This window comes from Sphingobacterium suaedae, assembly GCF_042684625.1.
GTDB lineage: Bacteria > Bacteroidota > Bacteroidia > Sphingobacteriales > Sphingobacteriaceae > Sphingobacterium > Sphingobacterium suaedae.
Genome location: NZ_JBHULR010000021.1, coordinates 415,729 through 461,226, shown reverse-complemented (window position 1 = coordinate 461,226; position 45,498 = coordinate 415,729). Strand labels below are relative to the sequence as shown.

General features: G+C 42.6%; 39 protein-coding genes, 1 rRNA gene and 1 pseudogene. 19 read left to right on the top strand and 22 right to left on the bottom strand.

Annotated features, from left to right (window positions below):
- Together rrf and ACFSR5_RS21260 are read left to right on the top strand one after the other, a co-directional pair.
- Positions 1-81: ribosomal RNA gene (gene rrf / locus ACFSR5_RS21280) — 5S ribosomal RNA — on the top strand; the annotation flags it as partial.
- A 102-nt stretch (positions 82-183) separates the two neighbouring features.
- A pseudogene (locus ACFSR5_RS21260) lies at positions 184-509 on the top strand (group II intron maturase-specific domain-containing protein).
- 192 nt (positions 510-701) lie between these two features.
- Here the strand turns inward: ACFSR5_RS21260 and ACFSR5_RS21255 are convergent.
- Complete coding sequence (locus ACFSR5_RS21255) at positions 702-1,085, bottom strand: SRPBCC domain-containing protein (protein WP_380906591.1); 384 nt, start codon at positions 1,083-1,085, stop codon at positions 702-704.
- Positions 1,086-1,143: 58 nt separating this feature from the next.
- On the opposite strand from ACFSR5_RS21255, the gene ACFSR5_RS21250 reads away from it, so the two are divergent.
- Entirely contained in the window at positions 1,144-2,511 is a 1,368-nt protein-coding gene (locus ACFSR5_RS21250; protein ID WP_380906590.1) for a methyltransferase RsmF C-terminal domain-like protein, read from the top strand.
- On the opposite strand, the gene coaBC is transcribed toward ACFSR5_RS21250, so the two are convergent.
- From coaBC to ACFSR5_RS21235, 3 genes are read right to left on the bottom strand one after another with little or no spacing between them, the layout of a single operon-like run.
- Positions 2,498-3,709 carry a bifunctional phosphopantothenoylcysteine decarboxylase/phosphopantothenate--cysteine ligase CoaBC gene (gene coaBC / locus ACFSR5_RS21245; protein WP_380906589.1) on the bottom strand — a complete coding sequence of 404 codons (1,212 nt, stop codon included), beginning with the start codon at positions 3,707-3,709 and terminating at the stop codon, positions 2,498-2,500. The two genes, ACFSR5_RS21250 and coaBC, sit on opposite strands and share 14 nt — an antisense overlap.
- 10 nt (positions 3,710-3,719) lie before the next feature.
- Positions 3,720-4,049, bottom strand: coding sequence for a DNA-directed RNA polymerase subunit omega (locus ACFSR5_RS21240; RefSeq protein WP_380906588.1), 330 nt, complete (start codon positions 4,047-4,049; stop codon positions 3,720-3,722).
- A 28-nt stretch (positions 4,050-4,077) separates the two neighbouring features.
- Complete coding sequence (locus ACFSR5_RS21235; protein ID WP_380906596.1) at positions 4,078-4,947, bottom strand: outer membrane protein assembly factor BamD; 870 nt, start codon at positions 4,945-4,947, stop codon at positions 4,078-4,080.
- A gap of 277 nt (positions 4,948-5,224) precedes the next feature.
- Between ACFSR5_RS21235 and ACFSR5_RS21230 the strand changes: the two genes are divergently transcribed.
- Positions 5,225-5,500 (top strand): NifU family protein, encoded by a 276-nt coding sequence (locus ACFSR5_RS21230; RefSeq protein ID WP_380906587.1) that lies wholly within the window; start codon positions 5,225-5,227, stop codon positions 5,498-5,500.
- A gap of 52 nt (positions 5,501-5,552) precedes the next feature.
- On the top strand, positions 5,553-6,200 hold the full coding sequence (locus ACFSR5_RS21225; RefSeq protein WP_380906586.1) for a hypothetical protein: 648 nt from the start codon (positions 5,553-5,555) through the stop codon (positions 6,198-6,200).
- Here ACFSR5_RS21225 and ACFSR5_RS21220 read toward each other — a convergent pair.
- The 11 genes from ACFSR5_RS21220 to polA all read right to left on the bottom strand — a co-directional run bounded on the left by ACFSR5_RS21220 (position 6,197) and on the right by polA (position 20,021).
- The gene (locus tag ACFSR5_RS21220) at positions 6,197-7,435 is read right to left on the bottom strand and encodes an FtsX-like permease family protein (protein WP_380906585.1); all 1,239 of its coding nucleotides are present in this window, start codon (positions 7,433-7,435) and stop codon (positions 6,197-6,199) included. The genes ACFSR5_RS21225 and ACFSR5_RS21220 overlap by 4 nt on opposite strands.
- Before the next feature lie 3 nt (positions 7,436-7,438).
- Complete coding sequence (locus tag ACFSR5_RS21215; protein ID WP_380906584.1) at positions 7,439-8,080, bottom strand: MBL fold metallo-hydrolase; 642 nt, start codon at positions 8,078-8,080, stop codon at positions 7,439-7,441.
- 386 nt (positions 8,081-8,466) lie between these two features.
- Positions 8,467-9,213: a shikimate dehydrogenase family protein gene (locus ACFSR5_RS21210; protein ID WP_380906583.1), complete on the bottom strand. Its 747-nt coding sequence runs from the start codon at positions 9,211-9,213 to the stop codon at positions 8,467-8,469.
- Positions 9,210-10,619, bottom strand: a complete 1,410-nt coding sequence (locus ACFSR5_RS21205; RefSeq protein WP_380906582.1) for a tetratricopeptide repeat protein — start codon at positions 10,617-10,619, stop codon at positions 9,210-9,212. Before ACFSR5_RS21205 ends, ACFSR5_RS21210 begins: the two co-directional genes overlap by 4 nt.
- 205 nt (positions 10,620-10,824) lie before the next feature.
- Entirely contained in the window at positions 10,825-12,207 is a 1,383-nt protein-coding gene (locus ACFSR5_RS21200) for an OmpA family protein (protein ID WP_380906581.1), read from the bottom strand.
- A gap of 242 nt (positions 12,208-12,449) precedes the next feature.
- Positions 12,450-13,460, bottom strand: coding sequence for an inorganic phosphate transporter (locus ACFSR5_RS21195; RefSeq protein WP_380906580.1), 1,011 nt, complete (start codon positions 13,458-13,460; stop codon positions 12,450-12,452).
- Between the two features lie 31 nt (positions 13,461-13,491).
- Complete coding sequence (locus ACFSR5_RS21190) at positions 13,492-14,139, bottom strand: DUF47 domain-containing protein (RefSeq protein WP_380906579.1); 648 nt, start codon at positions 14,137-14,139, stop codon at positions 13,492-13,494.
- A gap of 82 nt (positions 14,140-14,221) precedes the next feature.
- Positions 14,222-15,256, bottom strand: a complete 1,035-nt coding sequence (locus tag ACFSR5_RS21185) for a sensor histidine kinase (RefSeq protein ID WP_380906578.1) — start codon at positions 15,254-15,256, stop codon at positions 14,222-14,224.
- A 54-nt stretch (positions 15,257-15,310) separates the two neighbouring features.
- Positions 15,311-15,964 (bottom strand): phosphatidylserine decarboxylase family protein, encoded by a 654-nt coding sequence (locus tag ACFSR5_RS21180; protein ID WP_380906577.1) that lies wholly within the window; start codon positions 15,962-15,964, stop codon positions 15,311-15,313.
- A 135-nt stretch (positions 15,965-16,099) separates the two neighbouring features.
- Positions 16,100-17,221, bottom strand: a complete 1,122-nt coding sequence (locus ACFSR5_RS21175; RefSeq protein ID WP_380906576.1) for a toxin-antitoxin system YwqK family antitoxin — start codon at positions 17,219-17,221, stop codon at positions 16,100-16,102.
- 4 nt (positions 17,222-17,225) lie between these two features.
- Positions 17,226-20,021 carry a DNA polymerase I gene (gene polA, locus ACFSR5_RS21170; protein ID WP_380906575.1) on the bottom strand — a complete coding sequence of 932 codons (2,796 nt, stop codon included), beginning with the start codon at positions 20,019-20,021 and terminating at the stop codon, positions 17,226-17,228.
- 222 nt (positions 20,022-20,243) lie between these two features.
- Here polA and rsgA point away from each other — a divergent pair, with 222 nt between their 5' ends.
- The 5 genes from rsgA to ACFSR5_RS21145 all read left to right on the top strand — a co-directional run bounded on the left by rsgA (position 20,244) and on the right by ACFSR5_RS21145 (position 28,375).
- Positions 20,244-21,164 carry a ribosome small subunit-dependent GTPase A gene (gene rsgA, locus ACFSR5_RS21165; protein WP_380906574.1) on the top strand — a complete coding sequence of 307 codons (921 nt, stop codon included), beginning with the start codon at positions 20,244-20,246 and terminating at the stop codon, positions 21,162-21,164.
- A gap of 215 nt (positions 21,165-21,379) precedes the next feature.
- Entirely contained in the window at positions 21,380-23,176 is a 1,797-nt protein-coding gene (locus ACFSR5_RS21160) for a hypothetical protein (RefSeq protein ID WP_380906573.1), read from the top strand.
- Positions 23,177-23,228: 52 nt separating this feature from the next.
- Positions 23,229-25,007 carry a TrkH family potassium uptake protein gene (locus ACFSR5_RS21155; protein ID WP_380906572.1) on the top strand — a complete coding sequence of 593 codons (1,779 nt, stop codon included), beginning with the start codon at positions 23,229-23,231 and terminating at the stop codon, positions 25,005-25,007.
- Between the two features lie 2 nt (positions 25,008-25,009).
- Positions 25,010-25,696, top strand: coding sequence for a potassium channel family protein (locus ACFSR5_RS21150; RefSeq protein WP_380906571.1), 687 nt, complete (start codon positions 25,010-25,012; stop codon positions 25,694-25,696).
- A gap of 198 nt (positions 25,697-25,894) precedes the next feature.
- Positions 25,895-28,375, top strand: coding sequence for a YfhO family protein (locus ACFSR5_RS21145; RefSeq protein ID WP_380906570.1), 2,481 nt, complete (start codon positions 25,895-25,897; stop codon positions 28,373-28,375).
- Between the two features lie 78 nt (positions 28,376-28,453).
- On the opposite strand, the gene ACFSR5_RS21140 is transcribed toward ACFSR5_RS21145, so the two are convergent.
- Positions 28,454-29,050, bottom strand: coding sequence for a ribonuclease HII (locus ACFSR5_RS21140; protein WP_380906569.1), 597 nt, complete (start codon positions 29,048-29,050; stop codon positions 28,454-28,456).
- 191 nt (positions 29,051-29,241) lie between these two features.
- Here ACFSR5_RS21140 and ACFSR5_RS21135 point away from each other — a divergent pair, with 191 nt between their 5' ends.
- The 5 genes from ACFSR5_RS21135 to ACFSR5_RS21115 all read left to right on the top strand — a co-directional run bounded on the left by ACFSR5_RS21135 (position 29,242) and on the right by ACFSR5_RS21115 (position 36,682).
- On the top strand, positions 29,242-29,964 hold the full coding sequence (locus ACFSR5_RS21135) for a hypothetical protein (RefSeq protein WP_380906568.1): 723 nt from the start codon (positions 29,242-29,244) through the stop codon (positions 29,962-29,964).
- Between the two features lie 20 nt (positions 29,965-29,984).
- On the top strand, positions 29,985-32,825 hold the full coding sequence (locus ACFSR5_RS21130) for an outer membrane beta-barrel protein (protein WP_380906567.1): 2,841 nt from the start codon (positions 29,985-29,987) through the stop codon (positions 32,823-32,825).
- A gap of 205 nt (positions 32,826-33,030) precedes the next feature.
- Positions 33,031-34,260: a M16 family metallopeptidase gene (locus ACFSR5_RS21125; RefSeq protein WP_380906566.1), complete on the top strand. Its 1,230-nt coding sequence runs from the start codon at positions 33,031-33,033 to the stop codon at positions 34,258-34,260.
- A 52-nt stretch (positions 34,261-34,312) separates the two neighbouring features.
- Entirely contained in the window at positions 34,313-35,200 is an 888-nt protein-coding gene (fabD, locus tag ACFSR5_RS21120) for an ACP S-malonyltransferase (protein ID WP_380906565.1), read from the top strand.
- Positions 35,201-35,263: 63 nt separating this feature from the next.
- Positions 35,264-36,682, top strand: coding sequence for a M20/M25/M40 family metallo-hydrolase (locus ACFSR5_RS21115; protein ID WP_380906564.1), 1,419 nt, complete (start codon positions 35,264-35,266; stop codon positions 36,680-36,682).
- A gap of 62 nt (positions 36,683-36,744) precedes the next feature.
- On the opposite strand, the gene trhO is transcribed toward ACFSR5_RS21115, so the two are convergent.
- The 4 genes from trhO to ACFSR5_RS21095 all read right to left on the bottom strand — a co-directional run bounded on the left by trhO (position 36,745) and on the right by ACFSR5_RS21095 (position 39,695).
- A complete protein-coding gene (gene trhO / locus ACFSR5_RS21110) occupies positions 36,745-37,731 on the bottom strand; it encodes an oxygen-dependent tRNA uridine(34) hydroxylase TrhO (protein ID WP_380906563.1) in 987 nt (328 codons plus the stop codon).
- 90 nt (positions 37,732-37,821) lie between these two features.
- Entirely contained in the window at positions 37,822-38,058 is a 237-nt protein-coding gene (locus ACFSR5_RS21105; RefSeq protein WP_380906562.1) for a DUF3820 family protein, read from the bottom strand.
- On the bottom strand, positions 38,039-38,791 hold the full coding sequence (locus ACFSR5_RS21100) for a glycosyltransferase family 2 protein (RefSeq protein WP_380906561.1): 753 nt from the start codon (positions 38,789-38,791) through the stop codon (positions 38,039-38,041). Before ACFSR5_RS21100 ends, ACFSR5_RS21105 begins: the two co-directional genes overlap by 20 nt.
- Before the next feature lies 1 nt (position 38,792).
- A complete protein-coding gene (locus ACFSR5_RS21095) occupies positions 38,793-39,695 on the bottom strand; it encodes a glycosyltransferase (RefSeq protein ID WP_380906595.1) in 903 nt (300 codons plus the stop codon).
- 412 nt (positions 39,696-40,107) lie between these two features.
- On the opposite strand from ACFSR5_RS21095, the gene ACFSR5_RS21090 reads away from it, so the two are divergent.
- Genes ACFSR5_RS21090 through ACFSR5_RS21075 form a run of 4 tightly spaced genes read left to right on the top strand, consistent with a single transcriptional unit; the run spans position 40,108 to position 44,398 of the window.
- A complete protein-coding gene (locus tag ACFSR5_RS21090) occupies positions 40,108-41,547 on the top strand; it encodes a lipopolysaccharide biosynthesis protein (RefSeq protein WP_380906560.1) in 1,440 nt (479 codons plus the stop codon).
- Positions 41,544-42,626: a DegT/DnrJ/EryC1/StrS family aminotransferase gene (locus ACFSR5_RS21085; protein ID WP_380906559.1), complete on the top strand. Its 1,083-nt coding sequence runs from the start codon at positions 41,544-41,546 to the stop codon at positions 42,624-42,626. The genes ACFSR5_RS21090 and ACFSR5_RS21085 overlap by 4 nt, the downstream gene beginning before the upstream one ends.
- A gap of 1 nt (position 42,627) precedes the next feature.
- Positions 42,628-43,257 (top strand): NeuD/PglB/VioB family sugar acetyltransferase, encoded by a 630-nt coding sequence (locus ACFSR5_RS21080; RefSeq protein ID WP_380906558.1) that lies wholly within the window; start codon positions 42,628-42,630, stop codon positions 43,255-43,257.
- On the top strand, positions 43,250-44,398 hold the full coding sequence (locus ACFSR5_RS21075; protein WP_380906557.1) for a TDP-N-acetylfucosamine:lipid II N-acetylfucosaminyltransferase: 1,149 nt from the start codon (positions 43,250-43,252) through the stop codon (positions 44,396-44,398). Before ACFSR5_RS21080 ends, ACFSR5_RS21075 begins: the two co-directional genes overlap by 8 nt.
- A 26-nt stretch (positions 44,399-44,424) precedes the next feature.
- Here ACFSR5_RS21075 and ACFSR5_RS21070 read toward each other — a convergent pair whose 3' ends face one another.
- Both ACFSR5_RS21070 and ACFSR5_RS21065 read right to left on the bottom strand, forming a co-directional pair.
- On the bottom strand, positions 44,425-45,168 hold the full coding sequence (locus ACFSR5_RS21070; protein ID WP_380906556.1) for a DeoR/GlpR family DNA-binding transcription regulator: 744 nt from the start codon (positions 45,166-45,168) through the stop codon (positions 44,425-44,427).
- 32 nt (positions 45,169-45,200) lie between these two features.
- Positions 45,201-45,498: hypothetical protein (locus tag ACFSR5_RS21065; RefSeq protein ID WP_380906555.1), on the bottom strand; the 298-nt coding region annotated here is incomplete at its 5' end.

Sequence of the window (45,498 nt, the reverse complement as noted above, 5' to 3'; positions counted from 1 at the left end):
TCCCATTCCGAACAGAGAAGTCAAGCCCGCCAGAGCCGATGGTATTGCCGTAACAGGTGGGAGAGTAGGTCGGTGCCTAATTTTATAGCAAGAGCCCCTTCAGGAAACTGGAGGGGCTCTTTTCTTGTTCCGACCTGCATGGGGTTTTTTATATGAAGTCCGGAGAATGCCGTTTGAGTATCCATCCTTAAAAGTTACGACAAACTCAAACCTAAACTAAAAGAATTGACAGACCGTAGCAAGGGTATGGGCTATGAAAATCGGAAAGCTTCTCTAGATCTGTTCATTAGAGGTTGGCTCGATATTTCAACCTTGCGGACATGAAGAGCCGGTTACCGCGGATAGAGGAATGGTATAGGCGTAGGCTTCGAATATACATCTGGAAGATTTGGAAGAAGATAAAGACACGTTTTAATAATCTATGTAAATGTGGAATTGATAAGTGTAAAGCTTGGGAATGGGGGGGTATTGGCGTATCGCCGACATCTTTATACTCCATCGAACACTGAACAACGACAATCTAAAGCGTGCCAGCCATCCTTTCTTAATAGATTGTTATCGTAAAATAGTATCGTGGGTAGGGAACCACCGTATGCGGAGCCGCATGTACGGTGGTGAGATGTCGGAAAATGAAAGTAGGAAGAAAACTTTCATTTTCCTCCTACTCGATTTTTAATTTCTTTTAATTTTTACAGACCCTATTACTCTTCCTCATAAAACTCAATCAACGAGGCGATATACGTATCATTCCAACCTTCGACAATATCGTCGTAGGCTTCCTCTGGTATTTGTGTGTGGTGAAGTTCGAAGGACGTGCCCTTCTTATGTTCGTGAAGCTTAATAGTAACTATTGACAGTTCTTCTTGTTCGCCAAAATACCATTGTTGGACAATTTTGGAATAGGGCTCTAATTGAATGAATTTCCCCTGAATAGCACCATCCCACATGGAGAACTCTCCGCCCTCTATAGGGGCTATCTCTACGGAGTCTCCTGTCCATAGCCGAATGGTGATTTCTGTAGTTAATGCTTTATAGATATCTTCGGGAGGGGCCGGTATGATATAGTATTTCTTATAGTCTTTCATAACGTTTGTGATTCCTTGCTTATTGTGGTAAATTTACAGAGAAATAAGCGATAAAACGATGGGTAATTTTTTACCAAATGATTTAATACGCCGTCTGAACGAACGAGCGGACTTTGATTCTGAAGCATTTTTAGAGACGCATCAAACGGGAGATAAAATCACGTCTATTCGTCTAAATCCGCACAAACAACAGCAGTCTCCGTTCGTCCGGATAAAGCAGGTTCCGTGGTGTACGTTTGGATACTATCTAGAAGAGAGACCCAGTTTCACGTTGGATCCCTTGTATCATGCAGGCTGCTACTATGTTCAAGAGGCTTCGTCCATGTTTATTGCACACATTTTGGAGCAACTGGGACTAGCAAATAGTAAAATTAAGGCATTAGACCTTTGTGCGGCTCCAGGGGGTAAATCCACCTTACTTAACAGTTATTTAGGAGTGGAGAGCTTGTTGGTATCAAATGAGGTGATCAAGGCCAGAGCAAATATTCTAGTCGATAATATTAATCGATGGGGTACTGCGAACGTGGTTGTGACTAATAATGATCCATCAGCATTTAATCGATTGCCGGGATATTTTGACGTATTGCTTGTTGATGCTCCCTGTTCTGGATCCGGAATGTTCAGAAAGGACCAAAAGGCAATCGACGAATGGTCATCGGCAAACGTGAAATTGTGCAGTGACAGACAGAAACGGATTCTTGCTGAATCTTTGTCTACATTAAGTACCGACGGCTACTTACTGTATTCTACGTGTTCGTATTCCCAGGAGGAAAATGAAGACATTGTCGATTGGGTAATGGACGAATTTGGGTTTGAAAGCGTTTCTATTCCAGTAAAAGCAGATTGGGGGATCGAAGAAACACATTCTCCGAAGCATTATGCTTTTGGTTATCGCTTTTACCCGCATCGTGTAATGGGTGAGGGGTTCTTTATATCCGTATTGAAGAAAAGGACTAGTCAGAGCTCTTTTCCAAAAAATAAGATGAGACCGGAGAAAAGCGCTATTTCTTTATATGAGGCCGCGAAATGGGTACATCCTGCAGACATTTTTTTTCAATTTATGCACGGTGATGATCTAAGGATCTTTCCTAAAGCTTATATGGACGATTTGCGAGCGCTGCAGCAGGTACTTTACATCAAGCAAGCGGGAACAAGTTTGGGCAAATGGACAGGGCGAGAACTGTTACCTTCACACGATTTAGCGTGTAGCATTTACATTCGAACCGATCTGCCTTCGCAAGAGCTTGATCTACAAACAGCTTTGAAATACCTTAGAAAAGAAAATTTGGATAGAGATCATTTCACGCAGACCAATACCGGCTGGTGCTTGGTTCGCTATGAGGGTGTTAATCTTGGTTGGGTCAAAGTTCTTCCTAACCGAGTGAATAACTACTATCCTAAGGAAGTACGTATTATGAATTTATAGTGGATTGATGCGAAACGACCAGTTGACAGATATCCTGTGCTACTGCTTTCTTGTCTTTTAGTTCAAAATAAGTGATGCCTCCGTTGCGTTCTAATACGGTAACTTTGTTTGTGTCGACAGCAAAGCCCGCCCCTATATCGCGCATGGAATTTAGCACAATGTAATCCAAATTTTTTCGTATAAGCTTATCTTTTGCGTGTGCTAGCTCATCGTTTGTCTCCAACGCAAATCCTATAAGCGTTTGCTCGTTTGTTTTTCTCTTTCCGAGAGAAGCCAAGATGTCAGTGGTCTTCTTTAAAGGGATTTGGAACGTTTCATCTTTCTTTTTGATCTTTTGGTCGGAGACTTCTAAAGGGGTATAGTCAGCCACGGCTGCGCTCATCACAATGATGTCCGACTGATCGAAATGTTTCGAGCAGGCAGATAACATATCGGAAGCAGAAACAACGTCTGTACGGTAAACACCGGGGGGCGTTGGCAGGTGTGTAGGGCCGCTAATCAGTATTACTTCTGCGCCTAAATTCTGCAAGGTCTCAGCTATTGCAAATCCCATTTTACCGCTAGAGTGGTTGCCGATGAAGCGGACCGGATCGATGGCTTCATAAGTAGGACCTGCAGATACAAGAGCTTTTTTGCCGCGGAGCGGTAATGCTCCATTGAAAAAATCACGCAACGTGGCGACGATTTCTTCGGGTTCTGTAAGGCGTCCTTCGCCCACCAGTCCACTGGCTAATTCACCGTTTTTAGGAGCTATTAGGCGATCTCCAAACGCAACAAGACGATTAATGTTTTCCTGTGTGGCCGGGTGTAGCCACATGTCAAGATCCATCGCAGGAGCAAACATAACTGGACATTTAGCGGAAAGGTAAGTCGCCAATAATAGATTGTCTGCAATACCATGTGCCATTTTACTGATCGTGGTCGCGGTCGCGGGTGCTATCAGTAAAAGGTCAGCCTTCAGACCGAGTTCGACATGATTGTTCCATACACCACTTTCTTTGTCAAAGTAAGCAGACAAAACGGGGTTTTTAGATAACGTAGCTAAAGTTAAAGGTGTAATAAACTCGGTCGCATCTGGAGTCATAATCACCTGTACGTTAGCTCGCTCTTTAACCAATAAACGCGTGAGATGTGCAATTTTATATGCGGCTATACTGCCGCATATACCGATAATAATATTTTTATCCCGTAGAGACATGCTCTAGCAGTTAGTCTTGCTCTTTAGAAGGGTTCCTAAAATAAACTTTATCATTTAAGAATTCGTCAACTGCAACAAGGGATGCTTTAGGAAGGCGCTCATAGTGTTTAGAGATTTCGATCTGTTCACGATTTTCGAAAACTTCTTCTAAATTATCATTGTTACTTGCGAATTCTGCCAACTTACCATTTAGCTCTTCTTTAATATCCACAGCGATCTGATTGGCGCGCTTCGAGATAACCACGATAGACTCGTAAATGTTATCCGTTCCTTTATCCAATTGTCTCAAATCGCGGGTTACTGTTGAGCTAGGAATAGTGGTGTTTTTATTTTGACTCATCGTTTAAATGTATTATTAATTTCAATTATTAGTTGGTAGAAGCTGCTTCTTTTGCTTCCGCGTCTTCTTTGCTAATGCCCAATTCTTTTTGTTGTTCTTCTCGAAGTTTATTGATTTCGTTCATGCGCTTAACAACAAAGGCAATTTGTTTTTCTGCACTGGAACGAAGATCTTCCGCTTCCTTTTTATATTTACTCTCCGGATAGTGCTCTACAAATGCCTGATAATAATCGATGGCTTCGTTGTATCGAGCCTCCTGACGGTATGGCATACTATTTTGAGCAAATAAATACTGGGACTTTAAGATTAAAAATTCGATTTCTTCCGCATACTTCGTGTCAGGATATTCCCTTAGCATACTTTCAAATGCGATAACCGCTGCTCGATAGTCGTCCGGCTGACCCATATCGAAATACAATTTAGCATTCGCATACGCTTTTTGTTCTAGTTTATCCCGAAGTTTCTGAATGAGGTCTCCCGCTTCTTTCGCTTTTTCTCCTTCTGGATACAGATTGATAAATAGTTGTAGCTCGTCAATGGCTTTCCGCGTATTTTCCTGATCCAATGATGGTCGAGGAGAGTCGACATAAAAACAATAAGCAGACATGAAGCGACATTCCTCTGCGCGAGGACTATTCGGATAGGTCTGTGCAAATTCCTTGAAACGGAATCTTGCCGACGTGTAGTCCCGCAAACGGTAATTGGTATATGCCGTGTAATAATATAGGTCTTCCGCTTCTGCCTGACCACGATATTTGTTCATCAGATCGTCGAAAAGCACCAGTGCTTTCGTGTATTTCTTCTTTTCGTAGTATTTAACGGCCTCCTGATATTTCATGGCTATATTGTTGCTTGCCCGAAGTTTTTCGAATTTACTTTTGCAGCTACTTACAAGCATTAAAACTACCATGCCCGCCAACAACGAAACGATACGTCTATTTAAAAACATTTTACAAAGATACGTGAAAATCAAATATGATTCAATTAAATTTTAGTGTTGCAAGATACCCCATTTATCGGCTTCAACCTACTTGCACCGAGTCTTTTAACATTCTTTAACCGCGGATCTTATATAGATGTCAACGTAATGTTGAATTATAGCGTATTGTTTTTATCTATCGGAATATTTTTTATAAATTGACTATCTTTACGTCAACAAATATTTTAGAAGTAGCATGACATTACAAGAGCGAGTAGAACAAGCATTAGATACAATCCGACCTTATTTGGAAACGGATGGTGGGAACGTAAGCGTAGAAGAGATTACTCCGGATAATGTGGTTAAGTTGAAATTACTGGGTACGTGTGCGAGTTGTTCCATGAGCATCATGACGTTCAAGGCTGGATTGGAACAGGCCATTCGTAAAGCTGTACCGGAGATTACAGGTGTAGAAGCCATCAACTTAACGGATATGAATGACCCGAATGCGATAACCCCGGCACAGCTTTAGGGTTAACACTATTTAACAGCCTTCTTTACTGAGGATTGCATAAATTTGGGCCATGGCAGGTAGAATCTTGTATGTATTCATTTTGATCTTTTCTGTTTTACAAGGAAATGTTTTCGCGCAGGACAGAAAAATCATACAATTCAGCGGACTAATTAGCTCCGTTGGGGGAGAATTGCCTGTGCCTTTTGTAACGGTTACTAACAAAAGCCATAATCAAACAGCATATGCCGCCGATAACGAAGGTTTTTTTTCATTCGTAGCGCATGTTGGTGACACGATCCGGTTTACATCCGTGGGTTTTGATCCAGTTGAATACGTAATACCGTATACGCCGTCCGATAAATTTACAGCGCGGATCAACATGAAAAGTTTAGTCATTGAACTCCCAGCCGTTATGCCGTTTCCGTGGGCTAGTATCGAAGAGTTCAATATGGCGTTTATGGCGTTGGACGTAAGTAATGATGATGCCTCCCGAATAAAACGGAATTTGTCTCCTGAGGCCTTGGCCGCCTTATCGCAAGTTGTTCCGAGGAGCGCTGAAGAAATCCAGACCTATAATTCGATGCAGCGTCATATCAATATGACGAATAAAAACATAAATCAACGGTTTGCTAATCCATTATTTAGTCCTTTTGCTTGGGGCTCTTTTATTAATTCTATCGTAAAAGGAGATTATAGCAGAAAACGCCTACAATACTAGTCGGCTGAGCGCATCGTATCATTTTTGATCTCACGGACACTGAGAAGCGAGGCAACATACGAGACAATTATCGCAACGAGCATTACGGTTATAAACACTAAAACAAAATCTAAAAGCCGAATATCAACGGGATAGATATCCATAATGGCATTTGCACCTTCGCCTGTCCGGATAATTCCAAATCGTTCCTGCAACACACAAAAAAGAAAACCTAGGGCAATACCGATTATACCACCGATGCAGGCAATCATAACGCCTTCGTAAAAGAAGATACGTTGAATGAGCCATCCATTCGCTCCTAGGCTCTTTAAAACGGTCATATCTTGTTTCTTATCAATAACCAACATGGTGAGTGATCCAATAATGTTAAAGATAGCAATGATGCCGATGACCGTCAGAATAAAAAAAACAATCCACTTCTCAGAACGAATCGTTTTATAAAGCAAAGGGTTTTGTTGTTCGCGATTTTTGACAATAAAACGTTCGCCCAAAGCTCTTTGCGTTTCCTCCTGTAAAGTATATACCTGAGTAGAATCTTTTGTGTAGATTTCTACTGCGGAAACCCGGTCGTATTCGTTCAGTAGATCTTTCGCAAAACTCAGTGGGGTAATAATTAAATTGTCAAATCCTTGTTGATAGTGTAGTACCCCAGATGGAGACAGTCGGCGTATATTAACCTCATCTAAGGGGTTCACACTAGTTCCAGAAGTACCTTTACGTGGAGAAAATAATTGTAAAGTATTGTTGGCTCCCTCGATTGGTACCCGCAGGTTTGCCTGTACCTGTGCTCCAATCAGGGCATAATGTATGCTGTCCTTAAAGATGTCGAAACTACCCGCATACAACATGTTTTGATGATTGATTTTCAAGAGGCTGGCTGGCTCGACTCCTTTTATCTGGGCGATGAATTGCTGTTGATCATATTGAACAAGGACCTTGTCTTCTAGTACTTCAGAATAACTTCGAATCAATGGGCTGTTTCGTAAGTTTTGCAACACTTTTTCTTCGGGGTCGAACACTTTACCTGCAGTAGGTTCTATGCGCAGTTCTGGCGCAAATGTGCTATATAGAGATAGAATAAGGTTCTCCATCCCATTGTAAAAAGATAATACTATTACTAAAGCTGCACTGCTTACCAAAACACCAATCACGCTAATCGCCGAAATAATATTAATGGCATTTACCGATTTTTTTGAAAACAGGTATCTCTTGGCAAAATATATCGGTAGTCTCATTGGTTAACCTCTTATGAAAGGATTGGTATTTTTCTCAAATCCGATAGTTGTAGTAGGACCGTGCCCCGGATAGACAACCGTATCGTTAGGTAGGGTGTATATCTTGCGCTGGATATTGTCTACTAATTGCTGATGATTGCCTCCAGGGAGATCTGTCCGTCCGATACTGTTTCGAAAAAGGACGTCTCCGCCAATCAAAAAGTTATTTTGAGCTGAGTAAAAACAAAGGTGGGCTGGAGAATGGCCTGGAACAAACAAAACCTGCAAATTATCCTCCCCGATGCGCACAGTTTGGCCTTCTTGCAAAAACTCGTCCGGGATGGGGGAAACATCATAGCGCATTCCGAACATGGGGGCCCGACTCTCTACCGAGACTAATACGGGTACTTCCCCTTCGTGTAATTGTGGAAATAAGCCATACCGCTCATACACAAAGCGATTACCTAGAACGTGATCAATATGGCAGTGCGTGTTGTAGAGCGCAATCGGTGATAACTCATTTTCTTGAATAAATGCAATTAAACGGTCTTCTTCCTTTGGATTGGACATGCCAGGGTCGAATATGGCACAAAGACCATCTGGGTTGTAAACAACATAGGTGTTTTCCTGAAAAGGGTTACATGTGAACGTCTGTATACTTAGCATAGACCAAAAATAGAAATTATTTCCAAGTAAAGGTGCTGATCAAGTGATCAATATCCTTTTCTAGGAATTCAGGACTGGCTGAATAGAACCTAGGTGAGTTGTTAATGAGATATAGCACTGCGTGCAGTTAAATGTCTCATGTTATCTGATACGGAAAATAGTTTATATGCAGTCGAGGGTTGAACTGTGGAAAATCGAGATTTTTCCAACAAACGGAAGCGTAGCTGAGTATTTTCGAAAGCGAAAGGACACCCGGTTTTAACGACCTGATAGCTCTTTTCGGGAAATTTGATACGAAAAAAAACCACGGTTTGGGTGTATAATCCGACGATGAACAAGCTGACATTACTATGCTAATAATATAAAATAGATAGCGTATTAATCCCTTATTCTTCATTCCAAATATCCCAATTTTTTTCCGCTTGCAGTACGAGCATTTCGTATCCATTTTTGGTGACTGCACCGCGCTCTTTGCCTCTGCGAAGGAACGTTGTTTCATCGGGGTTGTAAATCAGGTCGTACAGAAGATGATCTTGTCCAATACCTTCGTATGGAATACGAGGAGCTTGATCTATATCGGGAAATGTTCCAACCGGCGAGCAGTTGATTAGGAGCGTGTGAGAGTGAATCGTCTCTCGCGTTAGGTCCGCATAGGTGAGGTCGCCGTTCTCTTTACTTCTACTGACAATTTGGAAGGATATTCCTAATTTATTTAACACGTAATACACCGCCTGGGCCGCCCCTCCATTCCCAAACACAAGGGCCTGGGTATGTTGCTGTTTTAGTAAAGGAAGCAAAGACTGTTCAAAGCCGTACGCATCGGTATTAAACCCCTTTAAGTATGCACGTCCGTCTTTTCTTCGGATCTGAATGCAATTGACTGCCTGTATTTCCGTCGCTTCTGGAGAAAGGGCATCCAAAAAGGGCATTATACTGCGCTTATGGGGTATGGTTACGTTAAAGCCATAAAATGCGTGATCGTCTTCATACAGCATCGGAAATTGCTGTATATCTTGTAACGCATAGAGATCATAATCAATATCCGTTATGTGCTCTGCATCGAATTTAGCGTGGTAATACTTTTTCGAAAAGGAATGCCCCAAAGGGTAGCCGATCAGCCCAAGTTTCTTCATGAATTATTGGTATATTTTCTTATAATATCGACAATAATTTTATTCCCTTGCAATTGAGGCAGATAGTCGAACAGGATATAGAACTTCTCCGGATTAGTAGCTAGCCCTAATTCCAGAAAATTTAGCGCTTCGTTATATTGTCCATTTGCAAAGAGATATGCCACAACACGATAGTAAAGTTCAGAAGCTTCTGGATTTTGCTTGATTGCGTCTGCCATAACATCAATTGCCTCGATGTATTTTCCTTGTTCGAAATAGATGGAGGAATAATCAAGCCAAGCTTCTACGTCTGTTGGATTGAGTTCGACGACTTTATTGTATGCAAATTCTGATTCTTCAAATTGATTGAGCTTGTAACGCGCGTCTGCGATAGCAAACCAATAGTCTGGGTTAGCATCATCTAAATCAAGCGCTTTCTTGTAAAAATGCAAGGATTCAAAATAGCGATCGTCAAAATCCAACGTAACACCAATGCCAAACCATGCGTCAGCAAGCTGGGGATCGAGCTTGACCGCTTTCTTGTAGTTTTCGCGTGCTTCTTCCATCAGTTCAAGTTTCTCGTAACATTCGCCGATAGCACAATATACATCGGCTGTAGGTGTTTCGTACTCGAAACTTTGCTTATAAACATCGATCGCTTCAGTATATTTTTGCAAGTTCACAAGCACGTTGCCTTTATTAAAATATGCCGGCACAAATGACTCATTAATGAGCATTGCGTAATCATAAGCGTCAATGGCTTCGTCGAATCTATTCAACTTTTCGTATACCATGCCGAGGTTAAACCAGGCTGCATAGGAATAGGGATCGTTATCAATATATTGTTTATAAAATTGAATACTTTCTTCAGGACGTTCCAGTACCTCATAGCAAAAGGCGAGGGCGTGTAGTGCGTCATCATTTTCCATATTGAGCTGCAGCGACTTCTTGAGATTTTTGATGGCGGCTTCGTAGTCCCCTTTTATCTGATAAAGTTCAGCAATCTGGAAATACGCTTCGGCCGTATCTTCGCCGAGATCTATTGCTTGTAAGAAAAACATTTCTGCTTGTTCTACTTCGCCTTGCAGGAGATAAATGTTGCCTTTGAGTAGATACATCTCTCCACTGTTAGGTTCCAAGACAGTGGCTTTATCGATTTCCTGAAGCGCCTTTTCCAGTTGGTGCATCCGCGCGAATAGTTGCGCTTTTTTTAGGAGAAAGAGGGTTTCATACGGATGTTGACTCGTGGCATATTCTGCAACCTGTAATGCCTTAACAGGGTCGTTTTTATCGGTATAATATTCTATGATACTTTCAAAAGCTTTGGCGTCAAAGAAGTATTGGTCTTGATTCCGAAGCATTTCTTCGTATCGATCTACTGACAGTTTTTGTTCTTCGGGCGAGCCAAATTCGAAATCTTCTTCCATATCACTCCTTTCGTTTTTTAATTAAAGAATCGCTTGCATCCTCACTACAGAAGAAATTTATAAAGAAAATGCGACTTCTAATGATTTTGTTTTCCACATTTTCACATACGGTTCTGCAAAGATAGCTTAAAATATTGATAATAAACAGAAAAGCCGATCCACATATGGATCGGCTTTCTTATCATTGATAATTCTTTTAAAGGAATTATTTTTTGATTTCTACACGACGGTTTTGAACACGACCTTCTTCAGTAGCATTAGATGCAACTGGATTAGCTTCGCCATAACCTGTAGCAGTAATGCTAGAAGCAGAAACACCAGCGTTAACTAAGTATTGTTTTACTGCATTAGCACGGTCATTAGATAAGTTCATGTTATAGTCTTCAGTACCTTCTGCAGAAGCATAACCATCTAATGTTACTGATCCGTTTGCATCACGTAATTCTTTCGCTAATTTGTCCAAAGTTGAGTACGATTCAGTTTTCAACACGGAGCTATCGAATTCGAATTGAATAGGAGCGTAATAAGCACCTGAAGTCGCGTTGTTTTGCGCAACTGGCTCAGGGAATTTGATAGGACATCCTGAACCATCTACCGCAGTACCTGCAGGTGTTCCTGGACATTTATCGAATTTATCTGATACACCGTCACCATCAGAGTCTTTGCTCAATTGATCAACTGTACCTTCTAAAGTAGATACGCGTTGTTTCAATGCTTCAACTTCGTTACGCAATGATGGATCTTTCAGTTCATCATACAATGTAGCAACTGGGTTTGTGAATGTTAAGTTTTCTTTGTCACGTGAACCTAGAGTGAACTCTAAACCTCCATAAACATTAGAGAACTTACCTTTGTAATCTGTTCTTGCTGGTCCGTATAACAAGTTATCATCCGTGAAGTTCATGGTGTAACCTAAGTTCAAGGCAACAACTTCAGATAATTTGAATTTAACACCAACACCAACTGGAACGAATGCAGTTAAGCGGTTGTCACGGTCACCTGTTGCTTCACGATCACCGAAGATTTCTTCACCCCATTTTCCTTCGTTGTTGTAAACTTCTGTTCCTGTGAAATCATTGTTCAAGTATTGTACTGGATTGTGCGCCATAACACCTAAACCTACTTTAGCGTAGAAGTTAACCGCATTTTCTCTTCTTAAGAAGTCAATAGTACCTAATTGGAATACACCATTCAAGCTACCAGCCCAGTTAACAGAGGTCTCAACAGATTTCGCTCCTAATGAATTTTCTGCAGCAGGACCAGATACATCGTGGTTGTACGTTTTGATGCGGCCACGGTTACCTTCTAATTCTAAACCGAATAAGTGAGAGAATTGCTTACGGATAGTTAAACCATAGTACTCACCTACTTTGTTTTGGAAGTAACCTACTTTTTGACCGAAAGCGTTCGATCCACCAACTAGTACGTTAGGTGTAGTGATACCACCTTGTACACCGATCGACCAAGTTCTGTATTGTGATCTTCCACCAAATACAGTTGGAGTTTGTGCTTGAGCGCTTTCAGCAAAACCTAAAGCGGCTACTAAAGACGCTGCAACAGCTGTTTTTTTAATTGTAGAATAGTTCATACTCTTGTTTTTAAGGTTATTAAAATTTTTAATTGTTTTCACTTTTCTATTTTAACATAACTTAACAATAACGATGCCAAAAATAACAGGTCGTTGAAAAAGTTGTATTAATGAACAAATTTGCTGAATCTCAGCAAAAATGTCCGCGTAAAAGTATATATATTATTTAGAACCGCCAAATTTTTCATTTTTTTTTGCTTGATAATCAATAAAAACAGCGCGCTTGTATATTAAATACTACGTTATAGAATAAAATGGATCACGGCAAGGGAAAGTCCGCCTAACACAGCGCTCACGGGGATAGTCAAGATCCATGCCCATAGTAGGCTGATTGTGACACCCCAACGTACAGCGGATACACGTTTCACAACCCCTACCCCAATAATAGAACCGGTGATTGTATGCGTGGTCGAGGCGGGGATACCAAAGTGCTCCGTGACTCCAAGAGTTACAGCTCCTGCGGTTTCTGCAGCGACACCTTCCAATGGAGTTACTTTGGTTATCTTAGTACCCATCGTCTTAACGATTTTCCAGCCACCGCTCATTGTACCGGCAGCGATCGCAATGTAACAGGATAGAGGAACCCAAGCAGGCATCGCTTCGAAGTTTGGAATCACTTGCTCAGCAATTAAGGCTGTTGCAATGATCCCCATCACTTTCTGAGCGTCGTTACCACCGTGCGCAAAGCTTAATGCTGCGGAAGAAATAAGCTGACATATTTTAAACCACTTTTCAGCAACAGCCGGACGTGCCCGTTTCGCTAGGTTCATAATAATCAGTGTAATGATGATGGAGATCAGCATACCGAGTACTGGCGCCAAGACGATAAAAGACACCGTTTTAAGGATCGCACTTTGATTAACAGCCAAAAACGGGTTAGCACCCGTAATCCAAGCGTAAGCCATTCCAGAACCCGCAAATCCTCCAATCAGTGTGTGCGAAGAACTGGATGGAATACCGTAGTACCAAGTAAAGAGGTTCCACGAAATAGCGGCGACCAGGCCCGCAAATATGACTTCTAAGGTAATATATTCTTCCAGTACAGTCTTCGCGATCGTATTGGCCACCTTGTGGTCTGTAAAATAAAAGTAAGCTGCAAAGTTAAATAGAGCGGCCCAAAGCACAGCCATAAAGGGCGTTAAAACTTTCGTTGAAACGATCGTGGCGATCGAGTTGGCTGCATCGTGGAATCCGTTGATGTAGTCAAAAGCAATCGCAAGGATGACAACGACAATCAATAAGGTGGAAATCATAGTTGTTGTTTTGTTTTCTTAATGCTCTGTTTTAAGCATTCTTAACTAAAATACTCTCTAATACATTGGCGACATCCTCACATTTATCGGTAGCATCTTCCATCGCAGAAAGTACTTCTTTGTTCTTGATCAATGTAATGGCATCCTTTTCATATTCAAAAAGCTCGCCAACGGCCTTATCAAAGATATAGTCCGCTTTGTTTTCCACACTGTTTATGCGAACACAAGAGTCCGTGATATTGCGGATGTTTTTTAGATCTTTCAGTTCATAGATAGCTTTGGCCACATGTTCGGTCGCTTCTACAATCAAGTCCGTAATTTCTTTCATCGGTTGGCTCGGGGTGTGAACCTTATACAACTCCATACGGTTGGATGCACCTTGAATGAAATCGGCGACATCATCCAATGAACTGGCCAATGCGTGGATATCCTCCCGATCAAAAGGTGTAATAAAGTTTTTACCTAATTCAAGGTGTATTTGGTGGGTAATATTATCTCCCTTGTGTTCAAGGTCTTCTAGTTTCTTGTTCAGCTCTGCGCGTTTGGCCAAATCGGTGGAGTAAACTGTTTCTTGTAGCAGCTTGGCCATCTCGATAAGGTTAGCGCCTGCCTGTTCAAACAAAGGAAAGAATTTTTTGTCCTTTGGAACGAAATACTGAAAAATGCTATTTAAAGACATAGTGATGAAATTTGTGCAAAATTATAAATGAAATGTTAAGTTAATGTTAAGTTTGCTAATCTTCATGTAACATGAATCTCATTTAACCCCCCTTCGCTTGATCTAAAGTGAAACCGAAGGTCGTTCCGATGCCCTCTGTACTCCGTACGTGGACGTTTTGTTCGTGCGCCTCAATGATGTGTTTCACAATAGCGAGTCCCAACCCAGAACCCCCAATATCCCTCGATCGACTTTTATCCGCGCGATAAAAGCGTTCAAATACGCGCGGGAGATTTTTTTCTTCAATGCCCAGCCCATCATCCGTGACTTCCACCAAAATCTGATCAAATAAGGGAAAAATAGAAATGGTGGTTAAGCCGCCTTTTTTTCCATATTTAACGGAGTTGTCGATTAAGTTAATCAATACCTGTTGAATGCGTTTCCGATCACCCTTCACCAATAAAGCGTGTTGCGATTTGCCTTTATATTTTAATCGTATATTGCTGGCCGCTGCTTTGGCTTCAAGGTCTTCCATGCATTCTTTAATCAAGGCGATAATGTCAAATTTTTCCATGGATAGGGATATAATGCCTGTCTCCAATTTTGAGATTTCATCCAGGTCTTGGATAAGATAGCTGAGCCGGTCTAAATTACGTGCCGCTTTTTCCAGGAAATTTTTGGCTGTTTCCGGATCATCGTCGATGAGTCCGTCTTGTAGAGTTTCAATATAACCTTGCGTTGCGAATAAAGGCGTTTTAAATTCATGTGAAATATTGGACAAAAACTCTTTCCGAAACTGGGCCTGCTCTTTCAATTTGTTGATTTCAGAAGCTTTCTGCTTTGCCCAATCGCGTACCTCCTGTTCTGCCTCCGCCACGGGGTCGTCTGCAATGTGCTCCCCTAACGCATCTTTGAGGTCCTTTCCGAGTTTTAGATTGTGAATAAGCTTATATACATTGCGAATACGTTTGTAGATATAACGTTCGAATAAATTCAGCAGTATCACAAAGCTCAAGATGCCCGTGGATAGTAAAATGAGTAAAGCAACGTAAAGAATCCCCCTATGTAGGTAATCTGTTGCAGCGATAGAAAGACCGATCGCCCCGGCTATAAGCAGGATAAAAACTCTGAAATTCATAAAAAAAGCCTCGTATAACGAAGCCTAAATTACAAATCCTGTATTAAAATAATGTTAAAATCGAGCAATTACCGTTTTGCCGCCTGTAACTTTATCACCAATATGTACATTCACGTCAGTGCCTATTGGTAAGAATAGGTCGACACGCGATCCAAATTTGATGAAACCAAATTCATCACCCTGTTTGACGTTATCGTTCTCTTTAACATACCAAACAATGCGACGGGCCATAGCTCCTGCGATCTGTCTAAACAGCACTTCAACCCCAGATTGGTTTTTTACGACCACTGTGGTGCGTTCGTTGTCCGTAGAGGATTTGGGATGCCAAGCTACCAAGAATTTACCGGGATGATATTTAAAATACGAGACAATTCCACTAATCGGGTTCCGGTTGACATGTACATTGATCGGCGACATGAAAATAGAAACCTGAATGCGTTTATCGTTGAAATATTCGGTCTCTTCGGTCTCTTCAATAACCACGACTTTCCCGTCTGCAGGACACAAGACTACGCGCTCATCGATCGATATATGCTTTGTTGGGCTCCGAAAAAACTGCAGGATAGTGATGACCAAGAAAGCAGATAGCGCATAGAAAACCCATTTGAGATAGGCGGGCGCGTCATAATAATCAGCAAGCGCGTTAATCACAAATGCAAACAGCACGACGAGCGCTAAGCTCGTATATCCTTCTTTATGGAATTTCATGTCGTAATTTTTTTGCAAACTTAACTAAGATTTCCTGTAAAAAGAAATATTAAACACCGCCAAGACCCGTACCAGATAAACAATCAGTCCTTCCACACGTAATCCCTCTGGAGCATTCGTTTTAAGTAAGTTGCGTTAATCCTCCTGTTTTTTTCCTCGCTCAATACGAATACTATGAAAGTTAAAAGCACCGACTTCATTCGTACTCAATTTTCCCGAGACGGCCAACGTGTCCGCAATAGGCTCTCCATTTTCATCTAAGGACGGAAAATAGAACGGGATTTCCTTCAATACAGCTTCAAAGTATCGGTTGATGTCATCGGATTTTAAGCGCTTGCGGAGGGTTATCATTTCCGGATTTCCATCTTTATCGAGCGACACACGATATGAAAAGTCATCTTCTAAGTTTTTGTGTGTCGGACTAGCACCAAAGGCCGAATTTAGTTTGTCCGAAAGATAGCTATTGAAGCCGCTATAATCATCGAACGTACAAGCTTTAAACAGCATGCGTTCGGCCGTCAAAAAAGACTGGGAAGGAATGATCGTTAACGGAACCTTATACTCTGAATCTAAGAATAAATTGTAGCCGTCCGTAAGTGCGCCATTTCTGTCATAGACTTCTTCAGTAAACAATATCTTTTTGTTCTTTTCATCCACCATATGTGTCGTCCAATAACCCGTTGGAATTCCGTTACGGATTTTTCCTTTGCGCTCAAAGAACGGATATCCATACTCGTTATAAAATTCGAAAGGCATCTTAAATTCATAGTTTCCTTCGCCCGCAGTCACCCGCTGTCGGCCGAAGCGATCCCAGAAAGATTTAATTCGTCCGCCTGTAGAATCAAATGTCACGGTGAGCATGGGTCGGCCGTCCGGATAATAATAGTTCCAATCTCCGACGGCGACATTATTCACAAAAGTAGATTCCCATTTGAGCGTACCATTGGGGTGATACGCCTTGAAAGGACCGGCCTTTACGCCTTGGTTATAGGTGCCCGTTAACACCACTCTTCCGTTTCTATCGAAGTCTTTAAATTCCCCATGGAATGCATTTTTGGACACCACAAAAGCAGATAGCCGTTCAATAGATTTGAATGCACAATCTTTGTCGACCAAAAAGTAATGGTCGTCGAAGTAAAAACGAACAAGCCCTTGTGGAGCTTTTTCAAACAAGGTGTCTCTTGCAACCGGAACCTGCTGAGCGAACGTCAGGATGCCTGTTAAAGATAAGAGGAGAAATAAGCCGATTTTCTTCATATCATTAATGCGCTTCTAACCAATTATTTCCTTTGCCCACTTCCACTTCAATCGGAACGTTCAACGTCATGGCGTTTTTCATTCGATCGATGATGATTGCAGAAAATTGTTCTACTTCCTCTTGCGGGACGTCGAAGACCAATTCGTCATGTACCTGCATGATCATTTTTCCACGCAACCCTAGGTTTTGAATATCCTGTTGAATATGAATCATCGCTATTTTAATCAGATCTGCAGCAGACCCTTGTATCGGTGCATTAATGGCATTTCGCTCCGCAAATCCACGAACGGTCATGTTGGCAGAATTAATGTCTCTTAAATAACGGCGACGCTTTAAAATGGTTTCTACATAACCATGTTCTTTCGCGAATTCAACCGCTTTTGTCATGTATTGGCGGATCCCGGCATATTGCGCAAAGTACTGTTCGATAATGGTCGCGGCTTCTTTACGTGGAATACCTAAGCTTTGTGACAATCCAAAGGCGGATTGCCCATAGATAATCCCAAAGTTAACCGCTTTCGCGTTTCGTCTTTGATCTGATGTTACCTCTTCCAACGAAAGCCCATAAACCCGGGCGGCGGTCGCACGGTGAATATCATGCCCAGCCGCGAACGCTTCCAGCATGTTTTCATCATGGCTCAACTCAGCGATTAGACGAAGCTCAATCTGCGAATAATCTGCCGACAAAAGCACATGTCCCGTTGTTCTCGGAATAAATGCTTTTCGTACCTCTCGCCCTTTCTCGGTGCGGATGGGGATATTTTGCAAGTTCGGATTTGTCGAGCTTAACCGGCCCGTTGCAGCAACCGCTTGATTGTACGATGTATGTATTAGTCCTGTCTCCTTACTGATTAGCCCGGGCAAGGCATCTACATAGGTAGATTTAAGCTTCTGAAGTTGTCTGAAATCTAGAATATCTTGGACGATATCGGATTTATGCGCAAGGGTGAGCAACACATCTTCACCGGTCTTGTATTGACCTGTTTTCGTTTTCTTCGCTTTCGGATCCAGTCCGAGCTTGTCAAAAAGCACTTCGCCCAACTGCTTCGGAGAAGCAATATTAAATTGCACACCCGCTTTTTCGTAAATGGTTGTTTCCAGCCTTCTTATGTCTTCATCTAACGACAAAGAAAAGGCCCGCAACGTTTCTATATCGATCATTACCCCATTCTTCTCGATTTCAGCCAAGACATAAATCAATGGAAATTCTACCTGTTGCGCAAGCGCCAATGTGTGTGTCTCGAGCAAAAGAGGTTTCAATATCTCATGCAACTGCCAGGTGATGTCCGCATCTTCTGCGGCATACTCTTTGACCAGTTCAATCGCCACGTCGCGCATGTTCAGCTGGTTTTTGCCTTTCGCTCCAATCAGTTCCGTAATTGATACCGGGCTGTACCCCAAATAATTTTCGGCAAGAATGTCCATGTTGTGGCGCGTATCGGGGTCGATAAGATAATGGGCGATCATCGTGTCGAACAATGGCCCTTGTACCTGTACACCATATCTCGAAAGCAACAGGATGTCATATTTGAGGTTTTGCCCAACCTTTTCAATCATGGCATTTTCGAAGACCGGTTTGAAAATATCGACGATCGATTGCGCGATCTCGCGGTCTGCAGGAGTGGGGATGTAGTAGGCTGTTCCTTTTTCAAAAGCGAATGACATGCCTACAATATCTGCTGATAATGCGTCCAACGAAGTGGTTTCGGTATCAAAACAGAACCTCGGAAGCTGTGCGAGCTGCCCCGCCAAGTGACGTTGTTGTTCCTCCGTGTCCAACAGGATATACTGATGGGGTGTGTTATGTATGTTTTGGCTCGGCACAATAGGTTCCGTTACGGCGACTGTCGTTACTTCCTCTAAAGACACCGCAAATAGATCCATTTGTCCGGCGCTGCGATGACCGCCGTTGGCCTCCACCACATTGAATTCTTCTCCAAAGACGCGCTTACCTAATGTTCGAAATTCCAGTTCAGCAAATAGTGGTTCCAATAGTGCTCGGTTAGGTTCTTCCAATTCTAATGCCTTCTCATCAAGATCTATAGGTACGTCCAATAGGATCGTCGCCAATTTTTTTGAAATCAAACCTTGGGTCGCATAATTTTCTACGTTCTCTTTTAGTTTACCTTTGAGTTGATGACTGTTTTCAATAATTCCTTCTACAGAACCAAAGTCCTGAACCAATTTTTTTGCTGTTTTTTCACCGATACCCGGAATGCCCGGGATATTATCGACCGCGTCGCCCCACAATCCTAAGATGTCAATAACTTGGCAAACATCGTTTACTTCCCATTTTTCGAGAATTTCGGGCACACCCAAGGTCTCCGCGCCATTTCCCATGCGCGCAGGTTTGTAGATAAAAATGTGGTCAGACACCAATTGACCAAAATCTTTATCGGGTGTCATACAATACACCGTAAATCCTTGCTTTTCTGCTTTTTTTGCTAACGTACCGATGATATCGTCAGCTTCAAAACCGTCCATCGTGATAATTGGAATATTAAAACCTTCTATTAATCGATGGATGAATGGAATGGACATCGCCAAATCTTCCGGCATTTTCTCACGATGTGCCTTATAGGCTTCATACTCGATGTGGCGGTTAGTCGGCGCATCAGTATCAAATACAACGGCTATGTGTGTTGGCTTTTGATTCTTTAATAGCTCAAGTAGCGTATTGGTAAATCCCATTATAGCACCGGTATTCAACCCATACGATGTTAAACGGGGAACCTTACTCAATGCGAAATATGCTCTGTAAATCAGAGCCATGCCATCTAAAAGAAATAGTTTTTTCACCAATGTATAGTTTAAATCGTTCCTCACAAAGGTAGGGAAAAATACAGGTAAATAACAGGTGTATTATGCCCCCATATGTCCGGTTTATGAGAAATTGACGTCAGTGGCACGTTGTAAAAGTTACTGTGACTTCATAAAAAGAGCGACTAAGAAGAGGGATATATGGTTTTATTTGCGACTTTTGTAGCATGAATTTTACCAACATAAACAAGAGCTGATTATATGCGGGGATTGGTGACGAAATCAACAGGAAGCTGGTACCTGGTTTTAGGCGAGGATGGTAAGCGTGTGGAGTGTCGTATAAAAGGTAAATTTCGCACCAAAGGGATTAAGACAACCAACCCGGTTGCTGTGGGGGATTGGGTGACATATGAGATGGAACCCGACCAACATAGTGCCGTCATCACGCATCTAGAACCGAGAAGAAATTATATTATCCGTCGTTCGGTGAACTTGTCCAAACAGACGCAAATTATCGGTGCGAATTTAGATCAGGCCATATTAGTCGTTACGTTAGCATCGCCACCTACTTCGCTCGGCTTTATCGATCGTTTTTTGGTGACCGCAGAAGCTTACGATATTCCTGCTATTTTGGTGTTCAATAAACTGGATCTCTTCTCAGACGAAGGTCTGCAAATATTACAAGAGTACAGCGGTATGTACGAACGCATTGGATATCCGTGCTATTCGGTGTCTGCACAAGACGGAACCCACCTAGAGCAGTTGCGCGCACTGTTGAAAGATAAAACCACGTTGGTATCCGGTCACTCCGGTGTGGGAAAGTCTACCCTCATAAACGCTTTGGAACCCTCCGCAGCGCTGAAAACCGGAGAAATTTCTGATTGGTCCGATAAAGGGAAGCATACAACTACGTTCGCAGAGATGATTGATCTCTCATTTGGGGGTAAGCTGATCGATACCCCCGGGATTCGTGAACTTGGCGTCGTAGATATCGAAAAAGGCGAATTATCGCATTTTTTTCCAGAAATGCGGGCCCGACTAAATCAATGTCGCTTTCACAACTGCCGGCACATGAATGAGCCTGGGTGTGTCATTGTGGAAGCGGTACAAAATGGAAGTATAGAACCCTCGCGCTACGAAAGCTACTTGAGCATATACAATAATCAAGATAACCGAAACTAAAATCCTTTTCCTTCATTTCGAATAAAAAACACGGTCGTTAGGGGGCGTATACCGGCTCCTCCCTTGGCGTTATGTGTCTTTTTTTGTAGTCATAGCAAAAAGTAAAAACAGAAATGTGTTAGCTTTGTTTTTAAGAATAAGGAAAGTCGTCGAATCGAGAGAAGCGGACGATTATCAAACTGTATTATAAACTTTAAACAAGCATTCGGAAGGGTATGAAGGCAATTTGGAAGTGGGTCATAAGCATTATCGTGTTGATAATAGTGGGCCTTGTCGGCGTCTTATGGTATTTATCACACAATTGGAGGCCCTTGGTGGAGGAAAAACTAAAGGAAGTGGTAAAGAGTTCTACCGACAGTCTATATCGATTGACGTATGATGATCTGGATCTCAGTGTCGCATTAGGAAACGTGACACTGGAAAACGTCGCTTTGATCCCAGATTCAACCGTCTATAAGCAAATGGAGCAAGCAAAGACGGCTCCGGATAACCTGTATCGGATTCAGCTAAAATCGTTAAAGATTAAAAGGTTTGGAATCATCGACATACTAACAAATCGGAAGCTGAATATTAAGTCGATCAATTTTGAAAGTCCTGATATACAGCTCACACACAAATACCATGCTTATAACGATACGCTGCCGGATAAACCCCGAAAAAGTTTATATGAAAGTTTCAAAGACGTACTAACATCCGTCAATGTACGCGATATACAAATTGATAATATCGCATTCAAGTATACCAAGGTGGAGGCAGGGAAATCGTCCGACCTGGCACTTGATAGCATACAGGTTCGGGTGCATGATGTCCTGATCGACGAGACATCGCTAGCCGATACCAGCCGGTTTTACTATACAAAACTCGTGGAAATCATTATCCCAAGCTTTACGTATAAGTTCTCGGACGGATTCTATATGGCTAAATTTGACGAACTAAAAATAAATACGCGAGAACAGAATATTCTGTTGACCAATGTGGACTATAAGCCCGTCATGGATCGCACAACGTATTTTAAAAAGCGGGGAAAAAATGTGACCATGACGACCTTACATTTTGATACGTTGCGGGTAGAGAAACTGAACTTCCAGCGCTTGCTAGACAATCAACAAACTCTGGCGGAGCGTGTGCAGGTCAAAAATGGTTATGTGAAATTGTTTGGAGACAAACGTTATCCAAAAACTCCAGTTAACCAGATTGGGCAAGCGCCACATCAAAAACTTCTTCGAGCGAAAAGTCTCATTAAGTTAGACACCGTTTTAGTGGAAGGGATAGATGTGGTGTATGGAGAGATGAGTGGAAAATACCACCGGGAAGGGGCAATCACATTCAATAAGGCAGCGGGGATCCTGACCAACGTGACGAACGATTCCATAGCGTTGGTGAAGAACCGCTATATGAAGGCGGACCTAGGTGCAAAAATTATGGATAGCGGCAACTTACGGGCAAAATTCTCTTTCGACATGCTTAGCGACAACGGAGCGCATAGTTATAGCGGCTCTGTTGGCCCTATGCAGGCGCGATTGTTTAATAAAGTGTTGCATCCCTTGTTAAATGTTGAGATCGCTTCTGGAAATATCCGGAGTGTCCGATTTCATATCGAGGGCACCGATTACAGAAGCAGGGGCGATTTTCGATTTGACTATAATAACCTGAAAATTGATCTCTTGGACGAACAGGGACAAAAAAAGCCAAAGCGTGTCGTGTCGTTTTTGGTTAATCAATTGATAATCAACGATAGCAATCCCGACGCGAATGAAATCTACCACGTCGGAAAGGTAAATCATAAACGCGTCCCGGAACACACTTTCTTCAAAAACCTGTGGGAAAGTCTACTGGATGGTATCAAACAAACAGCTGGTATCAGCAAAGAACGAGAAGCCCGCCTAATGGGAACAGCAGAAAAGGCAAAAAGCGCATTAGAAGATACACAGGGTGCTGTAAAAAAGACGAAAGGTTTTTTCAAAAAGCTGTTTAAAAAAGATAAAGAAGGACAGGATGCGTCGGAACAGTAGGTTGCTTTCGGGCCGACAGATGCTTTAGAAATTATCCTTAAGTTTGTAAGGCATGGAAGCCATTGTTAGTTTTTTCAAGTTCTTAATTAAATACAGAAACAAACTTGTTGATCAAGTAATGTTCTACCTGAGTATGGTCTGCGCATTGATGGCGATTACCCATATTGGTTATATTACGGATCGGGAGGTGGCGCATATTTCCGAACGCACCGTAATAGGCATGTTCTACTTTTTGTTTGTGCTAGGCGCGATCCGTACTGCTGCGGCAATTCTAACGCAACGGAAAATCAACGTCTCCCATATATCCGGACTCGTGTTGCTCACCTACTTTCTTTTTATTAGTTTTTCCAGGCTGACCAATGTGGTCTATTTTTCTAAGATGGAATGGGTATATCTCGGCATTGCGCTCATGTTCCTCTCCGAACTTTCCCGTAACAGTTTGTTTTTTGACAATTTTTATTTTAACCCAACCATCCTTTTTGTCATCAGTTTTATCGCCCTGATTCTGTTGGGAACAATCCTTTTAATGCTCCCGCGAACTACGCTGGTCGCTCCTTTAAGTTTTGTAGACGCCTTGTTTATGGCTACCAGTGCGGTATGCATCACTGGGCTGACCGTTACCGATATCTCTACCAATTTCTCTGTATTCGGACAGTCGGTCATCATGATTCTCATTCAGGTTGGCGGTCTAGGAATCATGACATTCACCGGTTTTTTTGGCTATTTTTTTTCAGGTGGATTTTCTTATAAAAACCAGCTGATGTTTGGTGAAATTTTGGGGGAAAATAAATTGAATTCGGTTATCTCTACCTTGCTAACTATTATTTTTATTACACTACTGTTTGAATTGATCGGAGGCGTTCTAATTTTCTTTTCGTTAGATGCGCGTCAATTCGAGTCCATGGGAGAACGCGTATTTTTCTCCGCTTTCCACGCCATCTCTTCTTTCTGTAATTCTGGTTTTTCCATCCTTCCAAATGGTATACATAACGATGCATATCGGTTTAACTATGCCTTTCAGTTATGCTTGGCGAGTATTTTCATATTAGGAGGATTAGGATTTGGAACGGTTTTCGACTTCTATACATTCTTGAAGCGAAAATTAGCACAGTTTATTCACGAAGTAATTCTGCGCAAACAATATATACATAAGCCGAGATCTTTTACCTTTAACACCCGGTTCATCCTGTTATGTAATGCCGTTGTTGTCGTGTTAGCTACAGCCTCCTATTTTTTCCTGGAACAGCGGCATACGCTAACGGACGACCCTTCTGTTGTCGGCGAATGGATCACCTCTTTTTTTATGGCTAACTCCGCACGATCGGCCGGATTTAACAGCATAAATATGGGCTTTCTCGCCGGACCAACCCTAATTATGGTCGTAACACTCATGTGGATGGGTGCCTCGCCCGGGTCAACAGGTGGAGGTGTAAAGGTGACGACCGTGGCATTGGCCGTGCTTAATATCTTAACCCTCGCGAGGGGGAAGGAGTCGATCGAAATATTTCGCCGACGCATCGCGGCAGAGTCGGTCAACAAGGCATTTGCCATTATCTTACTATCCGTACTAACAATCACACTGAGCTTTATTTTGTTGAATTTTGCGGATTCCGACAAACAGATGAAGACGTTGTTTTTTGAAACGGTTTCTGCGTATACGACATGTGGACTCAGTTTGGGCGTTACACCCTCTTTGTCTGCCACAGGAAAGATGATTATCGTGTTTACCATGTTCGTGGGGCGGGTGGGTACCCTGACATTATTGGTGGCATTTATCAAGAACACAAAGAATAAAAGCTATATTTATCCCACCGAGAAGATTTTATTTTAACGATGAAGTATATTGTTTTAGGGCTGGGACATTTTGGTAAATCGCTGGCGATACATTTGACGGAGCTTGGTCACGAGGTGATCGCGGCAGATAAAAACATGGGTATTGTTGAGCAATTAAAAGACAAAATCACCCATACCGTATGCATGGATACGACAGACCGCGAGGCGATGACGTCGCTCCCTTTAAAAGATAGCGATGCGGTTATTGTGGCTATCGGCGAAGATGAGGGAGCGTCTTTACTCACGACGGCTCTGCTCAAACAATTGCAGGTCAAGCGGATCATCGGCCGCGTAGTCTCGGATCTGCAAAAAACCGTATTACAGGCCATGCAGATCGACGAATACATTATGCCGGAAGAGGAGGCGGCAGAACGGCTGGCCATGCGCCTGGACAATATCGATATCATAGATTCCTTTAAAGTTTCCGACCGATACAGTATTGTCGAGATTCGTGTGCCATCAAAATATGTCGGAATGACGTTGAAGGATGCGAACCTAACAAATAAATATAAAGTAATTGTGTTGACCACCGTCAAAACATATGAAAAGAGCGTGAAAGAAAAGGTCGTCCTGCATAAGGAGGCTTCCGGTATTGCCGGATCCGAAACGGTGCTGCAGGAAAATGACCTATTGGTGGTATTCGGCGAACTCGCCGATATCAAACGGCTTATCCAGAATGTCGACTAAAGAGCCATTTTGAGGAAGTCTGCCGCTTTCTCCGATTAACATATTTTTGCTGATAATTTCAAATCATTTCTATATTTTTGGCACATAACGGAACTAATCGTGTTCGTTAGGTGCTATAGACTGCCGGGACTGTTTACAACAGGCAATCCTTACGAAGGGGAGATATAACCTAATGATAACAAGCAATAACGCATATTTATGAAACAGTGGTTTAAGGAAAACTCGACCCATCTTATTATTATCGCCATCTTTATTGTGTTGGTGTTTTTTTATTTTTCACCAATATTCGGAGGTAAAACATTAGCACAATCTGATGTCATGCAGGCCGAAGGCAGTCAAAAGGAATTGTTTGACTATCGAGCAAAGGACGGACATGCCCCCCTTTGGACCAATTCGATGTTTGGAGGAATGCCAACCTATCAGATATGGTATGAACACGCAAGCAATGTGACGAGTTATCTCAACAGGGCGATACGCGCTGTTTTCCCTGTTCCGACAGATATTGTACTGTTATATTTGCTGGGCGGTTATTTTTTGTTTTCTGTTTTACGACTAAAACCTTGGCTTTCGGCGGTTGGAGCCATTGCATTAGCCTTTACGTCTTATAATTTTATTTATATCGAAGCAGGGCATGTCAACAAGGCCTATGCGATTGCTTATCTTGCGCCAATCATTGGCTCAGTCTTGTTATGCTATCGGGGAAGCCGTTTATGGGGACCTATCCTATTGGCATTGTTCCTGGCGATGGAGATTCGGACTAACCACGTTCAGATCACGTATTATCTTTTTATCGCATTGCTCCTCTATGTAGGAGTCGAACTCTATTACGCTATCCGCGATAAAAAGCTGAAGAATTTTTTACAAGCGTCAGCTTTGCAGGTCGGTGCCGCACTGATCGCGGTAATGGTGAATGCCTCCGTATTGTTCCCTACGTTGGAATATAGTAAACTTACGACCCGAGGGACTGCCAATATTCAAAAAGTCGAAGACGGACAAAAAAAGAGTAGCGGGTTGGATAAAACGTATGCCTATGAATGGAGCCAAGGAGTGGGAGAAAATATTACCTTTTTGATCCCAAATGCTTATGGTGGACGTAACACGGGCCCCGTACTAGATGCCAAATCCGAGATTGTTAAATTTTTTACGAAAAATGGTGTCCCTGAAACACAAGCTGTTGAATTTTCAAAGCGGATTCCAACCTATTGGGGAGAGAAGATGATTACATCGGGACCTTGGTATTTTGGTGCGGGCATATTTTTCTTGTTCGTTTTGGGATTGATCATTGTAAAGGGCAGGATAAAGTGGTGGGTACTGGGAGCGACAACACTTTGCTTGTTTTTGGCTTTCGGAAAACATTTCCCGCTGATTTCCGACCTGTTCTTTGATTATTTTCCAATGTACAACAAGTTTAGGGCCGTCGAATCTATTCTCGTTATACCGGCCATACTCATTCCCTTGTTGGCTATTTTAGCGGTCGATTCCCTCTTAAACAGGGCTTCTGAGATTCCAAAGCTTGATAAGAAGGTTTTATACACATTCGTCGGCGTCGGTGGTTTCTGTTTGCTTGTCGGTTTAATGCCCAGTTTGTTTTTAGACTTTAAAAACAGTGGACATCAAGAATATATCACTTCGGTAAGTCAGCAGTTGGGCGGGGAAAGTGTAGGCCGTGAATTTTCGAATGCATTGATTAAAGATCGATCGGCTTTGGCCAGCCAAGACGCTTACCGATCGTTTTTCATTATCGCCCTAACCTTTGGCCTTGTTTGGTTTTATCTGAAGAAAAAGTTAAGTATCCCCATGTTTTTAGGAATATTGGGCGTGGTAACGTTGGCCGATTTATGGGCCGTGGACAAGCGGTATTTAAATGATGACTCCTTCATCGAAGAGCGTGCCAAGACACATGTTGTTGAACGCGAAGTCGATCAATTGATTAGACTAGACAAAGATCCAAGCTATCGAGTCCTAGACTTAACGACAAATCCGTTTTCAGACGCCCGGGCATCCTATTTTCATAAGAGTATTGGAGGATATCATGCTGCTAAGCTGATGCGTTTTCAAGAAGTGCTTGAACATCAATTTAACGGAGCCATTAATGAAGATGTGCTCGATATGCTAAATGTTCGGTACCTGATTACACAGAATCCGCAAAACGGAGCAGAACAAATCCAACGTCGAAGTACGGCCGCCGGAAACGCTTGGTTTGTGAACAAAGTGACTTTCGTGAAAGACAATGCGCAAGAGATGCAGGCAATTAGTAGCTTCGATCCGCGGAAAGAGGCCTTCGTACACGAAGCGTTCAAGAACCAATTAAATGCCGCACGGCTCGGGCAACCAAGCAATGCAGAGATTAAATTGGTGTCTTATCACCCAGATACCCTGCGGTATGAATCTACGTCGCCGAATGACGCATTTGCCGTATTCTCGGAGGTTTATTACGAAAAGGGATGGAAAGCTTTTATTGATGGCAAGGAAGTGCCTATCATTCGGGCCGATTATCTTCTTCGCGCGTTGCAGGTACCTGGAGGAAACCATACCATCGAATTCATATTTGCTCCGGCGTCCATCCGCATAAGCAACATGATTTCCCTGATCGCTTCGATCATATTGGTAGTGGGATTATGTGCAGCATTGGCGTTCAGTTTGTGGGCTGCGAGGAAAAATAAATGGCGACAACAGTAGGCTCAACGAGCTGTCGAAAGAAAAAGCATCAACATATTAGGGTTGATGCTTTTTTTATGTTATATCACATAGACACGTCTAGAAGAGCTTTAATTGGGGATCGGTAACCCGGAAAGTTCTTCGATGATGCGGACTGATTCCGAAGGAGAGTACCGCGTTGCGGTGTTTGATTGTTGGATATCCTTTATTGGACAACCAGTCGTAGTGTGGAAAATCCTTTGCTATGTTATCCATGTATTCGTCACGATAGGTTTTTGCAAGAATAGAAGCCGCAGCAATCGACAGGTATTTGCCATCACCTTTGACGATGCATTGATGCGGCACATCTTGGTAGGATTTAAACCGATTTCCATCGACAATAATATAGGCCGCCCGTGTCTTGAGTTGATCAAGAGCCTTATGCATGGCTAAATAGGATGCATTAAGAATATTGATACGATCTATTTCTTCTGCGGAGACACTGGCAACCGCATAGTCCAAGGCTTCTTGTTCAATAATCGGGCGGAGTTCCATCCTTTTTTTTTCGGAAAGCTGTTTGGAGTCATTGAGTAGGGCGTTGCAATAGCCGGGAGGAAAAATCACCGCGGCCGCAAATACAGGCCCCGCTAAACAGCCTCTCCCTGCTTCGTCACAGCCAGCCTCAATGTGTTCGCTCTGAAATGTAGAAAGTAACATGCTACGAAAATACAAAAAAATAGTGGCTTCGGCTTGAAAATGACCAGCATGTCTGCACGTGTTAAGGTAAATGTTAAAAAGCTGTAACTTCTCTGTGATAGGAACGGGTTTACACTAATTTACACTTCTTCTTATTTTCTTTGTAGGCAAATAATTGGTAAGGTCCCTCGGGACCATCCAGACGCACACAGATGAACGGAAAAACAAGATGGGTTCTGGGAGGCATGCTGATGACCTGTATAATAGGAAGTGTCTTTGCCCAGAAGAAAGAAAGGATAACGATATCACCCATGTCGGCGGTACGCGTTGATGCCGATCTGCACGAGTGGAAGTCCATGACTGATGTCTCGGACGAGGGTCTTTGGTATTATCAGCTTGGACAAGATCAGGAGCAGGTGTATGTTGCTATCCGGGTTGTTGACCCGATGCTGCAGCGTGCTGCAGCACGCAACGGTATCCTATTTGGTATTCTCGCCGAAAAAAAGAACAAAAGCGATCTTCAGCTTCTCTTTCCCTACCCCGATCGGGAAGTTAAAAGAGCCATGCAACAGGAAGATATCGCATCCTCGAAGATCTATAAACAACAATTGATAGACCGGTCACGAGGTTACCTTTTATCAGGTTTTCCTACTGTTCCTGATGGATTGCTGTCCCTGCAGAACGGTTATGGCCTAAAGGCGGCTGTTAAGGTGGAAGACGATGCCTTAATTTACGAAGCGGTTGTTCCGAAAGGATTGCTTATGCCATCAGCCGGAGAGATCACCATAAAGCTAGGAATAAACGATGGTTTCTCTGTGTTGCAGCAAAAACAGACGCGCGCAAGCACTACATATGGGGCATACCGTACGAGCCGTTCTACTCCTGAAAAATCGAAAACAACGTCGGTCGTCATTTTAGAGACGACCTTAAATTAGAAGAAGAGAACATGAAAAATATGAGACAACTTTTTACCTATGTTTGTACCTTGGCCAGTTTCCTATTTCTTGCGACAGAGCTTCGTGCGCAAGCAGAAAGAGCAGTGCAGGGTATGTTGCGCGATCAGGAGTCGCGCGTGGTAGCTGGCGCCTCTGTCCAGTTGATCTCCGGAAAGGATACAATGGGAACAAGCTCGTCTCCTGCCGGGATATTCACATTTAACAATGTTCGGGCAGAGCGTTTTACGATTAAGGTCAGCAGCTTGGGTTTTGAACCATTTGAAAGAACATTGACATTTCCTGCCGGACAGGATAAAATGGTCATTCCATCTTTTGAACTTCAAGGGATAGAAAATATGTTGGAAGAAGTCGTGGTAGATGGTGTTATTACCGTACAAGTGAAAGGAGATACCGTCGAATATTCCACAAAGGATCTCAAACTGCGGGATGGCTCGGTAGCCGAAGATGCGTTAAAAAAACTTCAAGGTGTGGAGGTGGATAAGGATGGTAACGTAACCGCCCAAGGCGAGTCCGTCACGCGCGTGCGTATCAATGGAAAGGATTTCTTCGGTGGAGACGTAAAAACCGCTACGCAAAACTTACCGGCGAATATCATCGAAAAAATGCAAATCGTCGACGACTATGGCGATATGGCAAACCTGACCGGAAACAAAACCGGAAGCTCCGAAAAAGTGTTGAACATACAGATCGATCCGCAATATAACAAAGGATACATGACCACCTTACGCGTAGGTGCTGGAACGGAAGAACGTTACCAGGCCACCGGCATGTTGATGGCCCTGAACAATAAAACCCAAGTTTCCATTTTGGGTAATCTGAATAATATGAATGCCAATCTATTTGATTTCAGCAGCATGGGTGGCGGCGCACGCAGGCGTCAAGGTGGAGCAGGTGGACGAGGGGGGAATCCTTGGGGCGGAACAAGTGGATTAACCAATACGGGATCTATCGGCCTGAATGTCCGGCATGATTTCAGTGATAAACTGAAAGTATACGGTAGCTACTCCTACGGCCGCGATGACAATGATGTCTTGGGAAGTTCTATCCGACAGACCTTCTTAGATAACGGTACGCAGTTCGATAATACAAAGGATAGCAGCAATACCATCAATGCCAACCATCGATTCGAAGCTAACTTGGAATGGAATATTTCCGATAAGGATTATATCAAAATTACTCCTCAATTTGGTTTTGGAGATAATACCGCAAGTGCGTTGACCAATTCGTCTAGTTACCTAGGCGATGTGTTTATCAATCAGCAGACACAACGTGCAACCTCTAGTGAATCGGTGCCCCGCTACAGCATCAGTGGGTTGTATAACCGCAAACTGAACGACAAAGGGAGAAACCTATTCATGAACTTCAATTACGATAATTCTCCGAAAGAAGCAGATTATGATAAGGTGGTAGACCTCCTAGCAGCAGATCCAAACAATGCCGGCCAAAGTATGGAATCGGTCTATTGGCAAGCACTACGGGAGGTACAAAATAAAAGCTGGAATGCCGGCGGTACGCTATCGTATACAGAACCAATTGGTGCGAAAAATAGAATCGAAGTAACGTACGATCTCAATACCAATAAGTATGATAACGCAGATCAACAATGGGCCCTAGACCGCGACGGCGAGATCCTCACCAATGAAAATCTTGGTTTGGATGTCAATTTTGACTATAACTTTGACTATTCGTTTACCTCGCACCGTGTCGGTGCAAGCTTTTCGCACGCAGGCGACAAGTTGACCTATTCCTTGGGAGCGGCCGTTCAGCCGTCGCTATTGAGCGGAAATGCCTTTAGCAGCAACAATTCTGCAACAATAGATAAAAATTATCTGAACATCGTACCTATTGCCCGTTTTGAATACAAGTTTTCTCGTCAGAAAAATTTGACCATCAATTATTCCGGAAGCGCCAATGAACCTTCCGTTACGCAGATTTTGCCGTTCAATGTCAGCACGGAGCTGACCACCATAACACTCGGTAACCCTGATTTAAATCCGGAATTTACACACCAGATGCGTACCCGCTTTCGTAGCGGAGATTTCCAAAAAGGAAATACCTTCTTCGCGATGCTGAACGCAAACTTAACGAATGATAAGATTGTCAGTTTTACGAAGACATACAACGATCTATCCGGCAGAAACTTAGGGCTAATCCGCGAAAGTCAGTATCTTAATGAAACGGCAGAACCCGTGTACAATGTAAATTCATTTTATCATTTCGGCAAGTCGATCAAGGAAAAAACGTATAACATCATGTTGATGGGTGGGATCAATTACAATAAGAATATTTCCTATGTGTCGACCGACGCCAATGCAACCGAAGGACAAAAAAATATCGCGAATAATTGGGTTTTTAATCAAGGCCTGATGTTCCGATACAACCCGTCAGAAAATTTGGAGATCAATCCAGGCGTACGATATGCCTACAATTATACGAAAAATTCTACCGAGGAAACTGCGCGGAATGTACAATCTTGGACGCCAACCTTAATAGGATCGGTTAATATCACACCGACAACTATTTTTGGGGCAGACGTCTCTAAAACATTTAATAGCGGCTATGGAAGTTTAAATGCAAATCCCTTTATTATCAATACCTATATTGAACAAAAATTGTTAAAAGGGCAGCGCGGCACCATTCGCTTACAAGCATTTGACTTGCTGAATGAACAAACAAACATTTCCCGAACAGTCGCTGATAACTATATTTTAGACAGCCAGACCAATCGTCTCGGACGGTATTTTATGTTGACATTTACGTTTAAGCTACAAAAGTTTTCAGGGGTAAATCCGTTTCAGGAAGATCGAGGTCCGGGCGGAATGAGAAGGCCGCGTATGTAAACCGAGCAAGACGCCCTCATTCTCCTTAATACAGCTGTAGTTCTTCCAACTACAGCTGTATTCTTTTTATTTGCTACCTTTGTACCTTGGGTTTGTCGACCTGCGCGGCAGGAATAAACAGACAATTCCGCAGATTCAACCAGCGCGGATAAGACGGTATGACAAACGGTAGTTTTTGACTTCATTTACATTTGACTTAGAAAATATGGAATATGAAATTATCCGGTTGGATAATGGTATCCGAGCGGTGTTTCACCGGCAGGCATCACCCATAACACATACGTGTTTAGTTGTCAACGCTGGATCGCGAGACGAAGAGCCCGGAAGATTTGGAGTAGCACATTTTATTGAACATTTGCTTTTTAAACAGACTGAGCGTCGTTCCATGCAACAAATCCTAAACCATCTTGAGGCGGTGGGGGGCGATTTGAATGCGTACACGACGAAGGAATATACGTGTGTCCACGCGTCCATCTTGAGACCGCATTTAAGTAAAGCATTGGATCTTTTCGAAGATATTATCTTTCATTCTACGTTTCCTGACGAGGAGATGCAAAAGGAAAAAGGGGTTATCGCAGACGAGATGGCGTCCTACCTAGATAGTCCAGAAGAATCTATTATCGATGATTACGAAGACCTGATTTATAAAGGGTCAGGTTTAGGACATAATATCCTGGGTTTAGAAAAAGATTTAATGGCCTTTGACCGGGATGCTATTCGCACATTCCTTCAAAACAATTACCACACGCACGAAATGGTCATCGGGATCACAGGGGATTACGAGTTAAAAGCAGTAGAGAAATTGCTTCGTCGATACTTTGAACCTGTGAAAGAGAACCGTCCAATTCGGGAACGGGGACAAGTGGTACTCAGTTTAAATGAGCATATAGAAATGACCAAGCCGATTAATCAGGTGCATTATATGCTGGGCTCCCCGGCATATGGTATATACGATGATCGCAAGACGGGCTTGCTTTTGCTGAACAATATGTTGGGCGGGTTCGGTATGAGCTCTATCCTCAATCTATCCATCCGGGAGAAGTACGGAATAGCGTATACCATAGAATCAAACTACACGCTGTTTTCGGATACGGGTTTGTTCACGATCTACTTCGGTACCGACGACGAAAAAGTAAAACGAGCCAAAAAATTAGTCTTTCGAGAGCTCGACAAACTAAAGACAAAGGGCGTTTCAGAAAGTCAATTGGTGAAAGCCAAGCATAAATTCAAAGGCCAAATCGCGTTGGCTGAAGAAAATCGGATGAGTATGATTATCGCCGTAGCCAAAAATGTAATAGACTATGACCGCGTGATTTCCTTAGACGAAGTGTTCGCGAAAATTGATGAGGTATCTGCCGCAGATGTACTCGCTATTGCTCAGGATGTTTTTGACGAGGATAAGTTAACGTCTTTAGCGTTTGTACCCGAAGATTGATGAATGATCCATTATATTTTTTAATTTTGACCTCTAACTTTTTAGTAATAGCATGAAAACAGCTTATATTTTCCCAGGTCAGGGCGCCCAATTCGTAGGAATGGGACAAGACCTGTATAACCTGAACGAAGAAACAAAATCTTTATTCGAGCAAGCCAATGATATTTTAGGGTTTCGCATTACGGATATCATGTTTGCAGGGACGGATGAAGACCTAAAGCAGACGAAAGTAACACAGCCAGCAATTTTTCTTCACTCCGTAATTCTTGCTAAGGCTTTGGGCGATCAATTCCAACCGACCATGGTGGCAGGCCATTCTTTAGGTGAATTTTCGGCCTTGGTAGCTGCAGGGGCATTATCCTTCGAAGATGGGCTAAAATTAGTCATTCAACGGGCAAATGCGATGCAAAAAGCTTGCGAAGCGCAACCTTCTACCATGGCTGCTATCCTTGGATTGGATGATGAAACCGTAGAAAAAATATGTGCACAGGTCGAAGATGTCGTTGTGCCAGCAAACTATAATTGCCCGGGACAACTCGTTATTTCCGGTTCTCTCGAAGGTGTGGATAAGGCCTGTGCCTTGTTGACAGAGGCCGGAGCAAAGCGAGCCCTGAAGTTGAACGTCGGTGGCGCATTCCACTCGCCTTTAATGGAACCGGCCAAGGTGGAATTGCAAGCAGCGATTGAAGCCACGGAAATTAAGGCTCCCCTTTGTCCGATCTACCAAAACGTAGATGCAAAACCGTATACAGATCCGACACAGATAAAGACGAACTTGATCGCGCAGCTGACCGGAGCAGTACGTTGGACCCAAACCGTGCAACACATGTTAGCGGATGGCGCAGAAGCATTTGTGGAAGTAGGGCCGGGAAATGTGCTGCAAGGACTCGTGAAAAAGGTAGATCGCACCGCACAAACGTCGGCAGCCTTGTTAGGATAAAAAATAGAAGCGTTCCGGTCATCAACGGAGCGCTTTTTGTTTGTATGTACGTATTTTGAATACATGAGAATATATATATTTACATGGTTGCTAATGACGAATATCGTGTCTTTCGCCCAAGATAACTTTAAGAGCGATTATGCAAAACTGCTTGCTGAAGTGCGTAGCGGTTCGCAGGCCTACACGAATTTAAAGGATGCTACCGAACGGATCGGACACCGTTTGACAGGATCTGTCAATGGACAGAAGGCGGAACAGCTCGTGTTCGACATCTTGACGTCCTACGGATACCATGTTCGCTTTCAGCCTTTCGAAATGGTATCCTGGGAGCGAAAAACACTGCGTATGCAAGTGGATGGCCAGGAATTAAAGGCGGTTTCTTTAGCGCATTCTCCACAACAGGTGGCCATTGAAGCACCTCTTGTCGACGTAGGTAATGGCCTGGAAGCAGATTACCAAAACAAGGAGGTAGAAGGAAAAGTGGTCATGGCTTATCTACAATTACTTCCCGGTACAGCAAAAGGTACCCAAAATCTGCACCGATCGGAGAAAACAGCCTTGGCAGCAAGATTTGGAGCCAAAGGAATTATCTTCATAAATGCGGTGCAGGGTGGTGTATTATTGACTGGTACAGCCTCCATTACGGGAAAATTGATTGATATCCCTGCGGTATGTATTGGCTACGAAGATGGTATGGCGTTAAAGCAGGGATTGGCCAAAAGCGCTATGTCGGCGTCTATCGTTATGGAAAATAAAGCCCGTCAGGTGAACGCGCGGAACGTTATCGCGACGTTGCCCGGCAAAACAAAAGAAAAAATAGTGGTGGGCGGCCATCTGGACTCCTGGGACTTGGCGACGGGTGCCATCGATAACGGAATCGGAGCCTTTGCGGTGGTGGACATGGCAAGAGCACTAAAAGCATGCGGCATTAAACTCAAACGGACGATCGAGTTTGTCCTTTTTATGGGCGAGGAGCAAGGACTGTTGGGGTCTAAAGCATATGTAGAGGAAACAGAACGTACCGATGGGTTGACAGCGACACGTTTTATGTTGAACTTCGATATGACGAATGCGCCAACAGGCTTTTATTCCTCGCGCGAGGAAATGCAGAATCTATACCGTAACTGGTTGGAACAGCTACAGGCGGTCGATTCCGTATATCATGGACGGATTGAAATCGGTGCCGGGCTGCACAGCGATCACCAGCCCTTCATGCTGAAAGGTATTCCGTACGGTGGCGGATCAGGCGGGACCCTCCCAAATAATGCAGGAGCATATTACCACTCGGATCGCGATATTTTTGAATTGGTTGATAAACAAGGCATGGAACAAACGGTTAAGTTGGGCGCTGTATTAGCGTATAGTTTGGCGCAGACAGCAACATTGCCCGTCGCTCGCCTTAACGACGAGGAAACAAGAACGTATCTAGAACGTTATGGCCTGAAGATACCATTGCAAGTCTCAGGAGATTGGAAATGGTAAGTATAAAGGAAGTTTTAAAGACAAAACGGGTAGTTCATATCTGACTACCCGTTTTATGTATACTATAACGAGGTTGTCTCCTTGGGGGGGAAGTTTTTATGTTTTCTTTTGCTGATTTTGTCCACGTTAACTGGCTGCGGTACTTTTACATAATAGCCGGTTCCGTCGTATTCACGTTTGTGCGGATGCTCCATACATGCCGTCGAACAACAACCCTGCATCTCCCAACCACAAACATCACATTGAGTGAAATGTTCATTACAAACCGGATTGGCACAGTTAATCATCTTTGAGGTAACCGTTCCGCAATTCTTACAGGTAGATACAACAGATGGATTAACGGAGTTAACGTCAACCGTTACGCGGTTGTCAAAAACATAACATTTTCCTTCAAAATCCTTTCCTCCGGCTTCTTTGCCATATTTGATAATCCCGCCATGTAATTGGTATACCTCTTCAAATCCTTCCTTTAGCAAAAGGGCTGATGCTTTCTCACATTTAATACCACCAGTACAATAGGTCAAAATCTTCTTATCTTTATACTGCTCAAGCTCTTTTATCTTTTCAGGGAATTCACGAAAATTTTCAATATCCAATGTCACCGCGTTTTTAAAGCGTCCTACACTGTGCTCATAGTTGGAACGAACGTCTAGAACGACGACGTCGTCCCGATCTTTCATTTCCATAAATTCCTCAGGTTCTAGATGTTTGCCGGTCTCTTTATTAGGGTCAATGACCAAAGGATCACGAAGGCCCGAATGTACAATCTCCGCTTTGTAGCGGCAGTGCATTTTGATAAATGAAGGCTCTTCGACCACATCAATCTTAAAATCGGTTTTCGCAAAACGAGGATCGGCATGTACCTCCTGCATATAGCGCTGACAAGCTTCAGCCGTTCCAGAGACCGTTCCATTTAGCCCCTCATCGGCAACAATAATTCGTCCTACGAGACCTAATGATTTACAAAATTCCAAATGTGTCGCCGCGAATTCTTCGGCGTTCTCGATGGGGCTGTAACAATAATACAGCAATGTTTGATACGTACTCATATGCATTGATACCGCTGCAAACGGCGTTTAATGTTTAAAAATTTATGGAAGCAAAGGTACGCAAAAAATCGGATTCAAATCCGATCATGATCACTTTTTGATCAATGGTTTCAAAAGGTATTCTAAGCCGTTTAGCTTGATTTCATACAGCGTTGCAAGCTGCATACCTAACTTTCCAGACGGGAATCCTTTCTGATGGAACCATACCAGGTATGGTTCGGGAAGATGACAGAGAAGCCACCCTTGGTATTTTCCAAAAGGCATTTTCGTGTTCGCTAGTGCAATGAGGATTTCCGGATTCAGGGCGTTAATCTCTTGTTTTGCCATGTTTTAGTCGATGAAGAAGTAAACGAAAGGCAATAATGCCGTGATTAATGAAATTCGGGACCGTCCCATAATATTTTTTGAGAATCCGGTAGCGTTCCTGTAAACTTTGCTTATGCCGTTGCTGTGACATGCCCCCAACGAGATATTTGGCTACATAACACTCCACATTCACTATTTTCTGGGCTTTTTTTGCTGCACGTATGACCCAATCGATGTCGGCGCTCAATCGGTATTGCGTATCATAGGGCTCCGCCAGCGACCGCTTTACGTAAATGGCTTGGTGGCACACGTTCATCCCAAAACGAAAAGATTTCCACGAGAAGCTTGCCGGAACCCGGTGTCTACGGTCGCCCAATACGCGACGCTGCTCATCAATGAGTTTGGTCTCGCCATAGTAAATATCCGCCAGATCTTCCCTATCGAAGATCTTGGCAAGTGTGCCTGCCTCAAAGAGTTCATCTCCAGAGTTCAAGAACAACACATAATCCCCCGTGGCATGGGTCAGCCCTTTATTCATCGCATCATAAATCCCTTTGTCGCGTTCGGAGATCAACACATCAATATGGGGGCGGTAGCGCTCGATAATGTCTAATGTTCCGTCTGTAGAGAGACCATCGATAACAATGTACTCTACGTTGGTGTACGTTTGTTGTATCACCGATTGAATCGTATATTCAATGTCGCGCACATTGTTAAACACAATGGTGATAATGGAAATTTTTGGTGGTGTCACGTTATGACCGTCTTAATTTTTTTATTATAAACCGTAATCCTCGTTCCAACAGATTACCCTTTCGATGGGCATAAAAGTATTTTATGGCTTCATAGGCTTTTTTGTTTTCAACGATATCCGTCGGAAAATATTTAACTTTAGACTGTGCCAATTCTACCCGATACACATCGTCTACGTCCGAGTGCGTCCCAGAGCCATCCGTGCCAATGTTTTGAACCATAGACTCCCTTGGGTATAGCACCAGTCCCTGTTCCTTGAATATCGACAAATACCAGCGGATAGCCCAGGAGTTGATTTTGCCAGCCCTGTATTCCTTCACCTGTTTCCAAAAATTTTCGGTGCCATCCACACTGAAATTCCGGATATCTTTTCTTTTAAAGTCTTTGGTCAGTTCGTGAATATCGGGATTGAACTTGTCCCAAGCGCGCTTCCAGGTTGCCCATCCCCAACTATTGGCCACACGAAAAAAAAATGTCTTTGGCAATCGCTTTGGGTGTTGAACAGGGTACATATATCCGCTGATTTCCATAACCCGTTCTTCCTGGGCATATCGCATCAATGCATCATTGAAATAAGTTAGTGCATAAGGTGAAGTCTCTAGATCGTCTTCGAATACAATAACCTGTTCATGTTCTTGGATTACTTTCGTTACGCCATCAATAACATTCTCCGCAAGTCCCCAATTTCGGGTACGCTCTAAAATGGTAATATGCTTAAACTCCCACGGTTCACGTATAATGGAGCGGACTTGGTTCACCGCTTCTACGGCGTCTGCGTTTTTAGGACCATCTGATACAATAAAAAGCAACGAATCTTTTGCTAATATGTTCTTTTCCAAAGCCGCTAATGTTCGTCGCGTATGTTTGGGCCGATTGTAGACAAATAATACGATGGGTGCAAGCATAAGAATAACGTCATTCCTAAACTTCAAATATAGAAAGTTATTTTCGCATTAGTTCCTTTTTTGAATGTTGATTCTCCCATTTCATTTCTTTCGCTGTTTTGAAGCGACTCAAATAGAGTTTTAATCGTTTATTTTTTTACTTTTGACCTGTAACTGCATACGAAAGATGTTTGAGGAAGACAGGCAAGCCGATAGATGTTACCGAATCATGTGTACAATAAGGTATTACTTTCAGAGTTAGGTATACAATGGGCGTTTTTGAAGATGCCATCAGAAAGAACGTCAGCAAACGAGTAGCTGAAGGACAGGTTTCCGAAGTCGCAGGAATCTTTGTTGGCGTCATTTCAGACCCTTTCTAAGGTAGCGACGAGCATCATAAAGCAGAATCAATGCTAGGTTAAAGAGAAAAGTAATGTCAACAAAGAAAAATGCAATATCAGGAATTTTCTGGACGCTGATCGATACCTTGCTCATAAAAGGCCTTGCATTTGTGACTACATTGATTTTGACGGATCTATTATCGCCCGATGACTACGGTTTGATTGGTCTGGTTATGGTGTTTGTTTTAGTCGGAGTATCACTAGTTGAAAGCGGTATGACGGCTTCATTAATCCGAACAAAGTCAGCTGATAACGCAGACTACTCAACCGTCTTTTTTCTGAGTCTCTTCGTTGCAGCAATTATTTATGTCATCTTCTATTTTGCGGCTCCCTTGATTGCCTCCTTCTATAAAAAAGATATCCTGACATCCATTTTGCGTTGGTATTGTCTTACGTTCATTATCTCAGCCTTCTCATCGGTACAGCTAACCCTGATGACGTCAAAGATGGAGTTTAAGAAAATCACCAAATTAAACATTCCCGCAGCAATTATTGGTCCAGTAGTAGGTATTACTATGGGATATCATGGGTACGGTGTTTGGTCATTAGTGACTATGTTTCTTGTCTCTCAGATTATACAGACGATCAGCTTTTGGGTTTTTTCCAGTTGGACACCTTCCTTAACCTTCTCCGTGGAGAAAGCAAAATACCACTATGCGTTCGGATATAAACTCATGTTGTCGGGGTTGTTAAACACCATTTTTACTAACATATATAATATTATTATCGGAAAATTCTATTCAGTTACTTTACTAGGATTTTTCGAGCGATCGCGCTCCTTTAACGAGTATCCTACGAATATTATAACTTCTGTTATATCTAAGGTCACTTATCCTTTGCTTTCCAATATCAAAAATAATCAGGAAGAGATCGCGAATGCATATAAGAAGATATTGGGCCTATCTTTCTTTGTTACAGCCCCGCTAATGCTTGGATTGGCCGCTATAGCGCATCCCCTGTTCCAATTGTTATTTAAAGAGAAATGGCTACCTGCAGTCCCTTATTTCCAGATCATTAGTTTAGCGAGTATATTTTATCCGATACACTCTATCAATCTCAATGTTTTGAAAGTGTATGGAAGGACGGATCTGTTTTTACGTTTAGAAATAATAAAAAAAGTAATGACCGTAATTATCATCACGGCATCGCTTCCATTTGGGATACTCGGTTTAGTCTGGAGTGGGGTTGTTATTTCTTTTATCGCGTTGTTAATTAATACATATTATAGTGCCGATATGATCGGGTACGCTACAAAGAGGCAACTGCTAGATATGTTACCAACGCTTTTGTCTTCAGCACTGATGTATGGTCTGATTGTCATAACTCTTTATTGGCTTAAAGACTCATCCTTGATCTCTCAAATTTTAATTAGTTTTACAGTTGCCCTAGTTTTTTATTTAGGAGCAAATTATGTGTTAAGAACGACATCGTGTATGTTCATGATCCAGTTAATAAAAGAATATAAGCCATGATTCAGGTAACCAAGCCTTTTTTGCCGCCCTTGCAAGAGTATCAGCAATATGTTGAACAAATATGGAAAAGACAGTGGCTAACGAATATGGGTCCACTTTCCAGCGAACTGGAAATGCGTCTCAAAGACTATTTAAAGCTAGACCATTTACTTTTTGTCTCCAATGGTACCACAGCTCTGCAGATTGCCTTGAAGGTATTGGATGTGAAAGGGGAGGTGATAACGACACCCTTCTCTTTTGTGGCAACAACAAGTGCTGTCGTATGGGAAGGGTGTACTCCCGTATTCGTTGATATCGATAAAAACTCATTGAATATCGATCCAACAAAGATCGAAGCAGCCATCACACCCAATACAACGGCTATTTTAGCAACGCATGTATATGGAAATCCCTGTGACATCGATCGAATCGACCATATTTCAAAAAAGTATGGACTCAAGGTTATTTATGATGCAGCACATGCGTTTGGCGTACAATATAAGGGTAAATCCATATTCGAATTTGGAGATGTGAGCATCTGCTCATTACACGCCACCAAGTTATACCATAGTGTAGAGGGAGGACTTATTGTTACCACAGATCCAGAGCTGTTAAAAAAATCAGCCCTTATGCGTAATTTTGGTATTTCGGGATTTGGAACATATGGTGATCTCGGTATAAATGGAAAAAATTCAGAACTTCACGCAGCAATGGGCTTAGTGAACTTATTGCATATAGAAAGCATATTGGAAAAACGTAAAGAATTGGCAGCGGCATATCATAAGAATTTGAAAGGTTTACACGTTGTTTATCCAGTATGGAACGCAAACTCAGCTCCAAATTATAGCTATTTTCCGCTGATTCTTGAAAGTGAAGAATTTTTGTTGAAAGTCGTAAGTGAGCTTGATAAGCACCAAATTTTTACGCGACGCTATTTTTACCCCTCTTTAGCTAACTCCTTACCGTATTTACCGGCTAAACAATTCACGTATACGGACGATATCTCCAAGCGTGTTCTTTGCTTACCGCTTTACCACGAATTGACTAAAGAAGAGATACACTTAATTGCGCGTATTATCTTGCGCGTACAAAACAATTAATATGGTTATTATCGGAGCCGGTGGACTTGCAAAGGAGCTATTGCAGGTTTACGAAGAAATAGAAATAGGAGCAGAATTGGTTTTCTTCGATAATGTAACACATGGTCTTCCAAAACTCTTATACCAAAGGTATAGAATATTAACCCGTGACGATGAACTGCAAGCTTATTTTGCTACACATTCTTCTTTTGTCGTGGGCGTTGGTGTTCCTCGTATTCGAAAAGCCCTTTCTGAAAAAGCCCTCAAACTTGGCGGCAAGCCCGCTACGGTCGTTGGACAGTTTAACAATATCGGCAAACATGTTCAGATAGGTCCTGGAGCTACCGTTCTAAGTCATGTCGATATATCAAATGGGAGTACTATTGGCGATTATGTATTAATTTACTATAAAGTAGTTATTACACACGATTGTCGTATTGGGAATTTTGTGGAATTGTCTCCTGGTGCCACATTGTTGGGAGGGGTATCCATCGGTGACTATTCTCATATCGGCGCTAATGCCACGATATTGCCGCGTGTGAAAGTTGGAAAAAATGTTGTCGTAGGAGCCGGCGCTGTGGTAACGAAAGATATTCCTGATAATCAGACAGTGGCCGGCATGCCCGCAAGAATTATAAAGAAGAATGAATAAAAAAACGAAGAAAAACCTGCATCTTCTTCACGATGATAAATTTACAAATGGGGCCATAGCCCAGTTTGAAACGTCATATCCGGGCGAAAATTTTTATGTTATTCTGCAATCAGGAAATGGTTCACTAGTCTTTACAGAACCAGGGGAGGATTGTTTGGTTATCAATCTTCGCGATAGGAAATGGGAAGATAAAATAGCAACGATCGTTCAAAGGTATATGAGCGCGAATCTCTTTGTCCATTATATAGATAGCTATAAAGCTGCTATGGTTCGGTCGTTGCTCGCTCAATTTGAATTAAAGCTATATTGGATTTTTTACGGCGGGGATTTATATGGCTTTTTGGAAGAACACCGAGGATACCAATTATACGACCGACCTAGGGATCGACCAAGCATAGCGTTTTTTGATCGACTTATAAAAAAATGGAAATATTTGTTTTGGTTTGGCATTTCACCGAACAATGCAATTCAAGAATGCTTTTTGGCTTGTGATTATTTTTGTTTTTGGAATGAAAATGACTTTGAGTTGTTTACAAATTATTTCCCCTCTAAGGCAAAATTCAAATCCTTTATCTACTATCATGCATTAGGAAACGCCGATTTTTTCAGTAATGCGGAAAAGAAGTATATCATGGTCAACCACGCTTCTTCTCCGTCGGGGAACCACCTGACAATTCTAAAAAAACTTAAAGAAAGGAAGCTGACAGCAATCCCTTACACGATCCTATTACCTTTAAGTTACGGAGATTCGAATTACGCGGAAGAGGTTATTAAAGCTTATAACAACGTTTTTCCGGACCGTCTTGAAGCGCTTCGTAATTTTTTACCTTTGCACGCCTATCAGCAGCGACTATCGGAAATAAGCTCTGCGATTTTTGGAATGAGACGACAAGAGGCTGCTGGTAATATCTTCCAGCTGTTAAATTTGGGTGCTCGTGTATTTTTAAGAGAAGAGAATAGTTTGCTTAAGTGGCTACTCGATCGCAAATTTATTGTCTTTAGTTTGGAAAACGACCTTCGATCCGTTGATGATCTTAAGCCGTTATCTGTAGAGGAAGTCGCTTACAATCGCGCACGTTACCAACTGTACTTTAATGCAATTGTGTATAAGAATATGATGGATCAGCTTTTGGAAGAATAAGCCGATCCGTGTACCATTTTATTGATTTATATCACATCAATTTGCTTTGCAAACTCCTTTAATTTTGGATGACTAGGATCCAGGTCTGTCACTAAGTACGTGACATCGCGGAGTGGAGCAACACGCATTTTCTGATTGGAGTTCAGTTTCTCGGCTATACTTAGGATAGCCAAATTTTTCGAACACTTAATCATCGCCCGTTTAATTTGTACAACTTCCCAATCGGAATCGGTGATCCCCTCATCGAGCGATAGGCTATTTGTTCCCAACAAGCAAAGGTCAACTCGCAGATCGGACAGTTCGTTGATAACCTGTGAACCGGTTACGATGTTGGTGTTCCTTGATAATTTTCCGCCGATCAATATAACTTCGATATTTTCTTTTTCAGCGAGCTCAAGTGCAACCAAGGGACTGATCGTGAAAAAAGTACATTGGATATCGTTAGGAACCAATCGTGCCAATTCAATCATCGTCGTCCCCCCGCCAACCAGTACGGTCATGCCGTTCTGTATAAGGGAAATTGCTTTTTTTGCAATTTCTTTTTTCGATTCTTTGGCGTATACATTTCCTTCCTGAAAGGGAAACTGGAAAGATTTTGATAAAGCTCCGCCATACACCTTTAGGACTTGTCCATTTTCAGCGAGTTCGTTTAAATCTCTTCTGATGGTGTCTTCCGACACGTTTAACTGTACGCTCAGATCAGACGATAGCACCTTATTGTGTAGGTTTATCTGGTGTATAATGTAGGCTTGTCTTTCTTCCTTTAACATAAGTCAATCAATTAGTTGATGGATATAGTGTGTTATTGAGACGGATTGTCATCCGCTGGTTTATTCTTGGTTATACCGGCCTTGAAGCGCGGTTTGAACCCCGTGGGTTTGCCGGCTGGTTCCGGTGCTTTTGCACTATCTTGTGTCTGTTCCGAGGAAGGCTTGCCCTCCTGCAACTGCTCGGCATCTGGCTGTTCCGTTGCCGGTTTGGTTACACCGGCCTTGAAGCGCGGTTTGAACCCCGTGGGTTTGCCGGCTGGTTCCGGTGCTTTTGCACTATCTTGTGTCTGTTCCGAGGAAGGCTTGCCCTCCTGCAACTGCTCGGCATCC

Coding starts and splice junctions, on each gene's coding strand:
- ACFSR5_RS21255 (WP_380906591.1), bottom strand. CDS start 1,085: ATGAAAGACTATAAGAAATACTATATCATACCGGCCCCTCCCGAAGAT.
- ACFSR5_RS21250 (WP_380906590.1), top strand. CDS start 1,144: ATGGGTAATTTTTTACCAAATGATTTAATACGCCGTCTGAACGAACGA.
- coaBC (WP_380906589.1), bottom strand. CDS start 3,709: ATGTCTCTACGGGATAAAAATATTATTATCGGTATATGCGGCAGTATA.
- ACFSR5_RS21240 (WP_380906588.1), bottom strand. CDS start 4,049: ATGAGTCAAAATAAAAACACCACTATTCCTAGCTCAACAGTAACCCGC.
- ACFSR5_RS21235 (WP_380906596.1), bottom strand. CDS start 4,947: ATGCTTGTAAGTAGCTGCAAAAGTAAATTCGAAAAACTTCGGGCAAGC.
- ACFSR5_RS21230 (WP_380906587.1), top strand. CDS start 5,225: ATGACATTACAAGAGCGAGTAGAACAAGCATTAGATACAATCCGACCT.
- ACFSR5_RS21225 (WP_380906586.1), top strand. CDS start 5,553: ATGGCAGGTAGAATCTTGTATGTATTCATTTTGATCTTTTCTGTTTTA.
- ACFSR5_RS21220 (WP_380906585.1), bottom strand. CDS start 7,435: ATGAGACTACCGATATATTTTGCCAAGAGATACCTGTTTTCAAAAAAA.
- ACFSR5_RS21215 (WP_380906584.1), bottom strand. CDS start 8,080: ATGCTAAGTATACAGACGTTCACATGTAACCCTTTTCAGGAAAACACC.
- ACFSR5_RS21210 (WP_380906583.1), bottom strand. CDS start 9,213: ATGAAGAAACTTGGGCTGATCGGCTACCCTTTGGGGCATTCCTTTTCG.
- ACFSR5_RS21205 (WP_380906582.1), bottom strand. CDS start 10,619: ATGGAAGAAGATTTCGAATTTGGCTCGCCCGAAGAACAAAAACTGTCA.
- ACFSR5_RS21200 (WP_380906581.1), bottom strand. CDS start 12,207: ATGAACTATTCTACAATTAAAAAAACAGCTGTTGCAGCGTCTTTAGTA.
- ACFSR5_RS21195 (WP_380906580.1), bottom strand. CDS start 13,460: ATGATTTCCACCTTATTGATTGTCGTTGTCATCCTTGCGATTGCTTTT.
- ACFSR5_RS21190 (WP_380906579.1), bottom strand. CDS start 14,139: ATGTCTTTAAATAGCATTTTTCAGTATTTCGTTCCAAAGGACAAAAAA.
- ACFSR5_RS21185 (WP_380906578.1), bottom strand. CDS start 15,256: ATGAATTTCAGAGTTTTTATCCTGCTTATAGCCGGGGCGATCGGTCTT.
- ACFSR5_RS21180 (WP_380906577.1), bottom strand. CDS start 15,964: ATGAAATTCCATAAAGAAGGATATACGAGCTTAGCGCTCGTCGTGCTG.
- ACFSR5_RS21175 (WP_380906576.1), bottom strand. CDS start 17,221: ATGAAGAAAATCGGCTTATTTCTCCTCTTATCTTTAACAGGCATCCTG.
- rsgA (WP_380906574.1), top strand. CDS start 20,244: ATGCGGGGATTGGTGACGAAATCAACAGGAAGCTGGTACCTGGTTTTA.
- ACFSR5_RS21160 (WP_380906573.1), top strand. CDS start 21,380: ATGAAGGCAATTTGGAAGTGGGTCATAAGCATTATCGTGTTGATAATA.
- ACFSR5_RS21155 (WP_380906572.1), top strand. CDS start 23,229: ATGGAAGCCATTGTTAGTTTTTTCAAGTTCTTAATTAAATACAGAAAC.
- ACFSR5_RS21150 (WP_380906571.1), top strand. CDS start 25,010: ATGAAGTATATTGTTTTAGGGCTGGGACATTTTGGTAAATCGCTGGCG.
- ACFSR5_RS21145 (WP_380906570.1), top strand. CDS start 25,895: ATGAAACAGTGGTTTAAGGAAAACTCGACCCATCTTATTATTATCGCC.
- ACFSR5_RS21140 (WP_380906569.1), bottom strand. CDS start 29,050: ATGTTACTTTCTACATTTCAGAGCGAACACATTGAGGCTGGCTGTGAC.
- ACFSR5_RS21135 (WP_380906568.1), top strand. CDS start 29,242: ATGAACGGAAAAACAAGATGGGTTCTGGGAGGCATGCTGATGACCTGT.
- ACFSR5_RS21130 (WP_380906567.1), top strand. CDS start 29,985: ATGAGACAACTTTTTACCTATGTTTGTACCTTGGCCAGTTTCCTATTT.
- ACFSR5_RS21125 (WP_380906566.1), top strand. CDS start 33,031: ATGGAATATGAAATTATCCGGTTGGATAATGGTATCCGAGCGGTGTTT.
- fabD (WP_380906565.1), top strand. CDS start 34,313: ATGAAAACAGCTTATATTTTCCCAGGTCAGGGCGCCCAATTCGTAGGA.
- ACFSR5_RS21115 (WP_380906564.1), top strand. CDS start 35,264: ATGAGAATATATATATTTACATGGTTGCTAATGACGAATATCGTGTCT.
- trhO (WP_380906563.1), bottom strand. CDS start 37,731: ATGAGTACGTATCAAACATTGCTGTATTATTGTTACAGCCCCATCGAG.
- ACFSR5_RS21105 (WP_380906562.1), bottom strand. CDS start 38,058: ATGGCAAAACAAGAGATTAACGCCCTGAATCCGGAAATCCTCATTGCA.
- ACFSR5_RS21095 (WP_380906595.1), bottom strand. CDS start 39,695: ATGCTTGCACCCATCGTATTATTTGTCTACAATCGGCCCAAACATACG.
- ACFSR5_RS21090 (WP_380906560.1), top strand. CDS start 40,108: ATGTCAACAAAGAAAAATGCAATATCAGGAATTTTCTGGACGCTGATC.
- ACFSR5_RS21085 (WP_380906559.1), top strand. CDS start 41,544: ATGATTCAGGTAACCAAGCCTTTTTTGCCGCCCTTGCAAGAGTATCAG.
- ACFSR5_RS21080 (WP_380906558.1), top strand. CDS start 42,628: ATGGTTATTATCGGAGCCGGTGGACTTGCAAAGGAGCTATTGCAGGTT.
- ACFSR5_RS21075 (WP_380906557.1), top strand. CDS start 43,250: ATGAATAAAAAAACGAAGAAAAACCTGCATCTTCTTCACGATGATAAA.
- ACFSR5_RS21070 (WP_380906556.1), bottom strand. CDS start 45,168: ATGTTAAAGGAAGAAAGACAAGCCTACATTATACACCAGATAAACCTA.